The organism is Gordonia sp. NPDC003376 (genome assembly GCF_053589235.1).
On record NZ_JBSFRM010000007.1, the window covers coordinates 171,009 to 212,361 of the forward strand.

Sequence of the window (41,353 nt, forward strand, 5' to 3'; positions counted from 1 at the left end):
GATGTGACGTTACCCGCAGGCGATCATCGCCGAGGTGACATGCCCCGGCGATGGTGGTCTGTGCCGGTGTCAGGGTGCGGTGACCGGTAGCGGCGCCGACGACGGCAGGCCGGTGAAGTTCTTGCGGTATCGGGAAGCCGGATGACGCGTATCCACCTGCGGGCTTGTCGTCTCGAACAGTCTCTCGCGCAAGGACGCAGACGGGGCGGGCTGACGTACCCGGCCTCGGTCACGCAGCACCGGGATGACGTGATCGGCGATGTCCCGGTAGCTCTCGTGGGCGACGGCCGCCGAGAGGTTGAAGCCGTCCACGCCGGTCTCCCCCGCCAGCTTCTCGAGCCAGTCGGCCACCGTGGTCCCCGACCCGACGACGGCGTCGGCATAGGAGACGCCGCGGGCGGGGGCGAGGAGGCGGCGCAGCGTCCATGCGCTCCCGGGCGGGGCGTCCGTGGTGAGGGAAGCGAGAATTGAACGGTTGCTGTCGGTTTCGATGTAGGAGAGTGGAGCATCGATGTCGTACTGGGACCAGTCGATACCGGTGATCGCCGAGAAGTGGGTCAGTGCACCCTCGATGCTGTGGGCATTCTGATACTTGCGTAGCTTGGCCTCGGCCGCCGCGTCGGTCTCGTCGGTGATCACCAGCGCCGAAGCCACGAACTTGATGTCGTCGGGTCGACGCCCCTGCTCGCTCGCCAGAGTGCGTATCCGGTCGATGTTTCGGCGCAGAACATCTGGCTCGTGTCCCGCGACGAACACGACCTCGGCGTGACGAGCGGCGAAGAGACTTCCACGCGGCGACGTCCCGGCCTGATACAGAACCGGGGTGCGTTGCCGGGAGGGCTCGCTCAGGGCTGCGCCGGGGACCGAGAAGTGGCGGCCATGGTGTCCGATCGCGTGGACCCTGGACGGGTCCGCGTACACCCCGGTCTCACGGTTGCGGAGCACTGCTCCGTCATCCCAGGATCCTTCCCACAGTTTGTACACCACCGAGAGGAACTCCTCGGCGCGTTCGTAACGTTCGTCGTGGGGGATCTGTCGGTCCAGGCCTAGGTTCCGTGCCGCGCTCTCGAGTTGCGAGGTCACGATGTTCCAACCGATGCGCCCGCCGGTCAGATGGTCGAGGGTGGTGAACTTGCGGGCAAGTAGATACGGATGCTCATAGGTGGCCGAGACGGTGACGGCGAAGCCGAGATGCTCGGTCGCCGCAGCCATCGCGGATACGGCGAGCAGCGGATCGTCGAGCGGTGTCTGCGTTGCGGTGCGCAGAGCTGGGTCGGCACTGGCCGAATAGGTGTCGAGCTGCCCGAGCGCGTCGGCGAGGAACAGCGCATCGAAGCCGGCCTGTTCGAGTTCGGTGGCGAGATCCGTCCAGAACCTCAGCGTGGTGTAGTCGGGCTTGTCCGGGTCGGCCAGGCGCCAGAGCCCGAACGCGATGTGGTTGGCAGTGGACATTTCGGTCGCGTTGAGGATCAGGGGGCGACCCTGGGTGGTGGGCATTCTCAGCTCCCGGAGGGTATGGGTAGTGGGTCGGTCGTGACCGGAAGGACGGCGTCGACCAGACGGCGGGTGAAGGGGCTCCGTTCCCGGCCGGTGAGATCGATGGCCTCGAACCGGTCGACGATCCGGCCGTGATCCAGCACGATGATGTCGTCGGCGAAGTCGTGGACCACGGCGAGATCGTGGGAGATCAGGACAAACGTCACCCCGGTCTCCTCGCGTACCCGGGCCAGCAACTCCAGGATCTCGGCCTGGGTGGTGACGTCGAGTGCCGAAGTGGGCTCGTCGAGGATGATGACCTCGGGCCGGACGCCGAGGGCGCGCGCCAGACCGACCCGCTGCCGCTGCCCACCGGAGAGCTGGTGGGGATAGCGGTCGGCGAAGTCCGGATCGAGACCGACCTGCTCGAGCAGCCGACGAGCCCGCGCGATCGACTCCGCGCGCGTGGTGCCGGGTACCACCTGCCGGATCGGTCGCGCGATCTGCGCCCCGATACGACGGCGGGGGTTCAGAGCGCTGCCGTGGTCCTGGAACACCAGTTGGATGCGGCGCGCGCGGTCGTGCCGGGACAACGTGTCGACGTCGACTCCCGGGACCCCGGTCGCGCCGACGAGCGTGACGCGCCCTGACGTCGGGTGCTCGATGCCGGCGATCAGCCGGGCAAGGGTCGACTTCCCGGATCCGGACTCACCGATCAGGCCGAGGGTCCGGTGGCGTCGGACGGTCACCGACACATCGTCGACGGCTGCGAAAGTCCCGGTGTCGCGAGTGGCCGCGAAGGTGCGTGTCAGCGACTCGGCGACCAGCACCGGGTCGTCCGGGCCCGGACTGCTCGACGCGGCCGCCGGAGCGGCGCGCAGGACGGGCGCGGCGGCGATGAGCCGACGCGTGTATGGGTGCCCAGGATCGGTGAGGACCGTCCGGGTCGGACCGGTCTCCACGAGTTCACCGCCTCGAAGCACCGCCACGGAGTCGCTGACCCGCGCGACGACCCCGAAATCGTGGGTCACGATCAGCACGGTGATGCCGAGCTCGGAGCGCAATTCGTCGAGGAGATCGAGGATCTGGACCGAGAGCGTCGGATCGAGTGCGGTAGTCGGTTCGTCGGCGATCAGCAGGTCGGGGTGCGGGATACATGCGACGGCGATCATGATGCGTTGACGCATACCTCCGCTGAGCTGGTGCGGAAAGCTCCGAAGGACGCGGTCGGGATCGGAGATCCCCACGCGCCGTAGCCATTCGACGGCCACCTCGCGCGCATCCGGCCGGCTGAGCCGACGATGCAGGCGGATCAGTTCGACGAGCTGGTTGCCGATGGTGAACGACGGGTCGAACGACGTCGCCGGGTTCTGGAACACCGTCCCGATCCGTGCCCCGCGGAGCGTGCGGAGCCGGCGCTCGGATGCGCCCACCATCTCGTGACCGTCGAACACGATCGAACCGTCGACGTCCGCGGCCTTCGGCAGCAAGCCGGCGATCGCCGACGCGGTCACGCTCTTTCCGGATCCGGACTCGCCGACCAGCGCCAGTGCCTCACCGCGCCGCAGTTCCAGGCTGAGATCTCCGACGGCGGTGACGCGCCGCGTCCGACCCTCGAACCGTACCGACAGTCCGTCGATGCGTAGCAGGGGTGTCGTCATCAGTGTGTTCCCCAGTTCGGATCGAGGACGTCGCGAAGGCCGTCGCCGACCCAGTTGAATGCCAAGGCCACGACGAGAATCGCGATCCCGGGTGCCAGCGCCACCACCGGGCTGCCGGAGATCAGGACCTTGGCGCCCTCGGCCACCATGCGTCCCCAGTCGGGTGTCGGCGGCTGAACACCGATGCCGACCGCACTGAGGCTGGAGGCCAGCACCACCAGTATCCCGATCAGACTCGTCCAATACACGACGATTGCTGCGGCCACATTCGGCAGCAACTCGCCGAGGATCACACCCCGCGTCGAGGCCCCCAGAGTCGTTGCCGCCTGCACGTACTCCTTCTCGCGCTCGCGGCGGGTCTCGGCGAAGACCACCCGGGCGACGTAGGGGGCGGCAGCGAACACGACGGCCGTGGCGACAACCCAGACCCCCATCCCGATGGCCTCGGCGAGCGCGAAGGCAACGATGACCACGGGGAAGGCGAACATGATGTCGACGATCCGCATGACCAGTGCCGACCACCACGATCGTGACCAGCCGGCGAGCAGGCCCAGCGCGGACCCGAGGACGACGGCCACGGTGGTCGCGGCGACTGTCGGCCCCACCGTGGCCCGCGCACCCCAGATGATGCGGCTGAGCACATCGCGTCCCTGCTCGTCGGTGCCGAGGACATGGCCGCCTGTACCGGGGGGCAGATAACGGTTGGCGGCGTCGGCGATGATCGGGTCGTATGGCGCAACCCACGGCGCGAGGAGTGAGACCGCGGCCACGAGCAGCAAGATGGCGACTCCCGCGACGAGCTGCGGCTGATGGGTCCACCGCGGGCGGCTGACAAGGACTGGTGCGATCGACATGGTCAGGTCCTCAGGCGGGGGTTCAGGAGGTCGCCGATGACATCGGTGACCAGGTTGACCAGGACGAAGACGATGGTCACGAGCAGTACCCCGCACTGGATCACCGGGAAGTCGTGGGCACTGATCGCATTCATCAGTTCGGTGCCGATACCCGGCCAGCTGAACACGAACTCGACGAACACCGCCCCACTGAGAAGTGTGCCGATCTCCAGTCCTGTGAGGTTGACGATCGTCGGTGCCAGATTGCGGCCGATGTGTTTGCCCACGATCCGCCACGGCGGCACACCCTGGGAGCGAAGGGTTCGGACGTAGTCGGATTCGGCGGCGTCGATCACGCCGGCACGGGCGAACCGCGCGATGATGAGCATCGAGACCAACGCGGCGGAGAACGCAGGAAGGACCAGGTGCGCGATCAGGTCCGACAACGACCCATCCATGGTGACATCGCGCATGCCGCCGGTCGGCAGCACCTTCCACTGCAGTGCGAAGACCCAGATGAGCACCAGCCCGAACCAGTACACCGACAGGCTCGACCCGATCTGGACCATCAGCATGATGATCCGGTCGACCAACGAGTTGTGGTTCAGCGCTGCGACGGTTCCGATGGCAACGCCCACCACGACCGATACCGTGACGGCGGCACCGGTCAGGATCAGGGTGTTGACGAATGCGGTACCGAGAGTGTCGAGCACGGGGGTGCCGTTCACGATCGAACGTCCACCACCGGAGGACAAGCCGCTCAGCCATGCCCAGTATTGCTGGGGGAGAGGGTGATCGAGACCATAGGCGGCCTGGAGGTCGGCGATCGCATCGGGCGGGAGCGTGCCATGGAGGGTCGCGGCGATCGGATCACCACTGCTGGCCTTGCCGACGGCGAACACCAGTATCGAGATCACGAACAGGACGGGAATTCCGATCAGGATGCGGCCACAGATCCGCAGCGCCAGACCGTGTCGGATCACCAAGGAGGACAGCCACTCTCCGGCCGGTGGTGCGGTGGTCCGCGCGGCGGTGGTGAACTCGTCGGCAACCGGTGACGAACTCATCCGGCCGCCTTGGTCACCGGGCCCAGGTCATACCAGTTGGTATTGGGCCACACGAAGCCGTGCACATCGGGGCTCACGGCGTAGTACCGCGTGAAGTTGACTGTCGGGATCACCGCGTTCGAGCCGGCGACCACTCCGTCGGCCTGCTGCCACAGGCCGATCCGTGCAGTGGGATCGGACGTGTAGCGGGCGGCGTCGAAGGACTGCTTGATGGCGGGGTAGTCGACGTGCGCCTGGCCGCCGTTGGCCAGCACCGTGGAAGTGAAACCCTCCTGCACCCACTCCGGGTAGGTGCCGCCGTACTCACCGAGATGGAAGCCGTCGTCGGGCTGTGGCTTGGAGATGCGAGAGGCGTAGTTGCCGCGTTCGAGGGCGATCACCGGCGCAGTGATCCCGACGGATTTGAGGTTGTCCGAGATGTACTCGGCCTCGGGTTGGCCCGCCAGGTCGGCGATGATGTTGAACGAGACCTGTCCGGGGGCGATCCCGGCGGTCGCGAGGATCTGCTTGGCCTGCTCGGGGTCGTGGCGATAGACACGGTGGTCGGCGTCGTAGGCCTCGTTACCAGGATTGAGGAACGACCACAGCGGTTGTGCATACCCCGAGTAGATGTTTCGGGCGATACCGTCGCGGTCGATGGCCAGTGCCACCGCGGATCGGACCTGTGGATTCTGGGCCCAGCGGTTGCCGAACAAGAAGGATGCGTAGTCGAGCTGTGCTCCCGTTCCTGTCGGGACCGAGGCGCCCTGGTCTTCCAGGAGCTTCACATCGGTCGGCTGTACCCGGGTGAGGATGTCGATCTCGCCGCTCTGGAACGCGGCAAGTCGGCTCTGGTTGTTGGCGATGGTGCGGAAGACGAGTCGGTTCAGGTGGGGCTGCTCGCCCCAGTATCCGTCGAAGCGCGCAAGTGTGATGTGGTCGTTCACCTTCCGCTCCACCCATGTGTACGGGCCGGTCCCGGTGGGATGGTCGGAGAGGCCGTCGTTTCCGTACTTCTGCAGCGCCGTGGGACTGAAGACGAGTGGTGATCCGATGGACTGTGCCAGGAGCCGGGGAAAGCCCAGATACGGGTGATTGAAGCTGAACTCGTAGGTGTGATCGTCGACGACCCTGGTGGAACGTAGGTCGGAGAACCGCGCCTTGAGCATTGCGGCGCTCTTCTGATCGTAGAACTCGAACGATGGGTCACTGAACCGCTTGACATTGAAATCCAATGCTGCGGCGTCGAAGTCGGTCCCGTCATGGAACTTCACGTTGCGTCGCAAGTCGAACGTCCACACCGAACCGTCCGGGTTGGAATGCCATGCGGTCGCCAGACCGGGCACGAGCTTCGTGACACCGGTGGGAGAGGAGAGTTCCTCCTGGACCAAGGGTTCGTACACGTTGCGCGCGACCCGGAAGGTCTCCCAGAAGTACTCTCGCTGAGGGTCGATGGCGGTCGGTTCGGTGTACAGCCCCACGACCAGGGTGTCGGCTTTCGCGCCGGCATTCCCGCTGCAGGCGGTCAGCACGGTGGCGGCCAACAGGGTCAGCGCCAGGAGGAGTCGGTTTCGGCCCCGAAAGAGTCTCAATGTAGTCCGTCCAGATTCGACAGCGAACAGTACGGCGATCACGGCATGATGCCGACGCCGCGAAGCGCCGCGGTGGTGGCGGCACAGGCAGCGACGTTACGTCGCGCACCACACCGAGGTCACACATGGACCCAGCCTGGGTCTATCGGGCAAATCGGGAATTCCGGAGTTGTGGTGAACGCTGGAGCCTGGCTGTAATGCGCTGTCGTCCAACATGTGTGGCGTATGTCGCAGCTCTGGGGCCCGGCTTCGCCGGGCAGGTGCCGAGAGCGGGGGCGTCGGCCAGAATCGCGCTGGGCGTAACGGTGGGCGTGACGACGCCCGGCGAGCAAGCTCGCTGGGTGGCCGGCCACGAGGGGCGGCTGTGATCACGAGAGTGCGGTGATCACACGAGATCGGTGAGGAGATGAGGACATGCGGGTTCGACGACGCGACTCAGAGGCGGGCGAATGACGGTCACCGTTGCTGCCGATGCGGTTCGAGAGTCTCCGGTCCACGCGGAGCCGACCATCGCCGCGCTGAGTGGAGCCGATCAGGTCAACAGTGCCTTCAAGGTATTCCTGCGGTCCATGGTCGGGTTGCCGTTCCGGGATGTCGACGCGAGCGCCGTCACCGAGACCGGGCGCTACCTCGGAGCTTTCGACGGTGACCGGATCGTGGGTGGTGCCGACTCGTACACCAGCGAACTGGTGGTGCCCGGGGGAGCGAGGGTGGCCCACGCTGCCGTCACCCACGTCGGTGTGCTGCCGACTCATCGTCGTCGCGGGATCGTGACGGCGCTGATCGAGCGTCAGCTCGACGACTTCGTCCGCCGAGGCGAAGTCGTCGCGACCCTGCGGGCCTCCGAGGCCGGGATCTACGAGCGCTTCGGCTACGGCATCGCGTCGTCGGCGAGATCGCTGCGGGTGGACACCCACCGTGCCCGGCTCCGTGAATCGGTGCCGGCACAAGGATCTGTGCGAATCGTCGACGCAGACGCCGACACCGAACTGCTCGCCGCGATCCACCGCCGGACGAACGGGGTGGGCGCGATCGAACGCCCACCCGGATGGTGGCGGCTGCAGGAGTTGCGCCGCGCCGCCGATCCCACCGTGCACTATGTCGCGGTGCACTCGCGCGACGGCGTCGACGAGGGCTATGCGATCTATCGGCCCCGCGACACCGAGGCATGGTTCACCAGCCGGGAGAAGACGATCGATGTGATCGACTTCGTGGCACTCACCGACGCCGCCCGGTTCGGATTGTGGCGGCACCTGCTCGACCTCGACCTGGTGGACGTCATCCACCTCGACTCGGCGGCACTCGACGACCCGCTGCCGTTGGCGCTGACCGACGAGCGCGCGGTGGAACTCGGCGGGCCCCATGACGAGACGTGGTTGCGCCTGGTCGATGTCGAAACGGCACTTCGGGCAAGGCGGTTCGGGGACGGCCCCGGTGTGCGGATCGGCGTCGAGGATCGCCGACTGCCCGCGAACACCGCGGTCTTCGAGATCGCCGCCGGCACGGTGACGCGTACCGGCCGCACCGCCGAGGCGACAGTCGACGTCGCTACGCTCGCCGCGGCATACCTCGGCGGAACCACGTGGCGTCATCTCGCGTCGGCGGGCCGGGTGGACGTCCGCGTCGAGGATGTGGTGAGCCGGCTGGACCGCCTGTTCGCCACCGATGTACAGCCCCACTCGGGCACCACCTTCTGACCTTCCCCAACCCCGATCGCGATGGCCGTACGGCGATCGCGACACCAGTACCGAGGAGTCACCATGACCGAACTCGTCGACGCCCCCGTCACCCTCAGCTACCTGCAGCCGTCGACTGCCGACGAGGACGCCCTCCTCGCCCGCTTCGCGCCGGTCCTCGAGCGCATCGCCCGCGACGATGCCGCCCGGGAACGCGACCGTACCTTCGCTCACGACCTGGTGCGCGAGCTCGACGAGCGCGGACTGGGCCGACTCCGGATCCCCGAGGACCACGGCGGTCTCGGTGCATCGCTCGAACAGACCTTCGTGGTCCTGTCCCGGGTCGCCGAGGCCGACCCGAACATCGCCCACGTCTTCCGCAACCATCTGGCCTTCGTCGAGGACCGGCTCAACGCGCGCCCGTCGGAGGGCAACGACCGATGGATTCGGCGGTTCCTGACCGGTGAGTTCGTCGGCGGCGGATGGACCGAGGCCGACAACCGCACGCTCGCCGCGATCGCCACCACCGTCCGACGCGACGGTGACCGCCACCTCGTCTCGGGCGCGAAATACTATGCGACAGGCAGTCTTTACGCGGACTGGCTGGACGTCATCGGGAAATCAGACGACGGTTCGCTGCTGACGGCGCTGGTCCGCCGCGACGATGCCGGGGTCACGCTCATCGACGACTGGAGTGGCTTCGGTCAGCAGACCACCGCCAGCGGCAGTGCCACGTACTCCGATGTTCCCGCCGAACCCGGGGATGTCTTCCCGGTGTCCGAACGATTCGTCTACCAAGGGCACTTCTACCAGGTGGCGATCCTCGCGGTGCTCACCGGGATCATCCGTGCAGCATTGCGTGACGGCATCGCGGCACTGCACGATCGCCGTCGGAACTACCCGCAGGGACTGGACCCGGTGCCGGCACGTGACCCCCAGCTGCTCCAGGTGATCGGCGAGGTCTCGACGCAGGCCTTCGCCGCCGAATCGGCACTGCGGCAGGTGACCAGGGTTCTCGACCGGCTCGCGGCCGCGCATGCGGCAGGAGACCTCGATCGGCGCGCCGAGCTGGTGACCGAGGCCCAGGTCGCCACCGACCACGCCCAGCTGGTCATCATCGAAGCCGCGCTGACCGCCACCTCCACCGTCTTCGACGCGCTCGGCGCGTCCGGCGTGTCGAAAGACCTTGCGCTCGACCGGCACTGGCGCAACGCGCGAACCCTCGCATCCCACAACCCGCGCGTGTACAAGGCGCGGATCGTGGGGGACTGGCTGGTCAACGGGACCGACCCGGTGCCCGACCTCTCCGCGTTCGGGCGTGGGGGACAGGGCAATTGACCCCCTATGTTGCGCTGGGTCTGACGGGCGCCGACGTCACCCGGCTGCTCGCCGACCCGACGGCCCTGCAGCGGTGGGATCGTCTTCCCCTGGCGTTCAGCATCATCGGGATCGACCGGGTGGACGGGCGACCTGCCACACGGACCACCATCGAGTCGACCGTCGCGGCCACCCTCCTCGGAGCGCGCACCCGACAGGCGCGGGTCCTCGCGGCCACCACGCCGACCCGCGACCATCCCTACAACCTGGCACGACGGGTCGCATCGGCCGGACATCTGTCCCGGGGTCGTAGCGGCCTCGTCCTGGGCACCGTCGATTCACACGCCGTGCCCGGATGGCCATGGCCTGCAGAGGGAACGACAGCAGCGGTACCGCGCCCGAATTCTGCGGCGCTCGTCGGTGAGGTCGCCGTGGCGGTGCGTGACCTCGAACAGAGCTGGCCCGTGGAGTCGGTGATCGCCGATCGCGCCACCGGGATCTTCGTCCGCTCCGAGGAGATCCGCCACGTGGATCTCGACGGCAGGTACCGGATCGCCGGACCGCTCACCGTTCCCGAACCGCTCACCGGCCCGTCGGTGATCGGATGGTTCACCTCGGATGCACCGCCGCCACCGCAGACGGAGGCGGTCCTGGATCTGGTGCTCGGCGCGGGCGGTCGGATCCCAGTGGTCGACGCCGATGCCGAGCTCCCCGCAGGCGAGGAGATCGGGGTGGTGGTCGGTGCGAGCGATGACCGGCCGATCGGTGCGCTGCTCGACGCGGCCGAGCGCCTGCTGGCGAACGCCCGGCAGGTGGGACCGGGCCCCCTGCGTGACGCCCTCGGTCTGCCCCGGCCGGTGGCACGCGAAGGGCGGCGACGTGCGTTCGCCGCACCCGAACCGCTGGTGGCCCCGTGAGAGAGATGTCCGTGCGAGAAGCGCTGTGGCAGAAGATCACATCGACGACGAGGAGCGAACACCATGACGCGGCGTGACGGACAGGTGGTCCTGGGCATCAACGCCCTGGTGCTCGGCTATGTCCCGGCGTCATGGCAATCGCCGGGCCTGCAACCGCAGTCGTTCGTCGACCCCGGCTATTGGGAGACGATCGGGAGGATCGCCGAACGGGGCACCCTGGACGCGGTGTTCCTGGCCGACGTCCCGGCACTCGGCGACCCGGCCTACGATGCGAACCCGGCCCATCTGGAACCGACCGTCAACTGGGCGCACGTCGCCGCGGTGACCGAACACCTCGGGCTCGTGTCGACGGCGTCGACGACCTTCAACGATCCCGTCGAACTCGCCGAACGGCTTCTCACGTTCCACACCCTGTCCGGCGGCCGATCGGCCTGGAATGTGGTGACCTCCCGCGGGCAGGCACCGGCACGGAACTTCGGGCAACCGGATGTCCCGGAGCGCGACGACCGCTACGAGCGCGCCGCCGAGTTCGTCGATGTGGTTCGGGCCCTGTGGGAATCATCCCGAACCGGACAGGCCGCCGCCCATCGGGGCAACCACTTCGACGTCGACGGTCGGCTGCAGGTGCCGGTAGGTCCGGGTGGTGACCCGGTGTTGTTCCAGGCGGGCGGCTCGGTGAAGGGTCGTGAACTCGCGGCCCGGGTCGCCGAGGGGGTGTTCGCCGCGGAACTGACCCTCGCCGGCGCCGTCGACCACTACCGCCTGGTGAAGCGGCGAGCAGTGTCCCTCGGTCGATCCCCCGACGATGTCAAGATCCTGCCGGGACTGCTCGTGTCGCTGGGCAGCACCGAGGCCGAGGCGCGTCGTCGCAACGACGACCTCCACGACCGCAGCCCGGCGGCGTATGCGGTGGGGTGGCTGTCGCATGCGATCGGGATCGATGCCTCGAAACTCGAACTCGACGAACCGTTTCCGGAGGATGTGCTCGACGGCCCGGTCGACCTCGCGACGTTTGCGGGCAGCGTGGGCTTCCGCGAATCGATCATCGCCCGGATCCGGGAGACCAACCCCACGGTGCGTGAGTACCTTCGGGAGACACGGTATTCGGGATCGGGACATGGTGGATTCGTCGGCACGCCGGAACAATTGGCCGATCGCATCGAGGACTGGTTCCACGCCGGCGCGATCGACGGCTTCAACCTGCAACCGGACGCGCTGCTGGACGGCCTGGAGGTGATCGCCGACGAGCTCGTTCCCATCCTGCGTCGGCGAGGTCTGTACCGCCATGAGTACGAGACCAGCACCCTGCGTGGGCATCTCGCCGCGGCTGCGCCCTCGGCGCCGATCTGATCCCGGTGTGGCACGCCGGCATCGGGAACGGCGACCGACGAGAACCGCCCCGCCACGGGACCTCGTGGCGGGGCGGCGTCGGTCAGGGATGGGTCAGCGCTCGCGATCCAGGTTCGCCATCTTGAGCACGTCGAGACGGCGGTCGAGTTCGGCCTCCGACAACGATTCGCCGATCAGGCCACGATCGATGACGGTCTGCCGGATGGTCTTGCCCTCCTTGAGCGCCTGCTTGGCGACGGCGGCCGCCTCCTCATAGCCGATCGCGGAGTTCAGCGGCGTCACGATCGACGGTGAGCTCTCGGCGAGGGTCTTGAGGCGGTCGGTGTGTGCCACCAGACCGGAGATGCACCGATCGGCGAAGAGTCGGGACACATTCGCCAGCAACGTCAACGACTCGAGGACGTTGCGGGCCATCATCGGGATGTAGACATTGAGCTCGAAGGCCCCGTTGCCGCCGCCCCAGGTGACCGCCGCGTCGTTGCCGATCACCTGCGCTGCGACCTGTGTGACTGCCTCCGGCAGAACGGGATTGACCTTTCCGGGCATGATCGACGAGCCGGGCTGGAGATCGGGCAGGGCGATCTCGGCCAGGCCGGTCAGCGGACCCGAACCCATCCAGCGCACGTCGTTGGCGATCTTGGTCAACGACACCGCCACCGTCTTGAGTTGTCCGGACAGTTCCACCAGCCCGTCGCGTGCGGCCTGGGCCTCGAAGTTGTCCTGTGCCAACGAGAGTGCGTCGACACCGGTGAGCCTGCGCAGTTCGGCGACCACCTTGGTGCCGAAGCCGTCCGGGGCGTTGAGTCCGGTGCCGACGGCGGTGCCGCCGATCGGCAGCTCACCGACGCGGGGGAGGGTGGCCGTCACCCGCTCGATCCCGGCCTGCACCTGCCGGGCGTATCCGCCGAACTCCTGGCCGAGGGTCACCGGCACCGCGTCCATCAGATGCGTGCGGCCGCTCTTGACCACGTCCCGCCACTCGGTGGACTTCTCCAGCAGTGCCAACCGCAGATGGTCCAGCGCCGGGATCAGGTCGGTCACCACGGCCTCGGTGGCCGCGACGTGGGTGGCCGTCGGGAAGGTGTCGTTGGACGACTGTGACATGTTGACGTGGTCGTTGGGATGAACCTCCACGCCGCGGGCCTTGGCGACGGAGGCGATGACCTCGTTGGCGTTCATGTTGGAGCTGGTGCCCGAACCGGTCTGGAAGACGTCGATCGGGAACTGGTCGTCGTGCTTGCCGTCGGCGATCTCGGTGGCCGCGGCGATGATCGCCTCGGCCTTCTGCGCGTCGAGCAGACCGAGGTCGGTGTTCACCTGGGCGCATGCGGCCTTGAGCAGTCCCATCGCACGGATCTGGGTGCGCTCCAACGGCCGGTGGCTGATGGGGAAGTTCTCCACCGCACGCTGCGTCTGTGCCCGCCACAACGCGTCGACGGGTACCTTGACCTCACCCATGGTGTCGTGTTCGATGCGGTACTGCGGTTCGGTCATGACGTGCACACCCCTCCGGGGATCCGATCTGGTTGTAAGGTTGTCCTTACTCACGGTACTGCGCTCGGACCGCCCGGAGGTGTGAGATTTCTCCGTCAGCGCTCCCGGGAACGAATCCTGACGCCGCCGAGCGGCACCGTCACCGCGCCTCCCGGATCGGTGAAGAAATCGTTGCCCTTGTCGTCGACGACGATGAACGCGGGGAAGTCCTCGACCTCGATCTTCCAGACCGCCTCCATGCCCAACTCGGGGTACTCGATGACCTCCTGGCTCTTGATGCAGTCGAGGGCGAGTCGAGCGGCGGGGCCGCCGATCGAGCCGAGGTAGAAACCACCGTGTGTGTCGCAGGCGCGGGTGACCTGCTGTGAGCGGTTCCCCTTGGCGAGCATCACCATCGACCCGCCGGCGGCCTGGAACTGCTCGACATAGCTGTCCATGCGGCCCGCGGTGGTGGGACCGAACGAGCCGGATGCCATTCCTTCCGGGGTCTTGGCCGGACCGGCGTAGTACACCGGATGGTTCCGCAGGTACTCGGGCATCGGCTCGCCGGCGTCGAGGCGTTCCTTGATCTTGGCGTGCGCGATGTCGCGGGCCACCACCAGCGGACCGGTCAGCGACAGGCGGGTCTTGACCGGGTACTTCGACAGCTCGGCCAGGATCTCCGGCATCGGGCGGTTCAGGTCGATGTTCACGACCTCGCCGCCCTCGATGTCCTCGGCGACGCCGACGGCCGGCATGTACTTGGCGGGATCGGTCTCGAGCTGCTCGAGGAAGACACCGTCGGCGGTGATCTTGCCCAGGGCCTGCCGGTCGGCCGAGCACGAGACCGCGATCGCCACCGGGCACGACGCGCCGTGACGGGGCAGACGAACCACGCGCACGTCATGGCAGAAGTACTTGCCGCCGAACTGTGCGCCGATCCCGAACGACTGGGTCAGCGCGAACACTTCTTCCTCGAGTTCGATGTCGCGGAAGCCGTGCGCGGCCATCGAACCCTCGGTCGGCAGGGTGTCGAGGTAGTGGGCCGAGGCGTACTTCGCGGTCTTGAGCGCGAATTCCGCCGAGGTGCCACCGATCACGACGGCGAGGTGATACGGCGGGCAGGCCGCGGTGCCCAGTGACCGGATCTTCTCGTCGAGGAACTCCAGGAGTCGCGTGGGATTCAGGATGGCCTTGGTCTCCTGGAACAGGAACGACTTGTTGGCCGACCCGCCTCCCTTGGCCATGAACAGGAACTTGTACTCCGGCCCTTTCGGACCCTGCTCGGTCGCGTAGATCTCCACCTGCGCAGGCAGATTGGTGCCCGTGTTCTTCTCGTCGTAGGTGGTCAGCGGAGCGAGCTGCGAGTACCGCAGGTTCAGCTTGGTGTAGGCGTCGTACACGCCGCGGGAGATCCACTCGGCGTCGTCGGAACCGGTGAGGACCCCTTCGGACTTCTTGCCCATCACGATCGCGGTGCCGGTGTCCTGGCACATCGGCAGGACACCACCCGCGGAGATGTTGACGTTCTTGAGCAGGTCCAGGGCGACGAACCGGTCGTTGCCGGATGCCTCGGGATCATCGATGATCTTGCGGAGCTGCGCCAGGTGGGCGGGGCGCAGGAAGTGGCTGATGTCGTGGATGGCCTCGGCGGTCAGTCGTTCCAGGGCCTCGGGTTCGACCTTGAGGAACGTGCGTCCGTCGACGTCGAACGTCGACACACCCTCGGTCGTGATCAGTCGGTAGGGGGTCTCATCGGCGCCGGAGGGCAGCAAATCGGCATAGCGGAACTCCGGAGCAAGGGCTGGTTTGCTCACGTCGCAAATCGTATCGCGGGCGGTCAGGACACAAATGCGCGACCCTCGTCGTCTCCGCGCCGTGGTGGCGGGGAGGCGACGAGGGTCGCAAGAGGTGTCGCAGACGGTGTCGACTAGACGTCGATGCGGGCGTACTCGCGCAGCTTCTCGGTCTTGTGCACGCCCTCGATACGGCGGATGGTGCCCGACTTGGAACGCATCACCAGCGAACGGGTGGTGGCACCGCCCCGGCGGTAGGTCACACCGCGCAGCATGTCGCCGTTGGTGACGCCGGTGGCGCAGAAGAACGAGTTCTCACCGCTCACCAGGATGTCGTTGGTCAGCACCCGATCGAGGTCGTGGCCGGCGTCGAGGGCCTTCTGGCGCTCCTCGGCGTTACGCGGCCACAGCTTGCCCTGGATCTCCCCACCCATGCACTTCATCGCGACCGCGGTGATGATGCCCTCGGGGGTGCCTCCGACGCCCATCAGCATGTCCACGGTGCTGTAGTCGCCGGCCGCGGCGATCGCGCCCGCGACGTCGCCGTCGGAGATCAGCCGGATCTTGGCGCCGGCCTGGCGGATCTCACCGATCAGGTCGGCGTGACGCGGACGGTCGAGCACGACGACGGTCAGGTCGGCGACGTCGATGCCCTTGGCCTTGGCCACCGAGTTGACGTTCCACTCGACCGACTCGTTGATGTTGATCGCGCCCTTGGCCTCCGGGCCGACGGCGATCTTGTCCATGTAGAAGACCGCCGACGGGTCGTACATGGTGCCGCGCTCGCTGACCGCGATCACCGAGATCGAGTTGGGGCGGCCTTCGGCCATGAGGGTGGTGCCGTCGATCGGGTCCACCGCGACGTCGCAGTCGGGACCGGTGCCGTCGCCGACCTCTTCGCCGTTGAACAGCATGGGCGCCTCGTCCTTCTCGCCCTCGCCGATCACCACCACACCGCGCATCGACACCGTCGACAGCAGTTCGCGCATCGCGTCCACGGCGGCACCGTCGCCGCTGTTCTTGTCGCCGCGCCCCACCCAGCGTCCGGCGGCCAGCGCGGCCGCTTCGGTGACTCGCACCAACTCCATCGCGAGGTTGCGGTCAGGTGCCTGATGGTTGGTTTCGGTCATGTTCTTCGACTCCTCGGCGTGCGACGTGGCTCTCTCGCCTATCCTCGCATGTCACACCCCACGGCCGGTCGGCCACCCTGCCGTTGAACCCCTCCTGTCGGACGTGCGACAGATCACTCGGGGTCCGGCTGGAATACTGGCGGGCATGGCACAGAAACCGCGCATCCTGACCAGCGGTAAGGACATGATCTGGTCGGTGATCCCGCTGCTCGTGATCTGTGCGTTCGTCGCCATCGCGTCCGGCAACTGCTCGGTGGGGCTCAACGGCACCGCCAGCGACGACAAGCGGCCCACGTTCGACGTCGCCGCCGCACTCGATTCCGACGCGCAGACCATGCCGTTCCCGATCCGGCGGCCACCGACCCCGGAGGGCTGGAAACCGAACTCGGGCAGCCGGGACTCGATCGAGACCCACCTCGCCAGCAACGTCGGCTGGCTCACCTCCGCCGGGTCGTATCTGCAGCTCACCCAGACCGACGCCGCCGTCGACGAGGTGGAGCACAAGCTCGGCGGCGACCAGGTGTCGTCGGACACCGGCTCCCGTGAGATCGGTGGCCACAGGTGGATCACCTACAGCACCTACGACGGCAACAAGTTCTGGATCACCGATCTCGGTGACGTCCGGATCGCGGTGATGTCCCGCGGTTCCGACGACGACCTGGAGCGGATGGCCGGGCTGGTGCTCGCGCAGCAACCGCTGACGCAGCGGGCCGGGGGAGCGGCGATCCTCACCGAGTTGCCGACCGGGAACTGACCAGGCCGGTCAGTCCTCCTCGTCGTTCTCGTCCTCGTCACCGTCGTTGATCGCCGCCTCGATCCGATCCCGAGCGCCGGCGAGGTGCTCCTCGCAGCGGTTGGCCAGCGCCTCGCCGCGTTCCCACAACGCCAGTGAGGCATCGAGGTCCAGACCGCCGCGTTCGAGCGACGCGACCACCTCGACGAGTTCGTCGCGGGCCTGCTCGTAGCCGAGTTCGCCGACCGGGACGGGGGCGTCGTCGGTGGACTTTCCGCGCGGGCTCACTGGTCCTCCTCTGGGGTGTTCGGGCGGGGGGTGTTCGGGCCTGTCTCGGTGTCGTGGTGGTGCTGCGGAGACCGGTCGACCCCGGTGACGGCGGTGTGCACCGATCCGTCCGCCACCCGAATCCGCAGTGCGGCGCCATCGGCGACCTGGCCGACCGAGGTCAGGATCTGCGCCGGATCGGTGTCGACGCGCTGCACCACCGCATAGCCGCGGGCGAGGGTCTGGGCCGGGCCGAGACTGCCGAGCCGGGCAGCCAGATGCTCGGTGCGCCGGTCCTCGGCGTCGACCAGCCGGCGCACGTCCCGTCGGGCGTCGGCGCGCAGCCGCTCCACCTGGTCGGCATGCCGGTCGATCATCGACAGCGGATCGGCCAGCACCGGGCGCGCCCGCAACCCGGCGAGCACCCGTTCCTCCCGGTGCACCCAGTTGCGCAGGGCATGTGCGCTGCGGTGACGCAGCGCGGCGATGCCGGCGAGCTCGGCCGCGACATCGGGAACCACCCGTTTCGCCGCATCGGTCGGGGTCGCGGCGCGCAGATCGGCGATGACGTCGAGCAGCGGATTGTCGGGTTCGTGCCCGATCGCGCTGACGACCGGTGTGGTGCAGGCCGAGACCGCCCGCAACAGTGCCTCGTCGGAGAACGGCAGCAGGTCCTCCACACTGCCGCCACCACGGGCGATGATGATCACGTCGACGTCCGGGTGGGCATCGAGATCGGCGAGATGGGTCAGGATGCGCGGCACCGCGGTGGGCCCCTGAACGGGGGCGTCGCGGATGTCGAAGCGCACCGAGGACCAGCGGGCGGACGCCACCGACACCACATCCCGCTGGGCGGCGCTGGCCCGTCCGGAGATCAGCCCGATGGTGCGCGGCAGGAACGGCAACGGCCGCTTGAGACGGGGATCGAAGAGGCCCTCGGCCGCAAGGAGCTGCCGCAACCGCTCGATCCGCAGCAGCAACTGCCCGATGCCGATCGGCCGGATGTCGGTGACCCGCAACGAGAGGGTGCCGCGACCGGTGTAGAAGCTGGGCCGACCGAGCATCACCACATGGGCGCCGTCGGTGATCGGCACCTCTGAGCGCGCCAGCAGGTCGGGGCTGCAGGTCACCGAGATCGAGATGTCGGCGGCCGGGTCACGCAAGGTGAGAAAGGACGTGCGGGTGCCCGGGCGGCGGGAGATCTGGGTGACCTGCCCCTCCACCCAGATCTGGCCGAGCTTGTGGATCCAGTCGGCGATCTTGGTGTTGACCGTGCGGACCGGCCATGGATTGTCCGCCGAGTTCGCGGATGTGGTCACCGTCGGATCACGCCTGACGGGATCGTTGCCGACGGGATCACGACCGACAGGATCACGACTGGGACGGGCGCTTCGCGGTGGCCGAGCTGATCCGGTTGTCGATCATCGTCACGAACGGCGCCCGGTTGCGGCCGGCCTTCTCGTGGACGAGCAGTGCTTCGAGGTCGTCGACGCCCACCGACCGCAGCTTGGCGCGCAACTGCGCCAGGGTCAGGGTCTCGTAGTCGAGCAGGACGACCACCTCGGGCTTGTCGGAGTCGTCGGCGGAGGCAGCCTCGGAGGTCGGTGTGACACCGTTGGCTGCTGCGACGACGTCGGCCGGCGCCGAGCTGTACAGCGCGAAACGGCCCGCATCGGTACGGGTCGTCGGGGACTCGTCGGTGTCTGTGATCTGGCTGTTCACCGTGTCTGCTGCGCCGTCTGGCGTGTCGATGTCCGCGTCGTCGGTGGAGGTGCCCGTGCCTTCGGTGTCGCCGGTGTCGGCCGACGGGACGGACGTCGGCGTGCTCAGCGCCGCGGGGGTGGGGCGGGTCGCGCTGCTCGCCGACTCGATCGGGACGACCGATTCGGTGACATCGATCTCGTCCTCGTCGAAGCGCGCCCAGGACGGCTCCTCGGACGGGGAGTCGAAGATGAACTCGAGGGCGGCGTCACCCTTGATGGCCAACTCGGCGATCTGTTGCTGTGCCCGCATCCCGACCTGCAGCGTCTGGCTGATCGCGGTCATCGGCAGGGTCACGATGAGGGTCGGCAGCTTACGCGTCTCCTCGATGGCGGTGACGATGAGACCTGCGGCGATGCGTGCCGGATACGGTGCGCGAACCATTCCCACACTCTGCCACCTCTGACCGGGTCGGCCAACACGTACCCTGGGGGTCATGGCTGAATCCAAGCGCATCCTGCTCGCCGAACCGCGTGGCTACTGTGCCGGCGTCGATCGTGCGGTGGAGACGGTGGAACGGGCCCTCGACAAGCACGGAGCTCCTGTCTACGTCCGCAAGGAGATCGTGCACAACCGTCACGTCGTGGACACCCTCGCCGAACGCGGTGCGATCTTCGTCGGCGAGACCGACGAGGTACCCGAGGGGGCGATCGTCGTGTTCTCCGCACACGGGGTCTCGCCCGAGGTCCACCGGACCGCGGCCGCGCGCAGCCTCAAGACCATCGACGCCACCTGTCCGCTGGTCACCAAGGTGCACCAGGAGGCCAAGCGTTTCGCGCGCGACGACTACGACATCCTGCTGATCGGCCACGAGGGACACGAGGAGGTGGAGGGGACCGCCGGCGAGGCCCCCGAACATATCCAGCTCGTCGACGGCCCCGACAGCGTGGACAACGTGACCGTGCGTGACGAGTCCAAGGTCATCTGGCTGTCGCAGACGACGCTGTCGGTGGACGAGACCATGGAGACGGTGCGGCGCCTCCGGGAGAAGTTCCCCGAGCTCAACGATCCGCCCAGCGACGACATCTGCTACGCCACCCAGAACCGACAGGTCGCGGTCAAGGCGATGGCCCCACGCTGCGAGCTGGTGATCGTGGTGGGGTCGAAGAACTCGTCCAACTCCGTGCGCCTGGTGGAGGTGGCCCTGCAGAACGGTGCGGCGGCGTCCCATCTGGTGGACTACGCCCGCGAGATCGACCCGGCCTGGCTCGAGGGGGTCAGCACCGTCGGCATCACCTCGGGTGCATCGGTGCCGGAGGTGCTGGTGCGTGGGGTGATCGACTTCCTCGGCGACCACGGCTTCGCCGACGTCGAGACCGTCACCACCGCCGAGGAGACGCTGACCTTCGCACTGCCGCGGGAACTGCGTCCGGCGCGCGCCACGAAGTAGCGGAACCCACCGGTGGTCGACCGATAACGCCGATCGGGACGCGCAACCTCGCGGACAGGGGCAAGATTCTGGGCAAGCCTGCCGATCAGGTGGGTGACTCACTACGGCCCAGGAGCCTCATGATGCGCAAGGTTCAGATCGCTGCTGTTCTGGGGACGGCGGCAGTGGCCGTCGCCCTCACCGCGTGCGGATCGGACGATTCCGGTTCGAGCTCCACGACGGGTGCCGCGAACTCGGCGAGTGCCGGGGGCGGTGCCTCGGTGACCGTCGACGGAAAGGCACTCGATCTGGCGGACAACAGCGTCGGATGCACAGAAGTCGCCGGTAAGGTGACGATCGGCATCGGTTCGACCTCCGGGGCCGCCGGAATCGGCGTCGTCCTGACGTCCGGGGATTCGCCCGAGGTGCAGTCGGTCGCCCTCGGCTCCCTCAACGGTGTGACGCTCGCCTACCACAAGGGGACCGGACAGGGCAGTGGTGAGGTCACCAAGTCCGGCAACTCGTACACCATCACCGGTGAGGCAAACGGGATCGACCTCGCGCATCCCACCAAGCCGGTCACCAAGCCCTACGAGATCAAGGTGACCTGCCCGTGAACGACCGCGCGTGCGACATCGGCACAGGTGGTGCGCTGATCGCAGCGTGATGGTCGATACAGCGCGATGGGTGCCGGGTGACGGCTGATGTGGGTCAGAACTCGTCGGGATCGAGCCTCCGATTCCTCCGGAAGGGCATGGACACCGCGATCACCGCGATGATCGCCGCGACGGTGACCCCGACACCGGTCAGGGCGGTGTCGCGGGCGGTGTGATCGGGGGTCGGTGGTGGTGCGGGCGCGGCGATCCGGGCGATGGGTGCCGGGCCGGGTTCTTCCGGCAGTTCCGCGGTCAGCGCGGCGACCGGATCCACCACGCCGTACCCGATCGCCTGGTCATGACCGGTCCCGGGAGCGTGTGCGGTCCGTACCACGCGGTCCATCACCTCACCCGCCGACAACTGCGGGTACCGGGCGCGGACCAGCGCCACGGTCCCCGCGACATACGGCGCGGCGAAGCTGGTGCCGAGCAGCGGCAGCGGACCGGAATCGCCCTGCTGGGCGTCGACGAGCCCGGTGCCACGCGGGGAACTGTCGAGGCTGACGATCTCCGAGCCGGGTGCGGCCACGTCCACCCAGGGGCCGTGGAGACTGAAACCGCTCGGCCGGCCGGTACCGCCGTCCACCGATCCGACGGCGAGTACGTAGTCGCCGAACCAGGCCGGGCTGGCGATGGTCTGTACCGAACCCCATCCGCCGGAATCGGCTGGATCGGGGTCGGGATTTTGTGTGGCGCAAGCAGATCCGGGCGAGAGGTTGCCGGCTGCGACGACCACCACCACGTCTCGTTCATAGGCGTGGCGGACGGCTGCGCCGAGAGATGAGTCGCCGGGCGGCGTCCCGGCCGGTACGCACGCCACCTCGGAGATGTTGATCACGGTGGCGCCGAGGTCCACGGCACGCACCACGGCGGCGGCCAGTGTGCGTACCGATCCGTATCCACTGCCGACGGTCGCGTCGGGCAGCTCGCTCCGCCGGCTCTTGGCGTCGAAGGCGTTGCTGGACTGTCGAATCGAGATGATCGACGCATCCGGTGCGACGCCGGCGAACCCGTCGCGGTCCGACGGGCTCGCCGCGATGATCCCGGCGACCAGGGTGCCGTGCGCATCGCAGTCGGACAGGCCGTCCCCGGTGGAGACATAGTCTCCGCCGCCACGTAGTCGGGGTAGACGCGGATGCGGTGTGACCCCGGTGTCGATCACCGCGATCCGCTGTCCCGTGCCGCGCGAGAATCGCCACGCACCAGGGAGGTTCATCATCGTCTGAGCTGCGGAGGGCGTCGACTGCGATCCTGCCGGCAACGGCTCGGCGCACAGTGTGCGTTGCTCGGTCGGCTCAGGCGGGCCGACCCCGGCGCCGCGGACCAGGGCGCCAGGAGAGACCTGTGGCGGGGTGATGGCATGTGCGGGCACAGCCGGGAGCGCCGAAACGGCGAGGGCGATGGCGGCGACCGTGGTCAGCGTCACCATGCGCCGCAGTGCCGGGCCACGGCGACGCATGTCAGATGTCCCGAACCATCTGATAGACGTCGAGCACCCAGAGCAGCAGCGGCACGATCGTTCCGACGAGGAGGTACTCGCCGAGTTCGGCGGTCCGCCGCATCACCGGGGAGAATTCGCGGTTCGGTGCGACGACACCGAGCAGGACCGCCATGATCAGCAACACCATCGCCACTCCGAAACCGATCAGCGGCCGGTGACCCCCGGCGAGGGCGAGCGACATCGTCAGCGCGGCGACCGCGAGCGCACCCCCGACCGTGAGCACGCAGGCTTGTGTGAGATCGGTGTGTGACCGTCCGCGAAGGCACAGGACCGCCGCGACGACCACCGAATAGATCGCCGGGACCGTCGGATGTTGCGGCCACGGCACGACGGTGAGAACCGCCCCGGTCGCGGTGACCACGACACCACCGATGACGATGCCGGTCAGGTAGGCGTTCGCCAGGTGCGCCCGCCGCTCCAGGGCATCGGCCCGGGGCAGTGCCATCGCACCGATCGCGCCGATGCCCTCGATTGCCGGCGCGGGTTCGAGGTCGTCGGAGTCGAGGTTCGCTCCCGCCGTCGGTACCGGTGGCAACGGCAACGTGGCGAGCACCATGGTCATTCGTGGGGCCACCGCAACCGTCGCCAGGCCCACCGCCGCCCACACCGCGGCGAGGTCGGCGGGGGTCATGGTCGTCAGCAGTGCGGTGACCGCAGCCGATGCGGTGAGTGCGGCCGTCGTCGACGCGGCGGCGTGCAGCACCGGCCCGACCGTGGTCAGCCGATACGAGACCACGACGGTCAGCAGGACCACCGTGGCCCCGAGCGCCAGATGCGCCGGCCCGAAACCTCCTGGAACGCAGAGCATCCCGGTGGCGAACGCCGGCGTGAACGCCGCGGCCGCGATGGCGGTCGCAGTCCCCGGATCACCGTTGCGCCGCGCGATCAGCGTCGCCGCGACGAGCAGCGCGAGCACCGACACCGACACCACCGCCGCGGGCCACATCGCCTCGGAGGTCAGTCGTACACCGAGTACGGACACCCCGGCCACCACCGACGCGAGCACGGCGCACCCGAGCCCGACGATCCGTGCCGCCGTCGCCGACCAGTTCGCGAAGCGGGAGTCGTTGAGTCGTGCGATGGCGTCGACGACGTCGTCGAACAACGCCGTGGAATCGCCGGTCGATGCCGTCGTCAGCATCAGGAGATCGCCGTCGCGCACACCGGATTCGGCCAAGGACCGAGTCACCGGCAACGTGTCCTGACCGATCGGCGCGAGCGTCCACTGGGTGCGGTGGGCATGTGGACGGTGATCGTCGGAACCCGTGTCGGCGTCGTCGACGTCCCTCTCCGCCGGTCTACGCGACTCGATCTGCGTCACCAGCTCGCCGATGAATGCGGCGAGCGGAACCGCCGCGGGCAACGCGATGTCGAGCTGCGTGTTGCCACCGAGCACCGACACCCGCACCAGCGCGGGCTCGATCCGACCCGGTGCCGGCACGACCCCCGATGCCGCCGAGCCCGACGTGTCCGTCGCGCTCGGTGTATCCACAATCGACATCAACCTGCTCCTCCCCCTGGATTCGCAGTTACCATAACCACACTCCGCATCCGGTACAGGGGTTGGACACAAGCCGGTGGACAAGTGTGGGGTGTCGGGTCAGGGGAGACCGAGCAGGGGGAACGGGTGACGACGACTGAGGGATTCGTGCGGCGGCCGCGCATCACGCCGCCGCGCACGCCGGGTGGTGAGCTGAACATCGCGCCGCCGCCGGACGTGCCGAGGGTGGTGCCCGGTGGGCTCCTGATGAAGATGTTGCCGGTGGTGATGATCGTCGCCGTGGTCGGCATGCTCGCGATGATGTTCGCCACCGGCGGTCGCAACATCCTCAGCAACCCGCTGTTCATGATGTTTCCGCTGATGATGCTGATGTCGATGTTCGGGATGTTCGCGGCCGGTGGTCGAGGCGGCGGCAAACGCGCGGCCGAACTCAACGAGGAACGCAAGGACTACTTCCGCTATCTGGGACAACTGCGTGACGAGGTGGCCGATACCGCTCGTGCCCAACGTGCGGCCCTCGCCTGGACGCACCCGGATCCGCGGGTACTGCGCGAGGTCGTCGGCGGTCGGCGGATGTGGGAACGCAGGCCCGCCGACACCGATTTCGCACACGCCCGCCTGGGGCTGGGAACCCAACGCCTCGCGACTCGCCTGATGCCGCCGGAGACCGGTCCACTCGAGGACATCGAACCGGTGTCGATGGTCGCGCTCCGGCGCTTCGTCCGGACCCACTCGGTGGTACATCGGCTCCCCACCGCCGTCTCGTTGCGCGGCTTTCCCGCGATCAACATCGAAGGTGTGCGGCAGGAGACCCGGGAACTGGTGCGCGCCATGCTGATCGGGTTGTGCACCTTTCACGGTCCCGACCATCTGCGGGTGGCGATCGTCACCCGCGATCCCGCCGGCGAGGTCTGGGACTGGGCGAAATGGCTTCCCCACGTGGGTCATCCGTCGATCGCCGATGCGGTCGGGCCGTTCCGGATGATCTATCCGACGCTGGTCGATCTCGAATTGTCGCTCGGCGCCGACCTCGCCGACCGCGGCCGGTTCAGCCGTTCGGCTCCACCGGTCGCAGGCCAGTACCACCTCGTGGTGGTGATCGACGACGGGCGGGTGGACGGCACCGAACGTCTGGTGAACGACGCCGGGATGGCCGGCGTGACGGTGCTCGATCTCACCGCACCGGCCGGCGGTCCCGCCGCCCGACGGGGACTGCAACTGGTGGTCGGCGCGGGAAAGGTGGCGGCGCGCAGCGCCTTCGGGGTGGAAGAGTTCGCCTCCGGCGACACCCTGACCGTTCCCGAGTGTGAGGCGGTCGCCCGTCGGATGGCCCGCTATCGCCCCGCGACGAAGGCGAGTCTGGCCGGCCTCGACGCCGAGGCCTCCGCCACCGATCCGGGGCTGCCCGCGTTGCTCGGCATCGACGACGTGGCACTGTTCGACCCGGCCGTCCACTGGCGTGGGCGCACCGGACGAGACCGGCTGCGGGTTCCGATCGGATTCACCCCGGCCGGGAGCACCGTGGAACTCGACATCAAGGAGAGCGCACACGGCGGGACGGGGCCGCACGGCCTGTGCATCGGGGCGACCGGTAGCGGCAAGAGCGAATTCCTGCGAACCCTCGTGGTGGCCATGCTCGCCACCCATTCACCGGCCGAGCTGAACCTCGTCCTCGTCGACTTCAAGGGTGGGGCAACCTTTCTCGGACTGGAGAGGAGTCCGCATGTCGCCGCCGTGATCACCAATCTCGAGCAGGAGATCGCGATGGTCGACCGGATGAAGGATGCGTTGTCGGGGGAGCTCAACCGACGCCAGGAACTGTTGCGGGCCGCGGGTAACTTCGCCAACGTCACCGAATACGAACAGGCGCGCCGGGCCGGCGCCCCGCTCGCGCCCCTGCCCGCCCTGTTCGTCATCGTCGACGAGTTCTCCGAACTGCTCGCGCAGAAACCCGATTTCGCGGAACTCTTCGTCGCGATCGGGCGGCTCGGCCGGTCGCTGCACATCCATCTGCTCCTCGCGTCGCAGCGACTCGAGGAGGGAAAGCTCCGGGGGCTCGACTCGCATCTGTCGTACCGCATCGGACTCAAGACCTTCTCGGCCAACGAGTCCCGATCGGTCCTCGGTGTCCCCGATGCCTACCACCTGCCCAGTGTGCCCGGTTCGGCCTACCTCAAATGCGATGCCGCCGAGCCGGTCCGGTTCAACACGAGCTATGTGTCGGGGCCGTACCACTCGCCGGCGACCATCCCCGGGGCCGCGACCGGCAATGCGGGGTACGACCCTGCGCTGCGACACCGGATGCGGATGTTCACCGCCCTCCCGGTACCGATGGACACCCTCCCACCCTCGGCCCGCCCCGATTCGCACGTCACCCCGGAGGCGATTTCCGGCACGATACCCGAGGCCGGGGGATCGGTCCTCGACCGCGCGGCGGCGCTGCTCGACGAGGCCCCACCGCAGACCCCCGACACCGCACCGACCGTAGGCGTCCCGACGCTGCTGCAGACGCTCGTGGGCCGGATCGAAGGCCATGGCCCGAAGGCTCACGAGGTGTGGCTGCCTCCGCTCGACGAGTCGCCCACCGTCGACGTGCTGGTCGGTGACCGGGACTTCGGTCTACCGGCCACCACCGGTTCGTTGCGGGTCGCGATGGGCATCGTCGACCGGCCGTTCGACCAGCGTCGCGACGTGCACGTCCTCGATCTGGCCGGGGCCGCAGGCAATGTCGCGGTGGTCGGCGGCCCCCAGACCGGAAAGTCGACGGCCCTGCGCAGTCTCGTCCTGTCGGCGGCGGCAACGCACACCCCGGAGCAGGTGCAGTTCTACGGCCTCGACTTCGGTGGTGGCGCACTCACCGGTGTCGCGGCCCTGCCACATGTGGGTTCGGTTGCCACCCGCGGCGACATGGATGCGGTGCGGCGCACCGTCGCCGAGGTGGCCGCGATCATCCGGGCACGCGAATCCCGCTTCGTTCGACTGGGAATCGAGTCGATGGCCGACTATCGGACACGGCGCCGCGACTGGATGGCGACGGGTCGGTGCGCCGAAGACGATCCACTCGCCGACGATCGGCACGGGGACGTCTTCCTGGTGATCGACGGGATCGGGGTGGTGCGTTCCGAGCTCGACTTCCTCGAGGAGCAGATCGCCACGATCGCCACCCAGGGGCTGTCGTACGGTGTGCACCTCGTGATCAGCGCCACCCGCTGGGCCGATGTCCGCCCGGCGATGCGAGACCTGATCGGCAGTCGCGTCGAACTCCGGCTCGGCGATGCGATGGACTCCGAGGTCGGGCGGCGCGAGGCGTCGACGGTGCCGCATGGCCGGCCCGGCCGGGGGTTGAGCCCCGACGGACTGCACCTGTTGATCGCGCTGCCGCGCCTCGACGGTGACCCGTCACCGGCATCCCTGCCGGCCGGGGCGTCCCTGGCGGTGGCGGCACTCGGCGCTGCCTACGACGATCGTGCGGCGATGCCGGTCCGCAAGCTCGGCACCGAGATCTCCCTCGATCACGTGCGCGAACTGGTCGCGGCCGGAGGCGTCGAGTTGCGGCCGAACCAGGTGGCGATCGGTGTCGGGGAACTCGAACTGAGCCCGGTGATCCTGGACTTCACCACCCAGCCGCACTTCATGGCCTTCGCCGACGTCGAATGCGGGAAGACCGAACTGTTGCGCGCGATCGTGACCGGGCTGGTCGGCAATTCGACACCGGAGGACGTCAAGATCGTCCTCGTGGACTATCGGCGCACCCTGCTGAGCGTGATCACCGGAGATCATCTCGCCGGGTATGCCAGCACCGGGGAGAACGCGACGACGATGATGCGTCAGCTCGCCGCGTACTTCACCAGACGCCTGCCCCCGGAAGACCTGACCGTCGACCAGCTCCGCGATCGCAGCTGGTGGTCGGGACCGGATGTGTACGTGATCGTCGACGACTACGACATGGTGGCCACGTCGTCGGGCAATCCGCTTCTGGCACTGCTGGATCTGGCTGCCCACGCCCGCGACATCGGGATGCATCTGGTGCTGGCGCGGCGCTCGGGCGGACTCGGCCGCGCGATGTTCGACCCGGTGATCGCACGCCTGAAGGACCTCTCCTGCGACATGCTGCTCATGAGCGGCGACCGGGACGAGGGGTACATCACCGGCCGCACCCGACTGCAACGACTGGTGCCCGGGCGTGGCGAGCTGGTGTCACGCAACCGAGTCCAGGAGATGATCCAGGTGGGATCGACGGACCCAGGGCAGACGCGGTAGCGCCGGGTTCCGCCATGGTGATCGAGATGTCCGACGCCGGATCGGCTGTCACAGAGCCCGTCTCACCGCCGGCTGCACCTGCTGCGGCCCGGCCGGTCGTGATCGACCTCGGATACGGCCGCACCCGGATCGGTGATGTGCCCGGGCCGGATCTGACCGGACTGATGGACGCGATCGACGCCGACCGGATCGTCGTCGGCGGCGTGCCGGTGGTGGTCGAACAGCAGTGGACCGAGATCTTCACCCTGTGGTCGACGACTTGTGGGGCGTCGCTGATCATCGGACATCCCAGCACGTGGGGTGCGGTGCGCGCCGGTGTCCTGCGCCGCGCTGCGGCGCGGGTCGCGTCCGGTATCGAGATCGTGCCGCGGGTGGTGTTGATCGCCCGCAGCCACACCGACACCACGGTGTCGCGGTGTGCGGTGGTGGAGACGACGCACGTGCCCGGGTACCCCGACGGATCGGTGCCGACGTGGGATGTGCAGCGTCTGCGCCGCAGTGGCGGCGACTGGGCGATCGAGGCGAGCGCCGTCGTCACGCTCGCCGAGACCGGCGCCGACCGCACCGAGGTGGAGTCCGCCGTCGACGACGGTATCGAGGTGGTGTTCGTCGACGGGACGAACCCGGGGGAACGCGCTGCGGCGGCCGACGTGATCGGACATCACACGGTGGCCGGCCGGATCCTCGAGGTGGACCCGGGGCTGATCTCGCGCTGGGGTGGACGTACCCGGCGGGCGTCCTCCGGTGCCGACCTCGTCTCCGACCCGGCTGCCGAGCCCGCGGCGTCACGGAGGCTCCGATGGATCTGGGTGGCCGCCGCATGCGCGACCGCAGTGGCCGCCCTCGCGGCCGCGGTGGGGATCAGGCAGCACGATGGGCCGTCCGCGCCGCGCATCGACCAGGTGACGGTGGGGCGCACCACGCTCACCGTGCCCGGCGGCTGGCATCGCAGCGATCCGCCGGCACCGTCCGGGGCGACGGGCTCGGGAACCCAGACCCGCACCGTGTTCACCGCCGGTGACGACGGCACCCGCATCCTGCTGGTGCAGAGCCCCGTGCGGGCCGGGTCGACGGCGGCCACGGTGGCCACCAGCCTGCACAACCGGATCCGGCAGCGCGGCGACGATGTCGTCACCGAGTTCTCGCCGTCCACGCGCTATGCCGGGCGGGATGTGATCAGCTATCGCGAGGCCCCGGTGTCGGGGGCGCCGATCCGCTGGTACGTCCTGGTCGACGACGATCTGCAGGTGAGTGTCGGGTGCCAGGGCGGGACCGGCGCGGAGACGGTCGACGGGCCGTGCGCCGAGGCGGTGGCGTCGGTGCGGATCGGCCCCGGCTGAGGCATTTTGACCCTGAACCGGGCGATCCCGTACTCTGGATCGCTGGTGCGTGGCACCCGGTCGTCCTCGTGATGTGCCGGGTAGTCGAGTCCCGGGTCCCCACTGGTCGCCGGGAGTTTCTCTGCCATCGCATCTGACCAGCACCGTCGACAAGAGTTGAAGGACCAACTGTGTCTACCTACACCCCGAAGGCCGGTGACATCACGCGCACGTGGCATGTCATCGACGCCACCGACGTGGTGCTCGGCCGGCTGGCCGTGCAGAGCGCGAACCTGCTCCGCGGCAAGCACAAGCCCACCTACGCCCCCCACATGGACGGTGGCGACTTCGTCGTCATCATCAATGCCGAGAAGGTCGCGCTGACCAACAACAAGGCGCAGACCAAGCTCAACTACCGCCACTCCGGTCACCCGGGCGGCCTGAAGGCCCAGACCACCGCCGAGCTCCTCGAGTCGCACCCCGAGCGCGTCCTGGAGAAGGCCATCAAGGGCATGCTTCCCCACACCAAGCTCGGACGCGCCATGGCCTCCAAGCTGAAGGTCTACGCCGGCCCGAACCACCCCCACGCGGCCCAGCGCCCCGTCCCCTTCGAGATCAAGCAGGTGGCCCAGTGACCAACGAGAACATTTCGGACGAGGCCGTGGAGGCCGCCGCGGAAAATGCTGCCGAGGTCCAGGCCGATGCCGGTGACGACACCGCTGCCGCCGAGACCGCTGTCGAGCAGGCTGTCGAGGCCGTCGAGGAGGCCACCGACGACTACGACGCCGACGTTGCCGACGACGACGCCGTCGCCGATCGCGGACCGGTCATCCTCGACCGCCCGATCCAGACCGTCGGCCGCCGCAAGGAGGCCGTCGTGCGAGTCCGCCTGGTGCCCGGCACCGGTGACTTCCGCCTCAACGGCCGCACCATCGAGGACTACTTCCCGAACAAGGTGCACCAGCAGCTGATCAAGGCCCCGCTGGTCACCGTCGAGCGGACCGAGTCCTTCGACATCCACGCACGCCTCGTCGGTGGTGGCCCCTCGGGGCAGGCCGGTGCACTGCGTCTGGCGATCGCCCGTGCCCTCATCGAGGTCACCCCGGAGGACCGCCCGGCCCTGAAGAAGGCCGGCTTCCTCACCCGCGACCCGCGTGCGGTCGAGCGCAAGAAGTACGGTCTGAAGAAGGCCCGCAAGGCGTCGCAGTACTCCAAGCGCTGACTTGTCACGCCTTTTCGGAACCGACGGCGTCCGAGGCCTGGCCAACTCCGAGCTCACCTGCGAGCTCGCGTTGCGCCTGGCCTCGGCCGCCGCGGTCGTTCTCGGTACCGGTACCCGACCCCGTGCGGTCGTGGGCCGCGATCCCCGTGCCTCCGGCGAGATGCTGGAGGCCGCGGTGTGCGCAGGCCTGGCCGCCGCGGGTGTCGACGCGATCCGGGTGGGTGTGTTACCCACTCCGGCGATCGCCTTTCTGACCGCCGACTACGGCGCCGCCTTCGGCGTCATGATCTCGGCGTCCCACAATCCCATGCCGGACAACGGCATCAAGTTCTTCGGCGCCGGCGGGCACAAGCTCGACGACGATGTCGAAGACCAGATCGAGGCCGCGATGGCCGTCGAGAACCCGGCGCGCCCGACCGGCGGTGACGTGGGTCGCCTGCTCGACGCCCCCGACGCCGAGGAACGGTACGCACGCCACCTCGCCGCGGCGATCGACGTGCGCCTCGACGAACTGACCGTGGTGGTCGACTGCGCCAACGGCGCCGCCTCCACGGTGGCACCCCATGTGTATGCCGCGGCCGGCGCCACGGTCATCCCGATCTACGCCGACCCCGACGGCATCAACATCAACGAGGGGTGCGGGTCCACTCACATGGACAAGCTGCAGGCCGCGGTGCTCGAACACGGCGCCGACCTCGGGCTCGCCCACGACGGTGACGCCGACCGCTGTCTGGCCGTCGACTCCACCGGCGGACTCGTCGACGGTGACCACATCCTGGCCGTCCTGGCGTCGGCGATGCACCGGAAGGGCCTGCTGCACGACGACGTGCTGGTCGCGACGGTGATGAGCAACCTCGGTCTGCACATCGCGATGCGCGAGGCGGGGATCACGTTGCGCACCACCTCCGTCGGCGATCGCTACGTCCTCGAGGAGCTGCGTCGCGGCGACTACTCGCTCGGCGGGGAACAATCCGGCCACATCGTGGTGCCCGGTTCGGGAACCACCGGAGACGGCATCCTCACCGGACTGCTGCTGATGGCCGAGATGGTGGAGAACTCGAGCCGTCTGGCCGATCTCGCGTCGATCGTGACCGTCCTGCCACAGGAACTGATCAACGTGCGCGTCGCCGACAAGCACGCGGTTGCGCAAGCGCAATCGGTGACCGACGCGGTGGCCGAGGCCGAGACCGAACTCGGTGAGACCGGTCGAATCCTGTTGCGGCCCTCCGGAACCGAGCAACTGGTCCGCGTGATGGTGGAGGCCCCCACCCCGGAACTGGCACTCGGGATCGCCGAGCGCGTGGCGGGTGTCGTCGCGACCGTCGGGGAGTGACCATGGCCGTGGAATCCGCGGTCCCCGGTGCCGTCCTCGTCGACTTCTCCGGCACCCTCTTCCGGTTCGAGGCCCGCGACGAGTGGTTCGCGGGACTCCATGACGAGCAGGGCCGGCCGCTGCATGTCGATGCGCAGGCCGACCTGATCCGGCGCATGACGCAGCCGGTCGGGATGCCCGCAGATCTGTCGGACGAGGACCGGATCGCCTGGGAGCAGCGCGATCTCGATCCCGCGAAGCATCGCCAGGCGTATCTGGCCGTGCTGCGGGAGTCGGGTCTGCGTGTTCCTGGACATGCCGAGAAGCTGTACGCCCGGATCCTCGACCCGCACTCCTGGGTCCCGTTTCCCGACACCGCCACCGTGCTCTCCGGCCTTGCCGCACTGGGTATTCCGGTGGGAGTCGTCAGCAATATCGCCTTCGACCTCCGTGAGGTCCTCGCACTGCACGGCCTCACCGGTCACGTGGGGGCGTGGGCGCTGTCGTACGAGGTCGGTGTGATCAAGCCGGACCCGCGGATCTTCCGCGCCGCCCTCGACAGGCTCGGCGTACCACCAGAACAGGCGCTGATGATCGGCGACAGCGAGCACGCCGACGGCGGATCGCGTGCCCTCGGATGCGCTTTCGAGCTCGTTCACGACGGCGCGGTGGCTCAGCGTCCGACGGCGCTGCTGTCGGCGGTCGCGGCACACGGTGTCGCCATCCCCGCAGCGGGCTGATCCCGCCGGCCGACTTTGCCGATCACCTGTCGGCGCAGTGACGACGATGGTCGATCCGACGGGCAGCGCAGCGACAAGTCGTGGGGAAGACCTCCGCCGGCCGGGCACGCCGACGCCACCACCCCGACGGTGGTCACCCCCGACGCAGGCTGCACCTGAGGCTCGACGGCCGGTTGGCCGTGCTGTCGCGGGTTCGTCCTGTTCAACCGGTCACCGAGCACGTCGTCCGCAGTGGGCCGGTCTCCTGTTCCCGGCGTGGGCGCGGCACCTCGCCGGAACCCACGGCGCCGTCTACCACGGCGGGTGCCCTCGTGGGCGCGGCATGGGTTCCCTGTGTACGACGATGCCCGCCTGTGAGTGATCGGCTTTCGGCCGGTGAGTGTCGGACCCGGGCACTAGTCTGTGACCCATGTCATGACCGCCTGTGGGGGCGGTGTCCAGGGGAGGGGCGTGGATGACGGGTCCCGACGGGTCACACATACGGATGGACGTCGATCAGGTGACGGCCGTCGTCGGCTACTACCGGCGGCTCGCACAGGTGGTCGGTGCGGCGGCCGATGACCTCGGCGGTGGCGAGTTCGGGGCCTGGTGTGGCCCCGACCACGACGAGCTCGGCCGACGGTTCGCGCACACCGCGGCGACCCTCGCCGAGCGGCTCCGCGTGCAGGCTGCATCCGCGTCGTCCCTGGCGGCCCTGCTCGGTCGGGGCGTGGAGCATGTGGTGGCCGCCGACGACGGGGCCGCCGAGGTGCTGCGCTCGGGTCTGCAGGCCCGGCCATGACCACCCCCGCCGTCGATTCCCTTGCCGCGCTGCGTGATCAGGCCATCCGTGGAGTGGAGGAACTGGTCGGGGTACTCGGGGTGGGTCGCCTGCTCGGTGTTCACGTGCCCGGTGACGACGAGATCCGGTCGATGCTCACCTCCGTCGGCGGTGTCGACGTCGCCGGTCTCGCAGCCGACGCCCGTCGACTGGCATCCGCGCACCGTGCCGTCGCCGACCGGCTGCATCGGCTGCCCGAACAACAGGTGCGCCTCGACGGCGGCTGGGTCTCGGAGGCCGGTCAGGTGATGCTCGGGCTGGTGATCGAACATCAACGCCGGGCCGAGGCCGACCTGCATGCGCTGCGGTCGATGTCGGATGCGGCGAACGCCGCGGCGGCGGGCATCGACCAGATCCTGCGCACCTGGTACCTCACCGTGGCGCGTCTCTCGAGTCCCCTCGTGGCCGGTGTCCCGGTGCCCGAGATCCCCACCCGGGTGCTGACCGGCCAGATCCCGCCGGAGGTGGTCATCGATGACATCGGTTCCCGGATCACGCTGTTGCGCAAGGCTTCCGAATCTGCACAGCTTGGGATCGGCGGCATTCTGTCGGTCCTGTCGCGGACGGCGGACACCTGGGAATCCGGTGATGCCGCCGCCCCACGCGGTCAGGGGATCGCGGCCGCACATCCCGGGCCGGCAGACGACCCGCACGCCGAGCGCCGCGCCGCAGGAGTCGACCCGGGCCGGGCCGGCGTGCCCGAGAATCCCATCGCGCATCCGGTCGAAGTCGCGCCCGCCGCGGATGTGCCGTTCACCCTGTCGGCGGACGGGTCGTCGCCGAATGCTGCGAGTTCGGATACTGCGCCGTCGGGCGAGCCCGCTCCGTGGCGCACCGGGTCTCCGGGTGACGGTCCCGGCCTTCCGGCCGGAGGGGCCACCGATGAACCCACCGCCGACGCCAGGACGATCCCGGCGACCCCACCCACCCCGCCCGCATCCGATTCCACCGCATCCGATGTTGCTGCACCCGAGTCCACCGCACCCGGTGCGCCCGAGCCGACGTCACAGTCTGAACCGGCGGTTCCCGACCCGGTCTCGCCCCGGTCCGACCTCGCGCTCGCCGGTGACCAATGAACGCCGCCGACCAGATCGAACAGATCGCCCGCGCCGCCATCACCGGACTGGCGACGGCGTCGAGGGAGTTCAGCGCCGTCCAGCGTCGGCTCTCCGAGGTCGCCGACCACCACCGGCAGGCCACCGCCGACGTCACCGCACAGCTACGGGCCGACCTCGAGACGGTCGCCGACGCATGCGACAGTCCCACCCCGCGAATACTGCTCCCCGCCGACGTGGCCGAGGCCAGTCCCCACCGCGGGCGCCACTCGGAATAGGCTGTGTGACGTGTTCGGCACAAGTGGTTCCAAGAAGCCGTCGAAGCCTCCGGCCAAGCTCATGAAGACCTTGGCCCGACGCGGTCCGCACCGGGTGCTGTCCGGCAACCTCGGGATCGTCGGGATGGACGGCCGGGTGTTCGCGCCGGCCGAGGGGACCCGACTGCCCGCGGTGGCCTTCGGCCATCACTGGCTCACCGGGAGCAGCCGTTATCGCGACCTCCTCTGTCACCTGGCCTCCTGGGGCATCGTGGTCGCCGCCCCGGACGGGCAGCGCGGCCTGATGCCGTCGGACGTCGGATACGCCGGCGAGCTCCGTGGCGCGTTGTCGGTGGTGTCGCATGCGCCACTCGGCGACGGCGGTATCACCGTCGACCCCCGTCGCGTCGGCTATGTGGGCCACGGTTTCGGTGCATCGGCCGCGGTGATCGCCGCGTCGACGGGCGTGGTGGCCGGTCAGCCGGCCATCGAGGCCAAGGCCGTGGTGGCGTTGTTCCCGTCGCCGACCACGCCGGTGCTCGAGCCGGCCGCCGGGACGGTGACGGCGCCGGGGCTGATCCTGGCCTCGCCTCTCGCGGTCGACACCGTCGACGCCAACGCCCGCCCCCTCGCCCGCGCCTACGGCGGCGATGTGGTGTTGCGCACCCTGCCCGGCGCGAGCAGCCGAGGACTGCTCGAGCGCCGCACGGTGAAATCGCTCATCGGCCTCAACGGGGCCGACAAGCTGACCCACACCCAGGTGAGGGCGTTGCTCACCGGGTTCCTGCTGCACTCGCTGACCCTGGACAAGGACTACGCGGGATTCGCCGATCCGACCGCGGTCATCGGAAAGACGCTGGTCGTGGACCCCGAGGTCACCCCGGAGGGAGAATTGGATCACGTGTCGGCACTGCTCGGTGCCAAACCCCGCAAGCGGCGTGGCAAGGCCGCTGCAGAAATCCCGGTACCCTGACGACTTATGTGTGGAATCGTCGGATACGTGGGGGGACGCGACGCCCTCGACATCGTGGTCGAAGCGCTGCGGCGCATGGAGTACCGCGGTTATGACTCGGCCGGTGTGGCGATCCTCGACGGACAAGGTCACACCGCGATCGAGAAGAAGGCCGGTCGGCTGGAGAATCTCGACAAGCAGATCGCCACGGTCGGCCGGGAGTCGCTGACCGGGAGCACCGGCATGGGACACACCCGGTGGGCGACACACGGTCAGCCCACCGATCGCAACGCCCACCCGCATGTGAGTCTCGACGGCAAGATCTCGGTGGTCCACAACGGGATCATCGAGAACTACGCGCCGCTGCGTGCCGAGCTGGAGGCCGAGGGCGTCGAGTTCGCGTCGGACACCGACACCGAGACCGCAGTCCACCTGATCGCGCGTGAATACGCACAGGGCGCGACCGCCGGTGACTTCGTGGCCAGCGCCTATGCGGCACTGCGTCGACTCGACGGTGCGTTCACCCTGGTCTTCACCCATTCCGACCACCCGGACACGATCGTCGCCGCGCGCCGGTCGACGCCGCTGGTCGTCGGTGTGGGCGACGGCGAGATGTTCGTCGCGTCGGACGTCACCGCTTTCATCGAACACACCCGTGATGCCGTCGAGCTCGGCCATGACGAGGTCGTCGTGATCACCGCCGACAGCTACACCATCACCGACTTCGATCAGGAGCCCCGCGAGGGCAAGCCGTTCCACATCGACTGGGATCTCGCCGCCGCCGAGAAGGGCGGCCACGACTTCTTCATGCTCAAGGAGATCGCCGAGCAGCCCGCAGCACTGGCCGACACCATGCTCGGCCACCTCGAGGGCGGCCGTATCGTCCTCGACGAGCAGCGTCTCACCGACGACGACCTGCGTGATGTCGACAAGGTCTTCGTCGTCGCCTGTGGCACCGCCTACCACGCCGGCCTCCTCGCCAAGTACGCCATCGAGCACTGGACCCGGCTGCCCGTCGAGGTGGAGCTCGCCAGCGAGTTCCGCTACCGCGACCCGGTGCTCGACCGATCGACGCTGGTTGTGGCGATCTCCCAGTCGGGCGAGACCGCCGACACGCTGGAGGCCGTCCGGCATGCGAAGGACCAGAAGGCCCGCGTCCTGGCGATCTGTAACACCAACGGTGCGCAGATCCCGCGTGAGTCCGACGCGGTGCTCTACACCCACGCCGGCCCGGAGATCGGCGTCGCGTCCACCAAGTGCTTCCTGGCGCAGATCGCGGCCGCCTACATGGTCGGTCTGGCCCTGGCACAGGCGCGTGGCACCAAGTACGCCGACGAGGTGGCCCGCGAGTTCGCGGCGATGGAATCGATGACCGAGGTCGTGCGCGAGGTTCTCGAGACCATGGAGCCGGTCCGTGAACTGGCCCGCTCGCTCGCCCACCACAACACCGTGCTGTTCATCGGCCGGCACGTCGGATATCCGGTGGCGCTCGAGGGTGCGCTCAAGCTCAAGGAGCTCGCGTACATGCATGCCGAGGGGTTTGCCGCCGGTGAGCTCAAGCACGGCCCGATCGCCCTGATCGAGGACGGCCTGCCGGTGATCATCGTGATGCCCTCCCCGGCCGGGCGTGCCTTGCTGCACTCCAAGATGGTGTCCAACATCCGCGAGATCCAGGCGCGCGGTGCGCGCACCATCGTCATCTCGGAAGCCGACGACCTGGCCGCCCAGGCGGTCGCCGACCACTTCATCCCGATCCCCAGCACCCCGACGCTGCTGCAGCCGCTGGTGTCGACGGTGCCGCTGCAGGTGTTCGCCGCGACGGTCGCCCAGACCCGCGGATACGACGTGGACAAGCCGCGTAACCTCGCCAAGTCGGTCACGGTCGAGTAGCCCGCCATGCCGGTCAGCCTTCTCACCGCAGAACAGGTTCGTGTGGCCGAGCGGGCCACCGGTGAACTGCTCGCCAACGGCACTCTGATGCGTCGGGCATCCCACGGTGTGGCGCAGGTGGTGGCGGCGCATCTCGACGCCACCGGTGGCTGCTACGGCCGTACGGTGGGGATCGTTGTCGGCGCCGGTGACAACGGTGGTGACGCCCTGTTCGCGGGCGCCGAGCTGGCGCGCCGTGGCATCCGCGCAACGGCGGTGCTGCTGGCGCCCGACAAGGCTCATCGGAAGGGGCTCAACGCTTTCCGGTCGACCGGTGGCCGGGTCGGTACCGCGCTTCCCGGCGGCCTGGACGTCGTGATCGATGGAGTCGTCGGGATCGGCGGTCGGGGACCGCTGCGGCCGGCCGCCGCAGAGGTGTTCGCCTCGGTGGCGCCGTCGACGATCGTCGTCGCCGTGGACCTGCCCTCCGGGGTGGATGCCGACACCGGCCTGGTGCACGACCCCGCGGTGCGTGCCAACATCACGGTGACATTCGGCGTGCGCCGTCGCGCGCATCTGCTCGCCGGACCGCAGTGCGGGCGAATCGTGCTGGTGGACATAGGGCTTCCCGCCGATGCCGAGGGTGATCCGAAGGTGACGCAGGAGTACGCGTCGGGGGCGGTCCGGTTGCAGGAACTCACCGACGCCGACATCGCTGCGGCATGGCCGATCCCGGGCGCCCACGACGACAAGTACACCCAGGGAGTGGTCGGCGTGATCGCCGGTTCACATCGCTACCCGGGGGCGGCGATCCTGTCCACCGGCGCCGCGGTGGCCGCCACGTCGGGGATGGTGCGCTACATCGGTTCGGCGCATGCCGAGGTCGTGGCACACCGCCCGGAGGTGGTTGCGGTTCCGGAACTCTCCGAGGCGGGCCGGGTGCAGGCGTGGGTGATCGGTCCCGGCGCCGGGACCGACGACGCCGCATTCGAGCGGTTGCGGGCGGTCCTGGCCACCGACCTGCCGGTACTCGTCGACGCCGACGCGTTGACGGTGCTGTCCGCGCACCCCGACCTCGTGATCGGCCGGGACGCACCGACCCTCCTGACCCCGCACGCCGGTGAATTCGCCCGTCTCTCCGGCGAACCCGTCGGCGACGACCGCCTGTCCGCCGTCGCCGGGCTCGCGAGACGATGGGGTGCGACCGTGCTGTTGAAGGGGCGGATCACCCTTGTGGCCCAGGCTGACGGCACCGTGTTCGGAAACGATGCCGGATCCTCGTGGGCGGCCACGGCCGGTGCCGGAGACGTGCTGTCCGGGATCGCCGGTTCGCTCCTGGCCGCCGGACTTCCCCCGATCTGGGCGGGGGCAGCCGCGGCCCGTGTGCATGCCCACGCGGCGCGGAACGCCGCAGCCGGTGCGCCGATCGGGGCATCGGATCTGCTTGCCGCACTTCGCCCGACCATCCGGGAGTTGCTGCGCTCCTCGTCGGCTCAACCATCAACGGCCAGTGTCTGATTGAGCGATTCGCCCCGAACGTTGATTGAGCCGGGACCGAGCATCGCGAGGACCCCCGAACGATGATTGAGCCGGGACCGAGCGGAGCGAGGACCCCTGAACGATGATTGAGCCGGGACCGAGCGGAGCGAGGACCCCTGAACGATGATTGAGCCGGGACCGAGCGGAGCGAGGACCCGTGTCGAAATCTCCGCAGCCGGCGTCGGGTGGTGACCGCCTCCGAGGTGGTTACGCCGGCGAGTTCGGCCGACAGAGGTTTCGACTCGCCTCGTCGCTGCGCTCCTCGTCGGCTCAACCACCAACAGCCTCTTGCTGATTGAGCCGGGACCGAGCATCGCGACGACCCCCCCGAACGATGATTGAGCGGGGACCGAGCATCGCGAGGACCCGTGTCGAAATCTCCGCAGCCGACGTCGGGTGGTGACCGCCTCCGGAGTGGTCACGGTGACGAGGTCGGCCGGCAGGGGTTTCGACACGTCTCGTCGCTGCGCTCCTCGTCGGCTCAACCACCAACCGGCTCTTGCCGATTGAGTGGGATAGTCCCGAACGGTGATTGAGCCGGGACCGAGCGAAGCGAGGACCCGAGTCGAAATCTCCCCAGCCAACGTCGGATGCGTAACCACCTCCAAGGTGGTCACGGTGACGAACTCGGCCGCCGGAGGTTTCGACACGCCTCGTCGCTCTGCTCCTCATCGGCTCAACCACCAACAGCCCGTTGCTGATCGAGCCGGGACCGAGCATCGCGAGGACCCGAGTCGAAATCTCCACAGCCAACGATGTCCCCAACAACCCCACAGGTGAACCCCAACCCCCACAGTGAACAGCCGACCCACGTTATCCACAAATACTGATCGACTTGACAATTCGACCGCTCTTCGCCTATACGTTCGCTAGAATAGAACGCATGCAGGGGGAACTGGACACCATTCTCGACACACTCACCAATTGTCGTTTCGACGACGATCAGACCGGGCAGGTCGTCTTCGCGGACATGCAGACACTGGTCACCATCAGGAATGTGATCGATGCGCTGGCTGCTGCCGGGGCCGGGCACTTGGATCGGCTCCGGGTGGCGCAGAAGCATGGACACAAACCGATCGCCTTGTTGATCGAGATGGGGTTCGCGCCCGCCGTCGCTGCGCGGTTGCAGCGGATCGGGACCTCGGCGGTGGTGGAGCGCACTGTGAACCATGCTGCTGACGGGGCGATCTCGGGTGAGCATGTGGATGCGATCGTGCGCGGGCTGAATCAGATCGGGATGCGTGCCGGGGAACCTCCGGATGCCGAGACGTGGGCGATCTTTGAGGGTGATCTGTTGGCGCAGGTGTTGTCGGGGGTGAATCCCCCGGGGTTTCGTGCCGCTTCCTTTTGAGTCAGGAAGGATGAGCACATGCCGAAGAACATTGATCCCGAGGTCAAGGCTCGTGCGTTACGGATGTTGGCCGAGCATGGCGGGGAGTACTCGTCGACGACGGCAGCAGCTGCAGCGATCGCGAAGAAACTCGGAGTGAGTAAAGAGACGGTGCGCCGGTGGGCGGTGCAGGCCGAGGTCGATGGGGGCCGGAGGCCCGGGGCCAGCAGTGCCGAGCTCGCCGAGCTGAAGCGTTTGAAGGCCGAGAACAAGCGGTTGCGTGAGGACGTCGAGGTGTTGAAAGCGGCGACGTCTTTCTTCGTGGGGGAACTCGACCCCCGCAATCGATGATCATCAGCTTCATTGATGAGATGCGTACCAAAGGTGTTGCGGTCGAGTCGATCTGCCGAGCCCTGTCTGAGCAGGGCTGTCAGATCGCCGCACGCACCTATCGGGCCTGGCGGTCGCGTCGGCCTGCCGGACGCACCCATTCCGATGCGGTGACGGTGGACAGGATTCGTGATATCGCTTGGCGGACCGATGATCGTGGGCGGCGTCGGCTGACGCCCGAAGGGCTGTACGGGCGTGAGAAGATGCGTGCTCTGCTGCACCGGACGTGCCTG

Annotated in this window: 34 protein-coding genes, 1 pseudogene and 1 other annotated feature; of the genes and pseudogenes, 22 read left to right on the top strand and 13 right to left on the bottom strand. The window is 68.5% G+C overall.

Features of this window, described 5'->3' with window-relative positions; translation table 11 throughout:
- Nucleotides 1-69 precede the first annotated feature (69 nt).
- Genes ACWDUA_RS10150 through ACWDUA_RS10170 form a run of 5 tightly spaced genes read right to left on the bottom strand, consistent with a single transcriptional unit; the run spans nucleotide 70 to nucleotide 6,608 of the window.
- A complete protein-coding gene (locus tag ACWDUA_RS10150; RefSeq protein ID WP_449750883.1) occupies nucleotides 70-1,497 on the bottom strand; it encodes an LLM class flavin-dependent oxidoreductase in 1,428 nt (475 codons plus the stop codon).
- 2 nt (nucleotides 1,498-1,499) lie between these two features.
- The gene (locus ACWDUA_RS10155; protein WP_449750884.1) at nucleotides 1,500-3,137 is read right to left on the bottom strand and encodes a dipeptide ABC transporter ATP-binding protein; all 1,638 of its coding nucleotides are present in this window, start codon (nucleotides 3,135-3,137) and stop codon (nucleotides 1,500-1,502) included.
- Entirely contained in the window at nucleotides 3,137-3,991 is an 855-nt protein-coding gene (locus ACWDUA_RS10160) for an ABC transporter permease (protein ID WP_449750885.1), read from the bottom strand. The genes ACWDUA_RS10155 and ACWDUA_RS10160 overlap by 1 nt, the downstream gene beginning before the upstream one ends.
- 2 nt (nucleotides 3,992-3,993) lie before the next feature.
- A complete protein-coding gene (locus ACWDUA_RS10165; protein ID WP_449750886.1) occupies nucleotides 3,994-5,037 on the bottom strand; it encodes an ABC transporter permease in 1,044 nt (347 codons plus the stop codon).
- Nucleotides 5,034-6,608 (bottom strand): ABC transporter substrate-binding protein, encoded by a 1,575-nt coding sequence (locus tag ACWDUA_RS10170; RefSeq protein ID WP_449750887.1) that lies wholly within the window; start codon nucleotides 6,606-6,608, stop codon nucleotides 5,034-5,036. The genes ACWDUA_RS10165 and ACWDUA_RS10170 overlap by 4 nt, the downstream gene beginning before the upstream one ends.
- Nucleotides 6,609-7,177: 569 nt before the next feature.
- Between ACWDUA_RS10170 and ACWDUA_RS10175 the strand changes: the two genes are divergently transcribed.
- From ACWDUA_RS10175 to ACWDUA_RS10190, 4 genes are all read left to right on the top strand, one after another.
- Entirely contained in the window at nucleotides 7,178-8,305 is a 1,128-nt protein-coding gene (locus ACWDUA_RS10175; protein WP_449750929.1) for a GNAT family N-acetyltransferase, read from the top strand.
- A 63-nt stretch (nucleotides 8,306-8,368) separates the two neighbouring features.
- Nucleotides 8,369-9,622, top strand: coding sequence for an acyl-CoA dehydrogenase family protein (locus tag ACWDUA_RS10180; RefSeq protein ID WP_449750888.1), 1,254 nt, complete (start codon nucleotides 8,369-8,371; stop codon nucleotides 9,620-9,622).
- Nucleotides 9,619-10,518 carry a N5,N10-methylene tetrahydromethanopterin reductase gene (locus tag ACWDUA_RS10185; protein ID WP_449750889.1) on the top strand — a complete coding sequence of 300 codons (900 nt, stop codon included), beginning with the start codon at nucleotides 9,619-9,621 and terminating at the stop codon, nucleotides 10,516-10,518. Before ACWDUA_RS10180 ends, ACWDUA_RS10185 begins: the two co-directional genes overlap by 4 nt.
- A 63-nt stretch (nucleotides 10,519-10,581) precedes the next feature.
- The gene (locus ACWDUA_RS10190) at nucleotides 10,582-11,868 is read left to right on the top strand and encodes an LLM class flavin-dependent oxidoreductase (RefSeq protein ID WP_449750890.1); all 1,287 of its coding nucleotides are present in this window, start codon (nucleotides 10,582-10,584) and stop codon (nucleotides 11,866-11,868) included.
- 93 nt (nucleotides 11,869-11,961) lie between these two features.
- On the opposite strand, the gene ACWDUA_RS10195 is transcribed toward ACWDUA_RS10190, so the two are convergent.
- The 3 genes from ACWDUA_RS10195 to glpX form a co-directional block, all read right to left on the bottom strand.
- Entirely contained in the window at nucleotides 11,962-13,362 is a 1,401-nt protein-coding gene (locus tag ACWDUA_RS10195) for a class II fumarate hydratase (RefSeq protein ID WP_449750891.1), read from the bottom strand.
- A gap of 95 nt (nucleotides 13,363-13,457) precedes the next feature.
- Nucleotides 13,458-15,158, bottom strand: coding sequence for a fumarate hydratase (locus ACWDUA_RS10200; protein WP_449750892.1), 1,701 nt, complete (start codon nucleotides 15,156-15,158; stop codon nucleotides 13,458-13,460).
- A gap of 113 nt (nucleotides 15,159-15,271) precedes the next feature.
- Nucleotides 15,272-16,267 (bottom strand): class II fructose-bisphosphatase, encoded by a 996-nt coding sequence (gene glpX / locus ACWDUA_RS10205; protein ID WP_449750893.1) that lies wholly within the window; start codon nucleotides 16,265-16,267, stop codon nucleotides 15,272-15,274.
- Nucleotides 16,268-16,412: 145 nt separating this feature from the next.
- Here glpX and ACWDUA_RS10210 point away from each other — a divergent pair, with 145 nt between their 5' ends.
- Nucleotides 16,413-17,021 (top strand): DUF4245 domain-containing protein, encoded by a 609-nt coding sequence (locus ACWDUA_RS10210; RefSeq protein ID WP_449750894.1) that lies wholly within the window; start codon nucleotides 16,413-16,415, stop codon nucleotides 17,019-17,021.
- Between the two features lie 9 nt (nucleotides 17,022-17,030).
- Here ACWDUA_RS10210 and ACWDUA_RS10215 read toward each other — a convergent pair whose 3' ends face one another.
- The 3 genes from ACWDUA_RS10215 to ACWDUA_RS10225 are packed head-to-tail and all read right to left on the bottom strand — an operon-like array spanning nucleotide 17,031 to nucleotide 19,412.
- Nucleotides 17,031-17,288 (bottom strand): exodeoxyribonuclease VII small subunit, encoded by a 258-nt coding sequence (locus tag ACWDUA_RS10215; RefSeq protein ID WP_449750895.1) that lies wholly within the window; start codon nucleotides 17,286-17,288, stop codon nucleotides 17,031-17,033.
- The gene (gene xseA, locus ACWDUA_RS10220; protein WP_449750896.1) at nucleotides 17,285-18,586 is read right to left on the bottom strand and encodes an exodeoxyribonuclease VII large subunit; all 1,302 of its coding nucleotides are present in this window, start codon (nucleotides 18,584-18,586) and stop codon (nucleotides 17,285-17,287) included. Before xseA ends, ACWDUA_RS10215 begins: the two co-directional genes overlap by 4 nt.
- A 52-nt stretch (nucleotides 18,587-18,638) precedes the next feature.
- Nucleotides 18,639-19,412, bottom strand: a complete 774-nt coding sequence (locus ACWDUA_RS10225) for a lipid droplet-associated protein (RefSeq protein WP_449750897.1) — start codon at nucleotides 19,410-19,412, stop codon at nucleotides 18,639-18,641.
- A gap of 52 nt (nucleotides 19,413-19,464) precedes the next feature.
- Here ACWDUA_RS10225 and ACWDUA_RS10230 point away from each other — a divergent pair, with 52 nt between their 5' ends.
- Nucleotides 19,465-20,418 (top strand): 4-hydroxy-3-methylbut-2-enyl diphosphate reductase, encoded by a 954-nt coding sequence (locus ACWDUA_RS10230; RefSeq protein WP_449750898.1) that lies wholly within the window; start codon nucleotides 19,465-19,467, stop codon nucleotides 20,416-20,418.
- A 119-nt stretch (nucleotides 20,419-20,537) separates the two neighbouring features.
- On the top strand, nucleotides 20,538-21,014 hold the full coding sequence (locus ACWDUA_RS10235) for a lipoprotein LpqH (protein WP_449750899.1): 477 nt from the start codon (nucleotides 20,538-20,540) through the stop codon (nucleotides 21,012-21,014).
- Nucleotides 21,015-21,108: 94 nt separating this feature from the next.
- Here ACWDUA_RS10235 and mycP read toward each other — a convergent pair whose 3' ends face one another.
- Nucleotides 21,109-22,512, bottom strand: a complete 1,404-nt coding sequence (gene mycP, locus ACWDUA_RS10240) for a type VII secretion-associated serine protease mycosin (protein WP_449750900.1) — start codon at nucleotides 22,510-22,512, stop codon at nucleotides 21,109-21,111.
- A gap of 1 nt (nucleotide 22,513) precedes the next feature.
- Nucleotides 22,514-24,055 (bottom strand): type VII secretion integral membrane protein EccD, encoded by a 1,542-nt coding sequence (gene eccD, locus ACWDUA_RS10245; protein ID WP_449750901.1) that lies wholly within the window; start codon nucleotides 24,053-24,055, stop codon nucleotides 22,514-22,516.
- Nucleotides 24,056-24,181: 126 nt separating this feature from the next.
- On the opposite strand from eccD, the gene eccCa reads away from it, so the two are divergent.
- The 15 genes and pseudogenes from eccCa to ACWDUA_RS10320 form a co-directional block, all read left to right on the top strand.
- The gene (gene eccCa, locus ACWDUA_RS10250) at nucleotides 24,182-28,315 is read left to right on the top strand and encodes a type VII secretion protein EccCa (protein WP_449750902.1); all 4,134 of its coding nucleotides are present in this window, start codon (nucleotides 24,182-24,184) and stop codon (nucleotides 28,313-28,315) included.
- A gap of 26 nt (nucleotides 28,316-28,341) precedes the next feature.
- Nucleotides 28,342-29,655 carry a type VII secretion-associated protein gene (locus ACWDUA_RS10255; protein ID WP_449750903.1) on the top strand — a complete coding sequence of 438 codons (1,314 nt, stop codon included), beginning with the start codon at nucleotides 28,342-28,344 and terminating at the stop codon, nucleotides 29,653-29,655.
- Nucleotides 29,656-29,825: 170 nt separating this feature from the next.
- On the top strand, nucleotides 29,826-30,269 hold the full coding sequence (gene rplM / locus ACWDUA_RS10260) for a 50S ribosomal protein L13 (RefSeq protein ID WP_020791917.1): 444 nt from the start codon (nucleotides 29,826-29,828) through the stop codon (nucleotides 30,267-30,269).
- Nucleotides 30,266-30,856 (top strand): 30S ribosomal protein S9, encoded by a 591-nt coding sequence (rpsI, locus tag ACWDUA_RS10265; RefSeq protein WP_449750904.1) that lies wholly within the window; start codon nucleotides 30,266-30,268, stop codon nucleotides 30,854-30,856. Before rplM ends, rpsI begins: the two co-directional genes overlap by 4 nt.
- A 1-nt stretch (nucleotide 30,857) precedes the next feature.
- Complete coding sequence (gene glmM / locus ACWDUA_RS10270; RefSeq protein WP_449750905.1) at nucleotides 30,858-32,189, top strand: phosphoglucosamine mutase; 1,332 nt, start codon at nucleotides 30,858-30,860, stop codon at nucleotides 32,187-32,189.
- Nucleotides 32,190-32,191: 2 nt separating this feature from the next.
- Nucleotides 32,192-32,908: an HAD family hydrolase gene (locus ACWDUA_RS10275; protein ID WP_449750906.1), complete on the top strand. Its 717-nt coding sequence runs from the start codon at nucleotides 32,192-32,194 to the stop codon at nucleotides 32,906-32,908.
- Nucleotides 32,909-33,362: 454 nt separating this feature from the next.
- A complete protein-coding gene (locus ACWDUA_RS10280) occupies nucleotides 33,363-33,689 on the top strand; it encodes a hypothetical protein (RefSeq protein WP_449750907.1) in 327 nt (108 codons plus the stop codon).
- Nucleotides 33,686-34,804: a hypothetical protein gene (locus ACWDUA_RS10285; protein WP_449750908.1), complete on the top strand. Its 1,119-nt coding sequence runs from the start codon at nucleotides 33,686-33,688 to the stop codon at nucleotides 34,802-34,804. The genes ACWDUA_RS10280 and ACWDUA_RS10285 overlap by 4 nt, the downstream gene beginning before the upstream one ends.
- On the top strand, nucleotides 34,801-35,061 hold the full coding sequence (locus ACWDUA_RS10290) for a hypothetical protein (protein ID WP_449750909.1): 261 nt from the start codon (nucleotides 34,801-34,803) through the stop codon (nucleotides 35,059-35,061). The genes ACWDUA_RS10285 and ACWDUA_RS10290 overlap by 4 nt, the downstream gene beginning before the upstream one ends.
- 61 nt (nucleotides 35,062-35,122) lie before the next feature.
- Nucleotides 35,123-36,013: a dienelactone hydrolase family protein gene (locus tag ACWDUA_RS10295; protein ID WP_449750930.1), complete on the top strand. Its 891-nt coding sequence runs from the start codon at nucleotides 35,123-35,125 to the stop codon at nucleotides 36,011-36,013.
- 6 nt (nucleotides 36,014-36,019) lie between these two features.
- A complete protein-coding gene (gene glmS / locus ACWDUA_RS10300) occupies nucleotides 36,020-37,882 on the top strand; it encodes a glutamine--fructose-6-phosphate transaminase (isomerizing) (protein WP_449750910.1) in 1,863 nt (620 codons plus the stop codon).
- Nucleotides 37,883-37,888: 6 nt separating this feature from the next.
- A complete protein-coding gene (locus ACWDUA_RS10305; RefSeq protein WP_449750911.1) occupies nucleotides 37,889-39,379 on the top strand; it encodes an NAD(P)H-hydrate dehydratase in 1,491 nt (496 codons plus the stop codon).
- Between the two features lie 904 nt (nucleotides 39,380-40,283).
- The gene (locus ACWDUA_RS10310) at nucleotides 40,284-40,751 is read left to right on the top strand and encodes a hypothetical protein (RefSeq protein WP_449750912.1); all 468 of its coding nucleotides are present in this window, start codon (nucleotides 40,284-40,286) and stop codon (nucleotides 40,749-40,751) included.
- An 18-nt stretch (nucleotides 40,752-40,769) separates the two neighbouring features.
- On the top strand, nucleotides 40,770-41,081 hold the full coding sequence (locus ACWDUA_RS10315; RefSeq protein ID WP_449750913.1) for a transposase: 312 nt from the start codon (nucleotides 40,770-40,772) through the stop codon (nucleotides 41,079-41,081).
- Nucleotides 41,039-41,173 (top strand) — a sequence feature (AL1L pseudoknot). (Overlaps the previous gene by 43 nt.)
- Nucleotides 41,078-41,353: pseudogene (locus ACWDUA_RS10320) on the top strand (IS3-like element ISPfr13 family transposase); the annotation flags it as partial. (Overlaps the previous feature by 96 nt.) The gene ACWDUA_RS10315 and the pseudogene ACWDUA_RS10320, both read left to right, overlap by 4 nt.

Coding starts and splice junctions, on each gene's coding strand:
- ACWDUA_RS10310 (WP_449750912.1), top strand. CDS start 40,284: ATGCAGGGGGAACTGGACACCATTCTCGACACACTCACCAATTGTCGT.
- ACWDUA_RS10150 (WP_449750883.1), bottom strand. CDS start 1,497: ATGCCCACCACCCAGGGTCGCCCCCTGATCCTCAACGCGACCGAAATG.
- ACWDUA_RS10275 (WP_449750906.1), top strand. CDS start 32,192: ATGGCCGTGGAATCCGCGGTCCCCGGTGCCGTCCTCGTCGACTTCTCC.
- ACWDUA_RS10210 (WP_449750894.1), top strand. CDS start 16,413: ATGGCACAGAAACCGCGCATCCTGACCAGCGGTAAGGACATGATCTGG.
- ACWDUA_RS10225 (WP_449750897.1), bottom strand. CDS start 19,412: ATGGTTCGCGCACCGTATCCGGCACGCATCGCCGCAGGTCTCATCGTC.
- glmS (WP_449750910.1), top strand. CDS start 36,020: ATGTGTGGAATCGTCGGATACGTGGGGGGACGCGACGCCCTCGACATC.
- ACWDUA_RS10255 (WP_449750903.1), top strand. CDS start 28,342: ATGTCCGACGCCGGATCGGCTGTCACAGAGCCCGTCTCACCGCCGGCT.
- ACWDUA_RS10195 (WP_449750891.1), bottom strand. CDS start 13,362: ATGACCGAACCGCAGTACCGCATCGAACACGACACCATGGGTGAGGTC.
- eccD (WP_449750901.1), bottom strand. CDS start 24,055: ATGTCGATTGTGGATACACCGAGCGCGACGGACACGTCGGGCTCGGCG.
- ACWDUA_RS10165 (WP_449750886.1), bottom strand. CDS start 5,037: ATGAGTTCGTCACCGGTTGCCGACGAGTTCACCACCGCCGCGCGGACC.
- ACWDUA_RS10305 (WP_449750911.1), top strand. CDS start 37,889: ATGCCGGTCAGCCTTCTCACCGCAGAACAGGTTCGTGTGGCCGAGCGG.
- ACWDUA_RS10190 (WP_449750890.1), top strand. CDS start 10,582: ATGACGCGGCGTGACGGACAGGTGGTCCTGGGCATCAACGCCCTGGTG.
- ACWDUA_RS10315 (WP_449750913.1), top strand. CDS start 40,770: ATGCCGAAGAACATTGATCCCGAGGTCAAGGCTCGTGCGTTACGGATG.
- ACWDUA_RS10280 (WP_449750907.1), top strand. CDS start 33,363: ATGACGGGTCCCGACGGGTCACACATACGGATGGACGTCGATCAGGTG.
- mycP (WP_449750900.1), bottom strand. CDS start 22,512: ATGCGTCGCCGTGGCCCGGCACTGCGGCGCATGGTGACGCTGACCACG.
- ACWDUA_RS10290 (WP_449750909.1), top strand. CDS start 34,801: ATGAACGCCGCCGACCAGATCGAACAGATCGCCCGCGCCGCCATCACC.
- ACWDUA_RS10175 (WP_449750929.1), top strand. CDS start 7,178: ATGGTCGGGTTGCCGTTCCGGGATGTCGACGCGAGCGCCGTCACCGAG.
- ACWDUA_RS10230 (WP_449750898.1), top strand. CDS start 19,465: ATGGCTGAATCCAAGCGCATCCTGCTCGCCGAACCGCGTGGCTACTGT.
- ACWDUA_RS10285 (WP_449750908.1), top strand. CDS start 33,686: ATGACCACCCCCGCCGTCGATTCCCTTGCCGCGCTGCGTGATCAGGCC.
- ACWDUA_RS10155 (WP_449750884.1), bottom strand. CDS start 3,137: ATGACGACACCCCTGCTACGCATCGACGGACTGTCGGTACGGTTCGAG.
- ACWDUA_RS10295 (WP_449750930.1), top strand. CDS start 35,123: ATGAAGACCTTGGCCCGACGCGGTCCGCACCGGGTGCTGTCCGGCAAC.
- ACWDUA_RS10160 (WP_449750885.1), bottom strand. CDS start 3,991: ATGTCGATCGCACCAGTCCTTGTCAGCCGCCCGCGGTGGACCCATCAG.
- glpX (WP_449750893.1), bottom strand. CDS start 16,267: ATGACCGAAACCAACCATCAGGCACCTGACCGCAACCTCGCGATGGAG.
- ACWDUA_RS10235 (WP_449750899.1), top strand. CDS start 20,538: ATGATGCGCAAGGTTCAGATCGCTGCTGTTCTGGGGACGGCGGCAGTG.
- ACWDUA_RS10180 (WP_449750888.1), top strand. CDS start 8,369: ATGACCGAACTCGTCGACGCCCCCGTCACCCTCAGCTACCTGCAGCCG.